This is a genomic window from Thioalkalivibrio sp. ALJ15 (genome assembly GCF_000383695.1).
GTDB lineage: Bacteria > Pseudomonadota > Gammaproteobacteria > Ectothiorhodospirales > Ectothiorhodospiraceae > Thioalkalivibrio.
Map to the genome: position 1 here is coordinate 1 of NZ_KB912057.1, position 55,759 is coordinate 55,759.

Annotated in this window: 57 protein-coding genes (1 of these 57 cut by a window edge); 34 read left to right on the forward strand and 23 right to left on the reverse strand. The window is 66.1% G+C overall.

What is annotated here, in order from left to right:
* Positions 1–696: 696 nt before the first annotated feature.
* Together G015_RS0103610 and G015_RS0103615 are read right to left on the reverse strand one after the other, a co-directional pair.
* Positions 697–1,932, reverse strand: coding sequence for a methyl-accepting chemotaxis protein (locus G015_RS0103610; protein WP_020146167.1), 1,236 nt, complete (start codon positions 1,930–1,932; stop codon positions 697–699).
* Positions 1,933–2,113: 181 nt separating this feature from the next.
* Entirely contained in the window at positions 2,114–3,427 is a 1,314-nt protein-coding gene (locus tag G015_RS0103615; protein ID WP_038049117.1) for a DEAD/DEAH box helicase, read from the reverse strand.
* A 489-nt stretch (positions 3,428–3,916) separates the two neighbouring features.
* Here G015_RS0103615 and G015_RS0103625 point away from each other — a divergent pair, with 489 nt between their 5' ends.
* A complete protein-coding gene (locus tag G015_RS0103625; protein WP_020146168.1) occupies positions 3,917–6,445 on the forward strand; it encodes an EAL domain-containing protein in 2,529 nt (842 codons plus the stop codon).
* A complete protein-coding gene (locus tag G015_RS0103630; protein ID WP_255325701.1) occupies positions 6,376–6,798 on the forward strand; it encodes an EAL domain-containing protein in 423 nt (140 codons plus the stop codon). Before G015_RS0103625 ends, G015_RS0103630 begins: the two co-directional genes overlap by 70 nt.
* Positions 6,799–6,891: 93 nt before the next feature.
* On the opposite strand, the gene G015_RS0103635 is transcribed toward G015_RS0103630, so the two are convergent.
* Positions 6,892–7,263, reverse strand: coding sequence for a hypothetical protein (locus G015_RS0103635; protein WP_018137695.1), 372 nt, complete (start codon positions 7,261–7,263; stop codon positions 6,892–6,894).
* A gap of 185 nt (positions 7,264–7,448) precedes the next feature.
* On the opposite strand from G015_RS0103635, the gene G015_RS0103640 reads away from it, so the two are divergent.
* The 6 genes from G015_RS0103640 to G015_RS0103665 all read left to right on the forward strand — a co-directional run bounded on the left by G015_RS0103640 (position 7,449) and on the right by G015_RS0103665 (position 11,610).
* Positions 7,449–8,096, forward strand: coding sequence for an ERCC4 domain-containing protein (locus tag G015_RS0103640; RefSeq protein ID WP_012982433.1), 648 nt, complete (start codon positions 7,449–7,451; stop codon positions 8,094–8,096).
* Positions 8,097–8,249: 153 nt separating this feature from the next.
* The gene (gene fdxA, locus G015_RS0103645) at positions 8,250–8,573 is read left to right on the forward strand and encodes a ferredoxin FdxA (protein WP_012982432.1); all 324 of its coding nucleotides are present in this window, start codon (positions 8,250–8,252) and stop codon (positions 8,571–8,573) included.
* 440 nt (positions 8,574–9,013) lie between these two features.
* Positions 9,014–9,919: a hypothetical protein gene (locus tag G015_RS0103650; RefSeq protein ID WP_012982431.1), complete on the forward strand. Its 906-nt coding sequence runs from the start codon at positions 9,014–9,016 to the stop codon at positions 9,917–9,919.
* 137 nt (positions 9,920–10,056) lie between these two features.
* The gene (locus G015_RS0103655) at positions 10,057–10,389 is read left to right on the forward strand and encodes a hypothetical protein (RefSeq protein WP_018993558.1); all 333 of its coding nucleotides are present in this window, start codon (positions 10,057–10,059) and stop codon (positions 10,387–10,389) included.
* A 10-nt stretch (positions 10,390–10,399) separates the two neighbouring features.
* Positions 10,400–11,107, forward strand: a complete 708-nt coding sequence (locus tag G015_RS0103660; RefSeq protein WP_012982429.1) for a C39 family peptidase — start codon at positions 10,400–10,402, stop codon at positions 11,105–11,107.
* Positions 11,104–11,610: a hypothetical protein gene (locus tag G015_RS0103665; RefSeq protein WP_020146169.1), complete on the forward strand. Its 507-nt coding sequence runs from the start codon at positions 11,104–11,106 to the stop codon at positions 11,608–11,610. Before G015_RS0103660 ends, G015_RS0103665 begins: the two co-directional genes overlap by 4 nt.
* A gap of 25 nt (positions 11,611–11,635) precedes the next feature.
* On the opposite strand, the gene G015_RS0103670 is transcribed toward G015_RS0103665, so the two are convergent.
* From G015_RS0103670 to G015_RS0103690, 5 genes are all read right to left on the reverse strand, one after another.
* Positions 11,636–12,652 (reverse strand): transporter, encoded by a 1,017-nt coding sequence (locus G015_RS0103670; RefSeq protein ID WP_018174524.1) that lies wholly within the window; start codon positions 12,650–12,652, stop codon positions 11,636–11,638.
* Positions 12,653–12,749: 97 nt separating this feature from the next.
* A complete protein-coding gene (locus G015_RS0103675; RefSeq protein ID WP_020146171.1) occupies positions 12,750–14,180 on the reverse strand; it encodes a sigma-54 dependent transcriptional regulator in 1,431 nt (476 codons plus the stop codon).
* Between the two features lie 341 nt (positions 14,181–14,521).
* Positions 14,522–14,911 carry a DUF4870 domain-containing protein gene (locus tag G015_RS0103680; protein WP_018174522.1) on the reverse strand — a complete coding sequence of 130 codons (390 nt, stop codon included), beginning with the start codon at positions 14,909–14,911 and terminating at the stop codon, positions 14,522–14,524.
* A gap of 94 nt (positions 14,912–15,005) precedes the next feature.
* Positions 15,006–15,896 carry a DMT family transporter gene (locus G015_RS0103685; RefSeq protein ID WP_012982424.1) on the reverse strand — a complete coding sequence of 297 codons (891 nt, stop codon included), beginning with the start codon at positions 15,894–15,896 and terminating at the stop codon, positions 15,006–15,008.
* Between the two features lie 42 nt (positions 15,897–15,938).
* The gene (locus G015_RS0103690; protein ID WP_012982423.1) at positions 15,939–16,454 is read right to left on the reverse strand and encodes a hypothetical protein; all 516 of its coding nucleotides are present in this window, start codon (positions 16,452–16,454) and stop codon (positions 15,939–15,941) included.
* 173 nt (positions 16,455–16,627) lie between these two features.
* Between G015_RS0103690 and G015_RS0103695 the strand changes: the two genes are divergently transcribed.
* From G015_RS0103695 to G015_RS0103765, 15 genes are all read left to right on the forward strand, one after another.
* Positions 16,628–17,503 carry a decaprenyl-phosphate phosphoribosyltransferase gene (locus tag G015_RS0103695; RefSeq protein WP_012982422.1) on the forward strand — a complete coding sequence of 292 codons (876 nt, stop codon included), beginning with the start codon at positions 16,628–16,630 and terminating at the stop codon, positions 17,501–17,503.
* Positions 17,500–18,471: a lysylphosphatidylglycerol synthase transmembrane domain-containing protein gene (locus G015_RS0103700; RefSeq protein ID WP_012982421.1), complete on the forward strand. Its 972-nt coding sequence runs from the start codon at positions 17,500–17,502 to the stop codon at positions 18,469–18,471. The genes G015_RS0103695 and G015_RS0103700 overlap by 4 nt, the downstream gene beginning before the upstream one ends.
* Positions 18,468–19,766: an FAD-binding oxidoreductase gene (locus G015_RS0103705; protein WP_012982420.1), complete on the forward strand. Its 1,299-nt coding sequence runs from the start codon at positions 18,468–18,470 to the stop codon at positions 19,764–19,766. The genes G015_RS0103700 and G015_RS0103705 overlap by 4 nt, the downstream gene beginning before the upstream one ends.
* Positions 19,763–20,527 (forward strand): SDR family oxidoreductase, encoded by a 765-nt coding sequence (locus G015_RS0103710; RefSeq protein WP_012982419.1) that lies wholly within the window; start codon positions 19,763–19,765, stop codon positions 20,525–20,527. The genes G015_RS0103705 and G015_RS0103710 overlap by 4 nt, the downstream gene beginning before the upstream one ends.
* Entirely contained in the window at positions 20,527–21,180 is a 654-nt protein-coding gene (locus tag G015_RS0103715) for an HAD family hydrolase (RefSeq protein ID WP_020146172.1), read from the forward strand. Before G015_RS0103710 ends, G015_RS0103715 begins: the two co-directional genes overlap by 1 nt.
* Positions 21,177–22,688 (forward strand): glycosyltransferase family 39 protein, encoded by a 1,512-nt coding sequence (locus G015_RS0103720; protein WP_020146173.1) that lies wholly within the window; start codon positions 21,177–21,179, stop codon positions 22,686–22,688. The genes G015_RS0103715 and G015_RS0103720 overlap by 4 nt, the downstream gene beginning before the upstream one ends.
* A gap of 114 nt (positions 22,689–22,802) precedes the next feature.
* A complete protein-coding gene (locus G015_RS0103725) occupies positions 22,803–23,333 on the forward strand; it encodes an invasion-associated locus B family protein (RefSeq protein WP_018993565.1) in 531 nt (176 codons plus the stop codon).
* 34 nt (positions 23,334–23,367) lie between these two features.
* A complete protein-coding gene (locus G015_RS0103730) occupies positions 23,368–23,922 on the forward strand; it encodes a Na+/H+ antiporter subunit E (protein WP_028490884.1) in 555 nt (184 codons plus the stop codon).
* The gene (locus G015_RS0103735; RefSeq protein WP_020146175.1) at positions 23,919–24,236 is read left to right on the forward strand and encodes a monovalent cation/H+ antiporter complex subunit F; all 318 of its coding nucleotides are present in this window, start codon (positions 23,919–23,921) and stop codon (positions 24,234–24,236) included. Before G015_RS0103730 ends, G015_RS0103735 begins: the two co-directional genes overlap by 4 nt.
* Positions 24,226–24,522: a monovalent cation/H(+) antiporter subunit G gene (locus G015_RS0103740; protein WP_018139077.1), complete on the forward strand. Its 297-nt coding sequence runs from the start codon at positions 24,226–24,228 to the stop codon at positions 24,520–24,522. Before G015_RS0103735 ends, G015_RS0103740 begins: the two co-directional genes overlap by 11 nt.
* The gene (locus tag G015_RS0103745; protein WP_020146176.1) at positions 24,519–25,514 is read left to right on the forward strand and encodes a hydrogenase subunit MbhD domain-containing protein; all 996 of its coding nucleotides are present in this window, start codon (positions 24,519–24,521) and stop codon (positions 25,512–25,514) included. Before G015_RS0103740 ends, G015_RS0103745 begins: the two co-directional genes overlap by 4 nt.
* A gap of 19 nt (positions 25,515–25,533) precedes the next feature.
* A complete protein-coding gene (locus G015_RS0103750; RefSeq protein WP_020146177.1) occupies positions 25,534–25,935 on the forward strand; it encodes a cation:proton antiporter subunit C in 402 nt (133 codons plus the stop codon).
* A complete protein-coding gene (locus tag G015_RS0103755) occupies positions 25,932–27,416 on the forward strand; it encodes a complex I subunit 5 family protein (protein ID WP_020146178.1) in 1,485 nt (494 codons plus the stop codon). Before G015_RS0103750 ends, G015_RS0103755 begins: the two co-directional genes overlap by 4 nt.
* A complete protein-coding gene (locus G015_RS0103760; RefSeq protein ID WP_018174511.1) occupies positions 27,413–28,936 on the forward strand; it encodes a complex I subunit 5 family protein in 1,524 nt (507 codons plus the stop codon). Before G015_RS0103755 ends, G015_RS0103760 begins: the two co-directional genes overlap by 4 nt.
* A complete protein-coding gene (locus tag G015_RS0103765; RefSeq protein WP_020146179.1) occupies positions 28,933–30,657 on the forward strand; it encodes a complex I subunit 5 family protein in 1,725 nt (574 codons plus the stop codon). Before G015_RS0103760 ends, G015_RS0103765 begins: the two co-directional genes overlap by 4 nt.
* Before the next feature lie 65 nt (positions 30,658–30,722).
* Here the strand turns inward: G015_RS0103765 and G015_RS0103770 are convergent, their stop codons facing one another.
* Positions 30,723–31,616, reverse strand: coding sequence for an alpha/beta hydrolase (locus G015_RS0103770; RefSeq protein WP_020146180.1), 894 nt, complete (start codon positions 31,614–31,616; stop codon positions 30,723–30,725).
* A gap of 234 nt (positions 31,617–31,850) precedes the next feature.
* On the opposite strand from G015_RS0103770, the gene G015_RS0103775 reads away from it, so the two are divergent.
* The 6 genes from G015_RS0103775 (at position 31,851) to G015_RS0103800 (ending at position 37,648) form a co-directional block, all read left to right on the forward strand.
* On the forward strand, positions 31,851–33,347 hold the full coding sequence (locus G015_RS0103775; RefSeq protein ID WP_018995277.1) for an FAD-linked oxidase C-terminal domain-containing protein: 1,497 nt from the start codon (positions 31,851–31,853) through the stop codon (positions 33,345–33,347).
* A 106-nt stretch (positions 33,348–33,453) separates the two neighbouring features.
* On the forward strand, positions 33,454–34,428 hold the full coding sequence (locus G015_RS0103780; protein ID WP_020146181.1) for a sensor domain-containing diguanylate cyclase: 975 nt from the start codon (positions 33,454–33,456) through the stop codon (positions 34,426–34,428).
* A 135-nt stretch (positions 34,429–34,563) separates the two neighbouring features.
* Positions 34,564–35,868: a citrate synthase gene (locus G015_RS0103785; protein WP_018139086.1), complete on the forward strand. Its 1,305-nt coding sequence runs from the start codon at positions 34,564–34,566 to the stop codon at positions 35,866–35,868.
* A gap of 388 nt (positions 35,869–36,256) precedes the next feature.
* On the forward strand, positions 36,257–36,460 hold the full coding sequence (locus G015_RS0103790; protein WP_018139087.1) for a DUF2892 domain-containing protein: 204 nt from the start codon (positions 36,257–36,259) through the stop codon (positions 36,458–36,460).
* Positions 36,461–36,570: 110 nt separating this feature from the next.
* A complete protein-coding gene (locus tag G015_RS0103795) occupies positions 36,571–36,774 on the forward strand; it encodes a DUF2892 domain-containing protein (protein WP_012982402.1) in 204 nt (67 codons plus the stop codon).
* Between the two features lie 139 nt (positions 36,775–36,913).
* Complete coding sequence (locus tag G015_RS0103800; RefSeq protein WP_020146182.1) at positions 36,914–37,648, forward strand: hypothetical protein; 735 nt, start codon at positions 36,914–36,916, stop codon at positions 37,646–37,648.
* On the opposite strand, the gene G015_RS0103805 is transcribed toward G015_RS0103800, so the two are convergent.
* Entirely contained in the window at positions 37,649–38,692 is a 1,044-nt protein-coding gene (locus tag G015_RS0103805; RefSeq protein WP_020146183.1) for an acyltransferase family protein, read from the reverse strand.
* Between the two features lie 212 nt (positions 38,693–38,904).
* Here G015_RS0103805 and G015_RS0103810 point away from each other — a divergent pair, with 212 nt between their 5' ends.
* Positions 38,905–39,408 (forward strand): heme-binding protein, encoded by a 504-nt coding sequence (locus G015_RS0103810; protein WP_018139090.1) that lies wholly within the window; start codon positions 38,905–38,907, stop codon positions 39,406–39,408.
* Between the two features lie 83 nt (positions 39,409–39,491).
* Here G015_RS0103810 and G015_RS0103815 read toward each other — a convergent pair whose 3' ends face one another.
* The 4 genes from G015_RS0103815 to G015_RS0103830 form a co-directional block, all read right to left on the reverse strand.
* On the reverse strand, positions 39,492–40,637 hold the full coding sequence (locus G015_RS0103815; protein WP_018174506.1) for a PQQ-dependent sugar dehydrogenase: 1,146 nt from the start codon (positions 40,635–40,637) through the stop codon (positions 39,492–39,494).
* Positions 40,638–40,748: 111 nt separating this feature from the next.
* A complete protein-coding gene (gene lysS / locus G015_RS0103820) occupies positions 40,749–42,239 on the reverse strand; it encodes a lysine--tRNA ligase (RefSeq protein WP_020146184.1) in 1,491 nt (496 codons plus the stop codon).
* Between the two features lie 24 nt (positions 42,240–42,263).
* A protein-coding gene (gene prfB, locus G015_RS0103825; protein WP_155987368.1) for a peptide chain release factor 2 occupies positions 42,264–43,359 on the reverse strand; the annotation gives its coding sequence in 2 pieces (ribosomal slippage) (positions 42,264–43,286 and positions 43,288–43,359; 1,095 coding nt in all).
* Between the two features lie 100 nt (positions 43,360–43,459).
* Positions 43,460–44,407, reverse strand: coding sequence for a hypothetical protein (locus G015_RS0103830; protein ID WP_018649379.1), 948 nt, complete (start codon positions 44,405–44,407; stop codon positions 43,460–43,462).
* A 167-nt stretch (positions 44,408–44,574) separates the two neighbouring features.
* Here G015_RS0103830 and G015_RS0103835 point away from each other — a divergent pair, with 167 nt between their 5' ends.
* Complete coding sequence (locus G015_RS0103835) at positions 44,575–46,185, forward strand: DUF255 domain-containing protein (RefSeq protein ID WP_018139095.1); 1,611 nt, start codon at positions 44,575–44,577, stop codon at positions 46,183–46,185.
* Between the two features lies 1 nt (position 46,186).
* On the opposite strand, the gene G015_RS14285 is transcribed toward G015_RS0103835, so the two are convergent.
* Genes G015_RS14285 through G015_RS0103850 form a run of 3 tightly spaced genes read right to left on the reverse strand, consistent with a single transcriptional unit; the run spans position 46,187 to position 47,908 of the window.
* Positions 46,187–46,360 carry a hypothetical protein gene (locus G015_RS14285; protein ID WP_018649377.1) on the reverse strand — a complete coding sequence of 58 codons (174 nt, stop codon included), beginning with the start codon at positions 46,358–46,360 and terminating at the stop codon, positions 46,187–46,189.
* Positions 46,360–47,109: a type III pantothenate kinase gene (locus tag G015_RS0103845; protein ID WP_018139097.1), complete on the reverse strand. Its 750-nt coding sequence runs from the start codon at positions 47,107–47,109 to the stop codon at positions 46,360–46,362. The genes G015_RS14285 and G015_RS0103845 overlap by 1 nt, the downstream gene beginning before the upstream one ends.
* Positions 47,102–47,908 carry a biotin--[acetyl-CoA-carboxylase] ligase gene (locus G015_RS0103850; protein WP_018139098.1) on the reverse strand — a complete coding sequence of 269 codons (807 nt, stop codon included), beginning with the start codon at positions 47,906–47,908 and terminating at the stop codon, positions 47,102–47,104. The genes G015_RS0103845 and G015_RS0103850 overlap by 8 nt, the downstream gene beginning before the upstream one ends.
* Before the next feature lie 61 nt (positions 47,909–47,969).
* On the opposite strand from G015_RS0103850, the gene G015_RS0103855 reads away from it, so the two are divergent.
* On the forward strand, positions 47,970–48,755 hold the full coding sequence (locus G015_RS0103855) for a lytic transglycosylase domain-containing protein (RefSeq protein ID WP_018139099.1): 786 nt from the start codon (positions 47,970–47,972) through the stop codon (positions 48,753–48,755).
* A 35-nt stretch (positions 48,756–48,790) separates the two neighbouring features.
* On the opposite strand, the gene G015_RS0103860 is transcribed toward G015_RS0103855, so the two are convergent.
* The 6 genes from G015_RS0103860 to G015_RS0103885 all read right to left on the reverse strand — a co-directional run bounded on the left by G015_RS0103860 (position 48,791) and on the right by G015_RS0103885 (position 53,493).
* Positions 48,791–49,105: a DUF2007 domain-containing protein gene (locus G015_RS0103860; RefSeq protein ID WP_018139100.1), complete on the reverse strand. Its 315-nt coding sequence runs from the start codon at positions 49,103–49,105 to the stop codon at positions 48,791–48,793.
* Between the two features lie 26 nt (positions 49,106–49,131).
* Positions 49,132–49,758 carry a hypothetical protein gene (locus G015_RS0103865; RefSeq protein ID WP_018174501.1) on the reverse strand — a complete coding sequence of 209 codons (627 nt, stop codon included), beginning with the start codon at positions 49,756–49,758 and terminating at the stop codon, positions 49,132–49,134.
* A gap of 132 nt (positions 49,759–49,890) precedes the next feature.
* Positions 49,891–51,324 (reverse strand): FAD-dependent oxidoreductase, encoded by a 1,434-nt coding sequence (locus tag G015_RS0103870; protein WP_020146185.1) that lies wholly within the window; start codon positions 51,322–51,324, stop codon positions 49,891–49,893.
* Positions 51,324–51,704, reverse strand: a complete 381-nt coding sequence (locus tag G015_RS0103875) for a DUF302 domain-containing protein (protein WP_018649374.1) — start codon at positions 51,702–51,704, stop codon at positions 51,324–51,326. Before G015_RS0103875 ends, G015_RS0103870 begins: the two co-directional genes overlap by 1 nt.
* Before the next feature lie 67 nt (positions 51,705–51,771).
* Positions 51,772–52,911, reverse strand: coding sequence for an acyl-CoA dehydrogenase family protein (locus tag G015_RS0103880; RefSeq protein ID WP_018139104.1), 1,140 nt, complete (start codon positions 52,909–52,911; stop codon positions 51,772–51,774).
* Between the two features lie 33 nt (positions 52,912–52,944).
* Positions 52,945–53,493 carry an OsmC family protein gene (locus G015_RS0103885; RefSeq protein WP_012982379.1) on the reverse strand — a complete coding sequence of 183 codons (549 nt, stop codon included), beginning with the start codon at positions 53,491–53,493 and terminating at the stop codon, positions 52,945–52,947.
* Positions 53,494–53,928: 435 nt separating this feature from the next.
* Between G015_RS0103885 and G015_RS0103890 the strand changes: the two genes are divergently transcribed.
* Positions 53,929–54,753, forward strand: a complete 825-nt coding sequence (locus tag G015_RS0103890) for an ABC transporter ATP-binding protein (RefSeq protein WP_018139105.1) — start codon at positions 53,929–53,931, stop codon at positions 54,751–54,753.
* Positions 54,754–54,812: 59 nt separating this feature from the next.
* Positions 54,813–55,759, forward strand: partial view of an ABC transporter substrate-binding protein gene (locus G015_RS0103895; RefSeq protein WP_020146186.1) — the 5' portion only. The gene runs 337 nt beyond the window's last position; the window shows 947 of its 1,284 coding nt (coding positions 1–947); the start codon lies at positions 54,813–54,815; its stop codon lies beyond the right edge, outside the window.

Here is a 55,759-nt window from a genome sequence, read left to right on the forward strand (position 1 = left end):
TTCCCTCGCTCCGAGGGTTTTCGCGGGCGGCGCTGAAACTCGCTGCGCCTTCGGCTTCGCTCAAACAGTCAGCGCCCCCGTTTCTATTTTGAATCGTCCCGCGAAAACCCTCTCCACTCGGCGCGACGACAACGGGGGGAAGGTCAAGACAACAGCTGTCCCGACGATTGTGCTCACGGATGGAGGCTAGGTATTCCGACATCCTGGGCACGCTCGGCCTTCGGCCCTGCGTGCCGCGCCCGCTGGCGGGCGCCAGACCCCATCGTAGGATGTGATGAGCGCAGCGAATCGCATCAGGGTTGCCCCGACGTCGGAACGGTGCGTTTCGCTTCGCTCAACCGCACCCTACGGCGCTGGAGTTGGAAACAGGCGCGGGGATACCTTCTGTTTTGACCTCCATCCCCCCGTATGAAGCCCCTTGCGGAAGGGTTCTCGGGACGGAAGAGAGGCGCTGACTGTCTGAGCGAAGCCAAAGGCGTAGCGAGTTTCAGCGCCGCCGGCCCGAGGGCCCTGGAGCAAGGTCCCCGGGCGGAATCCGGGTGCCCTTCTTTGGGTACTTTCTTGGGCAAGCAAGAAAGTACCTCGCGGCGCGCTCGCGAGTGAGCGCAGGCAGGCGGCCGGCCGAAGCCACCGTAAACACCGGATGCCGAACCAGGGCCAGCCTCAAGGACGCTAGTAGAGGGCAGGCCCCGGGTGTCAGGCGGGTTGCTGGCGGAAGCCGGCTACCTCGGCCTGCAGGCGTTCGGCCAGGCCTTCCAGGGCCTCGACGGCCTCCTGCATCTCGCGGGCGCCGTCGGCGCTGCGTACCGCGATGTCGTTGATGTGGTGTACGTTGCGGTTGATCTCCTCGGCGACCTGGCTCTGCTGCTCCGTCGCCGAGGCGACCTGGCGCGTCATGTCGTCGATGGTGGTCACGGAGTCGTGGATGTACTCCAGCATCTCTTCGGCCTCGCCGGCCTTGCTGACCGAGGACTCGGCCTGCTGCTGACTGACCTCCATTGCCTGCACGGCCTTGCCGGCCGCACCCTGCAGGCGCTGAATGATCTCGCGGATCTCGCCGGTCGAGTCATTGGTACGCTGCGCCAGGTGGCGCACCTCGTCGGCGACCACGGCAAAGCCGCGCCCCGCCTCGCCCGCCCGGGCGGCCTCGATCGCGGCATTAAGCGCCAGCAGGTTGGTCTTCTCGGCGATCTCCTCGATCACCTCGAGGATGGACCCGATATTGTCGGAGTCACCCTTGAGCTCGTCGATCACCGTGCTGGCCTTGCGAATCTCGCTGGCCAGGGCGTTGATCGACCCCTGGGTCGCCTGGACCACATTACGCCCACCCTCGGCCGCGCGGGTGGCCTGCCCGGCGCTCTCCGCCGTGCTCTGGGTGTTGTTGGCGACCTCCTGCACGGTCGCGGACATCTGGTTCATCGCGGTGACCACCTGCTCGACATCCGAGCGCTGGTCATCGGTCTCGCGACTCAACTCGTTGCTGCGGCCCTCCAGCTGGCGCGCCGAAGCGGCGATCCCGTCGGCCGCGTCCGCGACCTGTGCAATCAGGCCCGAGAGACGGTCCATGACCGCGTTGAATGCGTTACTGGTGCGGCCAATCTCATCGTCAGTGGTGACCTCGACCCGATGGCCAAGGTCCGCCTGACCGGAGGCGATCGCTTCCAGCCCCGAGGCCAGCCGCTCCAGCGGGCGCACCAGCATGTTGGCCGCAAACCAGCCGATGGCCAGCGCGACCAGAAAGGCCACCACCCAAAGCCCCCAAAGGAGCCACCACAACTGATCGACCAGCGCCGCGTCGACATTCGCCGCCAGGTCACCCTTCATCGTGTGGAAGGTCACCCCACCCATGATCGAGAGGGGGATGGTACTGACGAGAATCACAAGGATCACAAGCTTGAGGCGCAGTCCGCCGATCTTCAGAAGCCGGTTCATGGGGTCCCTCCTTTCCCCACTATAACGGCCAGGGTGGCCGCTTCTTGATAGCGGGCCCATCTTCGCGCAGGGGTCACCAAGAGCAGGTGATCCGGATCAAGTCGAACGCGGGTTCGCGGACACAAAAAAGCCCGCGTCCCAATGGAGGACGCGGGCGGATGCGGTCAGGACGGCCGGGAATCTAGCGGCTGCGCGCAGCCCGATTGCCCTGGGCCGCACGACCCTGTCCAGCCCCGCGGTTACCGCCAGGCTTGCCGCCACGACCCTGGCGCGGCTTGCCATTACGCGCACCACCGCCCGGCTTGGCGCCACGGCGATGGCCGTTGCCATCGTTCGCCGCCGGCTTCGGCGCGTCGAACCCTTCGGTCTCGATCCGCTCGATCGGGCGCTGGATCAGGCGCTCGATACCCTTCAGGAGCTTCAACTCTTCGCCATCGACCAGCGACAGCGCGGCACCCGCAGCTCCAGCGCGACCGGTACGACCAATGCGGTGCACGTAGTCTTCCGGCACGTTCGGCAGCTCGAAGTTGACGACCTGCGGCAGCTGGTCGATATCCAGGCCTCGAGCCGCAATATCGGTCGCAACGAGCACCGGCACGGACCCGGTCTTGAACTGCTTGAGCGCCTTGGTACGCGCCGCCTGGCTCTTGTTGCCGTGAATCGCCTCGGAGGGCACGCCGTCCTGCGTCAACTTCTGCGCGAGACGGTTGGCGCCGTGCTTGGTGCGGGTAAATACCAGCACCTGCCCCCAGTCGTTGGTACGAATCAGATGACTGAGCAGCTCACGCTTCCGGCTGGTTTCCACCAGGTGTACCGTCTGCTGCACGGTCTCGGCAGCCGTATTGCGCGGGGCCACGTCGACCTCGGCCGGCTTGTTCAGCAGGCTCGACGCCAGCGTGCGGATCTCGCCGGAGAAGGTCGCCGAGAACATCAGGTTCTGGCGCTTTTTCGGCATCAGGCCAATCAGGCGGCGAATATCGCGGATGAAGCCCATGTCCAGCATGCGATCGGCCTCGTCCAGCACCAGGATCTCGATACCGGAGAGGTCAATCGTCTTCTGGTTGGCATGGTCCAGCAGGCGACCCGGCGTAGCCACGACGATATCCATCGGGCCCCGCAGCGCCTTGATCTGTGGGTTCATGTTCACGCCGCCAAAGATGGTCATCGACTTCAGCGACAGGTGGCGGCCGTAGGTACGGACGGAATCATGGACCTGAGCGGCCAGCTCGCGGGTCGGCGTCAGGATCAGCGCCCGCGGACGCCCCGGCTTGCGCTCGGGCGCCGGGCCATCGGTCAGTCGCTGCAGGATCGGCAGGGTAAAACCGGCGGTCTTGCCCGTCCCAGTCTGGGCGGCGGCCAGCAGGTCACCGCCTTTCAGGACTTCGGGGATCGCCTGGGTCTGGATCGGGGTCGGCGTTTTGTAGCCGGCCTGGTCCAGCGCACGCAAAAGGGATTCGGCCAACCCAAGGTCGGCAAAGGAAGAAACAGAAGACATGCAATACTCCAACGGCTACCCGCCGCTCGCAATCGAGGGGCACCCATCGGGGTATGACGAAATCGGGGGGACGGGAACCGAGAAGGTTCCGGATCAGTGAACGGACGCTGACGGGCGGGGCGTTCGGTGAGGCCACTATACCGGGTCGGAAGGTGAAAGCAAGTGATTCTCCGCGGTTTTTTCGCTTAATGCCTGATTCACGCGGTAAAGACTCTGGGCCGATTCCACAAACGCTCGTATAATGCACGGATTATAAGAATAAACGCGCCAGGGATGGCCGGGTGACGCAGGTCCAGCGATGCGGATCCGTGTGGCACCCAGGGTCAGACGCGCGTGCCTCACGGTTACGGCATACATCTGGTAGTTCGATCGTCCGTTGCCGACTGTAGAGGAGCACGATGATGAGTACGTCCGGGGCAGCCGCCCGAGCAATGGGTCGCCATTTCCGATCCCGAGCGTGCACATGACTGATTTCGCTCAGGGGCCCCGATGAACGCCCTTCCCCGCTCCCCGGCTTCACGCTATGTGCCCCTGATGTGGCTGGTACTGCTGGCACTGTTCATGCTGCCTGTACTGCTCTGGATGGTCGGCATCCCGGTCCCGCCGCTGGTGCCGCTGGAGCATATGACCGCATTCCACACCGCGACCGAACTGTTCGCGGTGGTCGTGGCGATCGGGGTGTTCGCAGTCGCCTATCATGTGCGCGACCGCCGTCGGGTAATGGCCACACTGGTCCTCGCCACTGGGTTTCTCGCCGTAGGCCTGCTGGATTTCCTGCACCTGATGACCTATCCGCAGATGCCGGATTTCATCACGCCCAATTCCTCGCAACAGACCATCTTCTTCTGGCTGGCCGCGCGGCTCGTCGCCGCAACGGCGCTCCTCCTGTATGTGGCACTCCCCTTGATGCCAAGAAGCCAGGAACCCGTTCCCAGGGGCATGCTGGTGGGTGCTTTGGCGCTAGTCGCAGTGCTTGCCTGGGTGGGGCTATGGCACGAACAGCGCATTCCGGCACTGTTCGTCCCGGGCGAGGGACTGACGCCGCTCAAGATCGCGCTGGAGGGCGTGGTGGTGGTGCTGCACGCCGCCACCCTCCTGGTCCTGCTGCTGCGCCCTCAGCTCATGCAGCGCCCCGGTATGCCGCTGGTGGCCGCCGCGCTGATGGTCCTGATGGCCAGCGAGGTATTTTTCACCCTTTACGACAACCTGTCCGACGGCTTCTTTGTGCTCGGCCACATCTACAAGGTGGCGGCCTATGCGCTGATTTACTGGGCGGTTTTCATCGAAAGCGTACGCGCGCCCATGGCACAACTCCGGGCCGCCCACCGGGATGTCGAGCTCCGCCAGCAGCGCTACGAGCAACTGATCGACACGGCGCCGGACGGGGTACTGGTGACCGACGGCGACGGCACCATTCTCATGGCCAATCGCAACCTCGAACGCCTGTTTGGTTACACGCGACGGCATCTGATTGGCCAGCCCGTGGAGACCCTGATCCCCGAGCGCCTGCGCGAACACCACCAATCGGTCCGCGAGCAGCAGAGCGACGACATCTCGGAACGGACCATGGGCCAGGCCCCCGACCTGCGGGGACGCCGGCTCGACGGCACCGAGTTTCCGGTCGACATCAGCCTGAATGCCTTCGAGGACCAGGGCGGGCGGCGTATCACCGCCTTCATCCGGGACATTTCCGACCGCCAGCGCCGCGAGGCCCGCATTCAGCACCAGGCGACCCACGACAGCCTGACCGGCCTTCCCAACCGCTGGCTCCTGCACGACCGGCTTGCCCAGAGCATTGCCCACGCCAGCCGTCACGACCATCGCATCGCGGTGATGCTGCTCGATCTCGACCACTTCAAGATGATCAACGACACCTTCGGCCACCACGAGGGTGACGAACTGCTGCGCGAAGTCGCTCAACGCCTGAAGGACGCAGCGGGCAACGACGCCACGATCGGGCGTTTTGGCGGCGACGAGTTCATGATCCTGGTCCCCGAGATTACGGATGAGCTGCAGATCGGGGAGCTGGCCCAGGAGATTCTGGCGCAGTTTGACCGGCCGTTTCAGACCGGCCCCACGCGCCAGTTCAGCTCCAGTGCCAGTCTCGGGATCGCGCTGTTCCCGCAGGATGCGCGGGACGCGAACACGCTGGTGCGCTATGCCGACATGGCGATGTACGAGGCCAAGCGCTCCGGGCGCAATACCTACGCGTTCTATTCCGAACACCTGGATGCCCAGGTACGGGCGGAACAGCAGCTCCAGGAGCGCCTGAAACACGCGCTGGAACATGACCAGCTGGCACTTCATTTCCAGCCGTTGATCGATGCCCGCACCGGGGCCGTGACCGCCGCCGAGGCCCTGCTTCGCTGGAACGATCGGGAACTGGGTGCCGTACCACCATCGCGCTTTATCCCCAGCGCCGAGGCCAACGGGTTGATCCTGCCACTCGGTGACTGGGTGATCCGTCGCGCCTGCCAGCAACTGGCCGACTGGGCACAACAGGGTGTCGACACGTCCATTTGCATCAACGTCTCGGCGCTTCAGTTCCGCCAGCCGGATCTCGTCTCCCGACTCGAAGCGGCACTGAAGGAGGCCGGTGCTTCGCCCGAACGCCTCGAGATCGAGGTGACCGAGACCGTGGCCATGGCCGATGTCGCCCTGACGCGCGAGCACCTCTCCGGGCTCAAGGCGCTCGGTGTGCGCGTATCGCTGGATGATTTCGGTACTGGGTATTCCTCGCTCGCCTATCTGAAGTCGCTGCCGATTGACAAGATCAAGATTGACCGCTCGTTCATCGCGGGGATCGGCCACGACCGCGACGCCGAGATGATCCTGCGCTCGGTGATGGGCCTCGGCCACAGCCTGCACCTGAAGCTGGTGGCCGAAGGCGTGGAGACCGCCGAGCAACTCGCCTTCCTGCGCCGAGAAGGCTGCGACCTGTACCAGGGATGGTTCTACTCGCCCGCGCTGTCGGTGGAAGAATTCCGTGCCACCGTCCACTCTCAACTGGATGCCTGAGGCTCGCCCTGCTGGCTGCGCATGCCATTGGCGATGGCGTGATCACCACGGACCTCGAGGGGCGGCTCAACTACCTCAACCCGGTCGCCGAGCACCTGACGGGATGGAACCAGGCGTCCGCCTACAACCAGCCCCTCGCAAGCGTGTCCCACCGGCTACCTCAAAAGACACTGAAGATCGATGGCAGCTTTGTGCGCGACATGGCGGAGGATCGGGTCAGCCGCGCGATGGTCGAGAGCATCCACCACATTGGCCGCGTGATCGGGGTCAAGACGGTCGCGGAGCGCGTCTCGCACGAGAGCCTGATGGAATCCATGTGCCGAAGCCCCTGGAACCATGCCCTGTTCCGGTAGCGGAAAAGCGACGTTCCGGGTCGGTCGCCGGCTGAATACCGGGAAAGACCGGTGCGGCCGGGAACGAATCCCGACCGCCTGGTTAACCCCCGGTCAGTAGCCCATGTTCGCGTGGACATCCGGCGGGGCCTCGTGCGTTAGCAGCGACCAGGTCAGATGCGCCATGACCTCGGGCGCCACCACGGTGTGGCGATTGCCCCCGTGCTGCATCCCCTCGCGCAGGCGCTGGCGAACCTCGGCCTGCCCCGTGAGGTCGTAGATCACATCCACCTGATCGCCACGGGCCAGGATGTCCTCGACCGATTCCAGCGGAATCCCGCGCGCCTGCGCCAGTTTGCAGCCCTCGGTTTCGCCCTGCTCCGATACCGCGCAAATCTCCATTCCCGGCGTATCGCTGTCCAGCAGCAGTTCCAGAAAACGGCCCCCCACACGGCCCAGCCCAACAATCGCGATCTGAATCGCCATCACTCCCTCCTTGGTTTTCGTTATATCCGGCATGCATCGTTCAGCATGCCCATCCGAGTATAGGGGACATGCTCGCTTTCGCACGCCTGAACGATGTTTGCGGAGACATGGGGAAGATCGGGCCTTTTGGGCGCCGGCCCCGAGCCCCCTACACTCGGCGCATTCACTGCAATGGAGTACACCGCATGAGTCAGTTGCATCTCCCGATCCGCGTGGATCGCCGCGAGCAGGGCAAGATCATCCAGCGCCTCGAGCGCCTGGAGGGCGTGGAATTGGAGTTCGTCGATCTCGATGTCGGCGACTACGAACTCCCCGGTGGGGTCGTCGTGGAGCGCAAGTCCGCCACCGACATGGTGCTGAGCGTCGTGGACCAGACCCTGTGGGAGAACGCCGCCAAGCTTAAGGCGACGCACGACAAGGTGATCTACGTAGTCGAGGGGGACCTCTACGAACCACGCTTCCACCAGCAGGCGCTGGACATCCACCGCGCCCTGACGCATCTGACGATCGCGCTCGGGATCAGTGTGCTGCCCTCCAATGACGAAGACACCAGCGGCATGCTGATCTACCTGCTAGGCATGAACGCCCAGGTGGACCCCGACCCAATCGCACGCCCCGCCAAGCCCGAAAAGCGCCGTGCAGCGGCGGAGTTCATTATCAGCGGCCTGCCCGGTGTGGAACCCGATCTGGCCCGCGACCTGCTGCGCCAGTTCGGCAGCGTGCGCGACGTGCTGAACACGGATGCCGAGCAACTAGCCGAGGTCGATGGCATGGACCTGGAACGCGCCCAGCGCATCGAGTCCGTCGTGACCCATGGCAGCCGCAAAGGGTAATCCCGCAGGGTGCGGGGATTCACGTGTCTCGCCCCTCGCCTGACGTTACAATGCGCGCTGCAGCCCATGCGCAGGCCCCGGGGGCACGCGCGGCGGCGCTCGCCAGACCACCGGAAGGCGGGACCGCAATTAACTGATTTCAGGGAGAAACCAATGGCGTTCATCGTTCTCGAGAACTGCATCAAGTGCAAGTACACCGATTGCGTCGAGGTCTGCCCGGTCGACTGCTTCCACGAAGGCCCCAACTTCCTCGCGATCGACCCTGACGAGTGCATCGACTGCACGCTCTGCGAGCCGGAGTGCCCGGCCGAGGCGATTGTGCCGGAGGATGATGTCCCGGAAGACCAGCTCCAGTTTATCGAGCTGAACGCCGAGCTCTCGCGCACCTGGCCGGTGATCACCGCGCGCAAGGATCCGCCGGAAGACGCCGAGGAGTGGGACGGCGTCGAGGGCAAGCTGAAGCATCTGGAACGCTAAGTCCGCATCAATGGGGCTGCCAGGCAGCCCCACAATCTCGCTGCATCCGCCTGGCCAGGCGCCCCCCTCTGCATCTCCCGATGCGCTGCAACGGCCTTCTTCCCGACCGCCACCCACCCTCCTCGTCCCTGCAAGTCAGCCCGCGGCAACCGTAGCTGGGGTACCCGGTGTCTCCTCGTTGAGTCACTCACGCGAAACCCGATTCCCTCGTGATTTCAATAGGTTCAACCTCGAATGGCCGCGCCCGAGCGCACGCACTGTATCGCGGATGGCACAGATTGGGTCCGATCGCGATACCCCTTGACTCTATAAGTCATTGTTCTCCCGGACAAACCGTCCGCTGGCCCAAGTCCTGCTAGTTGGGTTGTTGCGTAGCACGGGCCACGTGCACCGGGGCTACGACAACCGTCTATTGCTGGCTAGCCAATGGAGACAAAGCCATGAACTTCAAAAAGACCCTGATTGCTTCCGCTATCGCCCTGGCCTTCGGCCTGAGCTCGGGCCTGGCCCTGGCCAACCCGACCAATACCGCCGATGGCGAAGTCGGTGATCAGACCGCCACCGCCACCTCCTCGGCCGATGGCGGCGGCGCCTCGGCGAACGAGTATTCCCAGGCGTTCGCAATCAATGACTCCGACCTGTCGAACAGCTCGGACAACAGCACCGCGATCTCGGACTCGGGCAATGACAGCTCCGACAACAGCACGAGCATTTCGGATTCGGGCAATGACAACTCGGACAACAGCACGAGCATCTCCGACTCGGGCAACGACAGCTCCGACAACAGCACCGCGATCTCCGACTCCGGCAACACCACAGTCTCGGATTCGGGGAACGACAATTCGGACAACAGCCTGAATGTCTCGGATTCGGGCAATGACAGCTCCGATAACAGCACGAATGTCTCCGACTCCGGGAATGACAGCTCCGACAACAGCCTGAACATCTCCGACTCGGGCAACGACAACTCCGACAACAGCATGGCCCACGCGGACGACAACAGTGCAGCCGCCAACAACGGTTCCACTGCCTCGGTGACCCGTGATCAGAGCGACAACTCCGACAACAGCTCGGCCATCATGGATTCCGGCAACTACACCGCAACGGACAGCTTCAACACGTCGCTGCAGGTGAACGCCGTGGTCAGCCAGAACGAACTGTCGGGTACTGTGACCGGGAACTACGTCGACATCGCCGGTCGTGCCAACCAGGAGAGCCACAACTACATCGGCTCGGATTCCTTCGTGGCCCCGGCGGGGATTACCCAGGTGTCGCAGAACAGCGGCGCGAACAGCCTGACCCAGCAACAGGTCTCGGTGCAGGCGCATCTGAACCTGGGCAACTAACCGACACGGCGTGTCGGAACGGCATGCGGCGGGATCATCCCCGCCGCATTCTCCCTGCCATGCAAGAGGGTCCGGTCATGAGTAATCCGTCAGCTCACCGGGGCGGCATCGGTTCTGCTGCCTTTCTGTCCGCCGGCATGCTGCTGGTGACAGCCATCGCCCATGCCGAAGTCCCGCCGGCCGGCGATGAACTGCTGTTCGGCTCGGCTCCCGACGCCTATGAGGTGGTCGATCTGGCCACACTGGACGCGCAACGGGCACGCCAGGGCGTGACCAATATTCAGCTCGGTCAGATCCACTCGCGCATTGACCTCGCGAACAACCACGCCGTGAACTCCACCACCGGCAAGAACTTCGTGGCGGCCGGGGCCTTCGACAATGCCCGCGGGATCTCCACGGTCATTCAGAACAGCGGCAACAACGTCGCCATACAGGAATCGATGATCGTGAACATCACGATCAACCCCTGAGGAATCACCAATGCCCATCCGCCGTTGGTTCCTCTGCGTAGTCATCACCACCGCGCTGATGCTTTCGCCTGCCCTGTCCGCATGGGCCGGCGGGGCCCAGTTCCCCGGCATGATCGGCAGCATGAACGTGCCGGTGGAGAGCCTGAAAGACCTGCGCTTTCGCTCCATCGTCCCGCAGCGATACGACTTCAGCTGCGGCTCCGCCGCCCTGGCTACGCTGCTCACGTACCACTACGACCGCCCCACCACAGAGGTCGAGACCTTCGACAGCATGTTCCGACGCGGCGACCAAGACCTGATCCGCGAACAGGGCTTCTCCATGCTCGACATGAAGCACTACCTGGAGGCCGAACAGGGCATGCCCGCCGACGGCTTTCGCATCGGGCTGGATGACCTCGACAATCTCGGGGTGCCGGCGATCGCGATGATCGAGACTCGGGGCTATCGCCACTTCGTGGTAATCAAGGGGCTCGAAGGCGGACGGGTACTGGTGGGAGATCCGGCTCTCGGGGTCAACAGCTACACCCGTAACGAGTTCCAGCAGATCTGGGTCAACGACATCCTGTTCATCATTCGCGAGGACGTGGACCTCGCCCGGCATCGCTTCAATGCCTCCGAAACCTGGGCCGCCGTGACCCGCGCGCCGATCGAGTCGGGTGTCGTGCGCAGCGACCTGGCGAGCTTCACCCTGCATCTGCCCCGCGCGAGCGACTGGTGAGCGCCATGATGAAACGCCTGCCCTGCTGCATCCTGGGCGTCATCCTGGCCAGCGCGACATGGGCTACAACGGCTCATGCCCTGGATGTCCTGCCCCCCCTCGGCGACGAGCGCGTAGTACCGGATTCGGTACTGGAGGCCCAGCGCGGCGGCTTCTTCGGGCGCGATGGTCTGGAGATCTCGATCGGGCTGGAGCAGATCACGTCACTCAATGGCGAGGTGATCAATCACTCGACACTACGCCCCCTTAGCGATATCGCCAGCGGCTCCCACTGGCCCGGCACCGACCTGCGTTCGGTCGTCATCCAGACCGGGGGCGCGATGCCGGCGGAAAGCTGGACCTCGGGCATGGGCTGGGTCACTGCGATCCAGAACGAGCTCGACGGACAGGACATCCGCCACCAGACCATCCTGCAACTGGAGCTTGGCAATCTGCAGATGCCGCGCGGGGACCTGGGCCGGGCACTGGAACAGCACATGCTCGAGCGTGGCGGAGGCTTCTGAACCCTCCGCCACGGCAACGCGCCCCTCAAAAACGGATCGGCACCCGCAGGGTGGCCTGCACATCCGGTGCGGCCTCGGTCGCCCCGACACCGAGCGAGAAATTCACACTGGTGCGGTCCGTCAGCCGGTGCGAGATACCCCACAGTACGGTCCCCACCTGGCGCCGCCCGAACACGGGCTCCAGCCCGCTTTCGTTCTCCACCCGCGTGCGGAATACCGTGCTGTGGTCGTAGCCAAAGCTCATCGAGGTGCGGTCGTTCAGGCTGATGGCCATCCCCAGGCTCATGCCGACCGCGTCGCCGGGATTGACCTTGCCATAGCCATCGCCCACATCGCGCTCGATGTTCCAGAGATAGCTGACGTTCGCAAAGATCACGGCCGGGTCGGTCGGATAGATCATCGTCACGCTGGGCTGGATACTCCAGAACCCGGAACCGGTGGGCTGCTCGAGGAAGATCTCGCCCAGGCGATTGCCCTCGTCATCCAGGATCTCGCGGCGGGCGACATCGAAGGGCCCCTTACCAGTCGTGCTCTTCGCCTTGAGGTTGCCGATAAAGAACGGCCGACCTCGATCCGCCATGTTGAACTGGTAAGACACGCCGAACTCGATATCGCCCAATCCCTGCCCGGTGGAGCCCGTCACACGCTCCAGCGCGGTCGCCTCGAGGATGTCGCGCCGGCGCACCTGCTGCTCGCGGTAGACATACGGGATCTTCATCCCGACCTCCAGCCGCTCGGTCAGGCCATAGCGAAAGCTCACCGCCGCGGTCAGCGTGTCGCGCTCCGTCTCGCTGACATCAATCAGCCCGATCGCCAGGGCCGGGATGATGGTGAACCCCTCGATCGACACATCCAGCGAACTGCTGTGCACGTACGACAACGACGGCTCCACTACCCACTGCCCCTTCGGTGTGAGCACACCACGTTCCTCGAAGACCGTCACCTCGGGGCCCGAATCCACCGGGGCGTCCCCGACCGCCTCGCGAGCCTCCTGGCCCACGGCCGGCCCGGCCAACCCGATACAAAACGGTACGATCCCCAACCCACTTCTCCTGACCCATCGCTTGTCCACCGTCGTTCTCCATGGCCCCAGGGGCCGAACTGTTACGCAAGGGCCACTCTCTTCCCCGTCACAAGATTCAGGGCGCATTGGAACGCAGCCCGTACTTGTCGAGCAGGCGGTAGAGCGTCATCCGGCCCACCCCCAACTGGCGCGCGGCCCGCGAGACATTGTTGTCGCACTGGCCCAGCACCTTGATCAGCAATTCCCGTTCGGCGGTCGAGCGCGCCTGGGCCAGCGTTTGCGGCTTCTCGGCATTGCCCGAAGCGGCCAGTCCCAGATCCTCCGGCCGAATCAGGCGTCCCTCCGCCATCGTCACCGCCCGCCGCACCCGGTTCACCAGCTCGCGTACGTTTCCGGGCCAGGCATGTGCATACATCGCCTGCCACGCGGCCTGGGTAAAGCCGCGCAGCCGAGGGTTCTGGCTGCGGAACTGTTCGAAATAGAAGCGCGCGAGTTCTTTCAGATCCGTGCCCCGCTCTCGCAACGGGGGCACATCCAGCTGGATGACATTCAGGCGGTAGTAGAGGTCCTCGCGGAAACGACCGCTCTCGACGGCCTCGTCCAGCGCGACATGGGTCGCCGCGAGCACGCGCACATCCACCTTGATAGGCTGCAACCCGCCGACCCGCACCAGCGTTCCCTCTTGCAGGAAACGCAGCAGATTGACCTGTAGCTCCAGGCTGAGATCGCCAATCTCGTCCAGCAGCAGCGTGCCGCCATGCGCCAGCTCGAACTGCCCGATCTTGCGTCGACCCGCCCCGGTAAAGGCGCCTGCCTCGTGGCCAAACAGTTCCGACTGGATCAGCTGCGCCGGCAATGCCCCGCAGTTCACTGCCACAAAAGGCCCGTTCGCCCTTCGTGAATGTCGGTGCACCGCCAGCGCAGCCAGTTCCTTGCCGGTGCCGCTCTCGCCCTGAAAGAGCACCGGTGCCTCGGAGCCCGCGACGCGCTCGATCTGGCGGGCCAGTCCCTGCATCGCCGGGCTATGCCCAACGATGGGAATATGGTCCGACTCGGCATCCTGATTGGGACGAGTGGGCCGCGCTTCCAGCGCCGCCATGCCGCATGCCCGTCCCAGCGTGATTTCAAGGCGCGCCTGGTCGAATGGCAGGGTATGAAAGTCGTAACAGGACTCGCGGATCAGCTCGCGAACGTCGTCGCGCAGTAATAGATCCGGGTGAACGAGCGCGATCCACTTCACATGCTGATGAGTGTGTACAAACTCGGTCACCCAGTTCGGGATGGGGCTGCCCAGGTCGACAAGCCCAACACGCACCTTGCTGAGTGTCCCCTCCGTTACCCCACCCGGCCCCGGGACGCGCCACAGCGTCCAGGCATCGGAGAAGCTCGGCATCGATTCCCCCGCGCCGCCGCCACCGTCTACCCATGCCACCTCGCGCACCATCGCAGTCGCACAGGCGCGCTGCAGTGCATAACGCGATTCGTCGGAATCCCCCCGGGGCAGGAAAGTCCCGCCATCCACCGACCGCAAAAAGGAACCATTCAACCTTCGCGATCCGGCCATGCCCGTCCCTATTGTTCAGATCCAGCTTTACTTGCCGGTTCGACGCAACCGACCCATCGCTGGAAATTCAGCGTTGTCTCTGCCGGAATATAGGGGAAAAGAACGATCGAAACATTAAACAAGGAGCGCGAAATTAACCACCAAAAAGACTTACAATTTATTTTAATGAAGGGCATTAATATTCCCGAAGCCAGATTCGCCCGAAAATAAAAAGGGCCGCTCGAGAGCGGCCCTTTTTGTGATGCATTTAAAATCCCCGACCGTATGATACGGGGACACTACGTCTCAAACACGAGACAATTCCTGAGTATCACTAACCAATGTCACCACAGCCAGGTCTCCGGCTGCTCGATCGACCGGTCTTCGTTATTCGCCAGCAGACCCTTGATGCAACGCACCAAAAGCCAGACGATCATGAACAGCAAGACCAGGAATCCAATACCGATCGGGGTCAAAACAGCCCCTACGATCACGCCGAGCAAGCCAATCCAGAATGTACGAATCTGGTAGGTAAAATGCGTGTCGCTGACCGCGTCCCCATCGTTGCGCTTGATGTAAGCAATAATCAAACCGGCGATCGCGGTGAGCGCGGTCAGAAAGCTGACCAGATACAGTACGTACACCACAGTCACCATCGTGCGCTCCTTGCGCGGACCCGGCACGGGGCGGCTCACATCGCTCGGTTCGACTTCCGGTCGTGTTCCTTCGCTCACCTTGCACCTCCTGTCGGCATGGTCATGCTCATTGCGAGCCTGTTCGCCGAGACTAGCACTTCTGCTACTGACCCAGTGACAGGCGCAAGCCCCCCTACGCTGGACCCGCCCAGACGATCAGCACGATCCCGAGCAGGGCGAACACGAAGCCTGCCAGTTGCACACGCGACATACGCTCGGCCTGAAACAGGCGGGCCATCAGCGCGGTCGGCGCGGGCGACAGCGCCCCGGCCACCGCAATGATCGACAGCAGTCCCATGCGTACGGCCACGACAAAGGCCAGGGTCGCTGCCGCCTGGAACAGCCCCGCCAGCGCCAGCAGCACGAAGGTGGAGCGGCTCATCCCGCGTTCGGGCCGCAAGACCAGCATGACAAGGGCAAGCGTCAGGGCCCCGACCGCCGAGGTGGCCACCACGGGCCACAACGGTGATCCGGCCTGGGCCTGATCGAGAAACACGAAGACCAGGCCGAAGCAGACCCCGGCGATCACGGCGTCCAGCAGCCCCTTGACCGGATGCTCACCCCGCGCCAGCGCAATCAGGCCACGAACGGGTTGATCCAGACGCCGCGGGCTGGCCTTGCGCGCCCCGCCCGAGATCATGCCGATGGCCACCACGATGGCGGCAATGCCGACCAGCGCCAGCACGCCCGGCCGCTCACCGAGGGCCAGGCCCACCCCCAGCGGCACCAGAGCGGAGATCACACCAGTAATCGCCGCCACCAGGCCCATCGAGCCCTCGGCCAGCCCGCGATAATAGGCGAGAAGGCCCAGCGCCAGCGCCAGCCCGGAGGCACCCCCCCAGATCAACGCCTGCGGGCCCGGCAGCCCCGCAAGCGGAACGGCGATCAGCAGCAGCGCGCCGGTGGCCAGGAACTGCGAATAGCAGGCCACCACGAGCGCGGGGATTCGGCGCGAGGCCAGGCCACCAAAGAAATCCCCAGCGCCAAACCCGAGCGCCGTCAGGAGTCCGAGGAAAAAGGCCATCAGCGACGCCGCCGCGAAACCGGCGCTCGCCGCTTCAGGGGCTTATTCACCCGCCTGTTCGAGCAACTCCTTCAGCCGGTTCTCGTTCGCGGCGCTATGAATACCGGTAACGGTGCCGTCACCGTCCAGCAGGATCACGGTGACCTCTTCCGGTGTGTGCGGCATGAAGCCCGCGTCCTGTTCGGACTGGGTCACCACCGTCGGGTATTCACGTGCCTGCATGCGCGGCAGCACGACGTTCTCCATCACGTGCGGCGGCATCTGGTGGATATCCGCGATGTAGATCACACCGATCTCGTTGCGCTCTTCCTCGGTCATCTCGCCGAGCACGGCGTTGGCGATATCGGCCGGGGCCATCTCCACCGTCTTGAGGATCACGCGCGCATCACCCGGTATCTGCAGCGGGTTGCCGTGCTGGTCATTCAGCGTGCGCTCGGGGAAGGCCTCGCCTTCGGCCACTTCGTCGGCCGAGGCGTTGGCACCGCCGTCGCAGGCCGCGAGGAACAGGGTGGAAGTCGCCAATAGCGCGGCGAGCAGGAGTGCGGACAGTCGGTTCATGGGGGTTCCTCCAGGGCTGTGAAACAATGCGCGCCGTGAACGGTCGGTCGTTCGCGGCAAACGCCGCCGATGGTAACGCATCCCTGGCCCCAGTAGACTTCACGGACTCGCCGACCCATGTACCCACTCGCGTTGGTCCGTGTTTCCCAGAGCAAATGCCCCGGAACCCCTCGATGCTTCAGCCACTGATCAAACTGCTGCGGCCGCACCAGTACATCAAGAACGGGTTTGTCCTGCTGGGCGTCGTATTCGCCCACGAGTGGGAACCGGCGATGCTGCTGGCCGCGGGGGTCGCCTTTATCGCCTTCTGTGCGATTGCGAGTGCGGTGTATGTGCTGAACGACATCGTCGATGTCGAGGCCGACCGCCAGCACCCGGTCAAGTGCAACCGGCCCATCGCCAGCGGGGCAATCCCGGTCGGGACGGCCTGGGCGATCTTCGCCACACTGGTGGTGGTCGCCCTCGTACTGGCGGCCATGGTCAGCACCGGCGTGACCGCCCTAGTGCTTGCCTACCTGGTGCTGAACGTCGCCTACTCCTGGTGGTTGAAGCATGTCGTCATCCTGGATGTGTTCAGCATCTCGGCGGGCTTCATGCTGCGCATCCTGGCCGGCACGCTCGGGCTCGGGATCGAGCCCTCGCAGTGGCTGCTGCTGTGCGGCCTGATGCTCACACTGTTTCTCGGCTTCGCCAAGCGCCGCGCGGAACTGGCGGATACCGCAATCGAGCGCTCTCCCGAACGGGAAGGCCCGCGCCGCGTACTCAATGACTACAGCGTGGGCCTGGTGGACCAGTTCATCGCGATCAGCGCGGCCTGCACAGTCCTGTCGTACGGGCTCTACACGGTCAGTGCCCAGACGATCGACCTGCACGGCACGGATGGACTGATCTACACGCTGCCGTTCGTGATCTACGGCATCTTCCGCTACCTGTTCCTGCTGCACGCCCGTGGTGGCGGCAACGACACCTCGCGCGACCTGGTCACCGACCCGCACCTGCTCGCAACGGTTGCCGTCTGGCTGGGCGTCACCATCGCCGTACTCGCATGAGTGCGGTCCTGCTGTCCGGCTGGCGCATGCGGGCCGTGATGCTATCCGTCATCGCGGCCGTTGTGCTGTATCTCGGGGTTGCGCTGTGGGCGGGGGCCGCCGAGGTCTGGCATGCCCTCGCGCTGGTGGGGATCGGGGGCCTGCTGCTGGCCCTGTCGCTCTCATTGGTGAACTACTCGCTGCGTTTCACACGCTGGCAGCTCTATCTGCGCCGGCTGGGTCACCACGTGCCCCTGCGCAGGAGCGCCCACATCTACCTGGCGGGCTTTGCCCTGACCACCACACCCGGAAAGGCCGGCGAGGCCCTGCGCGGCGTATTGCTGAAGCGACGCCATGTTCCCTATCCCGACAGCTTGGCGGCCTTCGTCAGCGAGCGTCTGTCCGATCTGATCGCGGTCGTGCTGCTGTCGATGCTGGGCTTCACCCTGGTGGCCCAGGGTGGCTGGCTGATCCTCGCCGGGGCCAGTGCGGTGGCGCTCGCGCTGGTCATCCTGTCGTGGCGCCGACCACTCGCACGACTGCAGACGTGGACGGACCGGCCCGGCCAGCGCCTGTGGCGGACCGTTCATCACCTGGCGACTATCCTGCTGCAGGCCCGGCGCTGCCACCGCCCCACCCTGCTGGCCGGGGCGACCATTCTGAGTGTGGTCGCCTGGAGCGCGGAGGCGCTCGCCTTCTGGTGGATCCTCAACGCAATGGGCTTCGAGGCCAGCTTTGCCTTCGCCGCATTCGTGTTTGCGCTGGCGATGCTGGCCGGCGCGCTGAGCTTCCTGCCCGGCGGGCTCGGCGGGACCGAGGCCGTGATGGTCGGCCTGTTGCTGCTGCACGACATGCCCGCGGCCGATGCGGTCGCCGCCACCATGCTGATCCGCTTCACCACCCTGTGGTTCGCGGTCATCCTGGGCCTGATGGCCCTGGGCACCAACCCCGAGGCTCGCGGCCGCGAACAACCGGAGGCCACGGCATGACCACGAGCTGGAACCGCATCCCGCGTGTCGCGCACGCCGCCGAGGTCACGCTGAACCGGCGCGGCCAGCCCCTGCCCGGGGCTTCACACCCACTGCTGGCCTACGGCCTCGGCCGCAGCTACGGCGACGTCTGCCTGAATCCCGGCGGGAGCCTGCTGCATACTCGCGACCTTGATCGCTTCATCGCCTTCGATCCCGATACGGGCCGCATCACCGCCGAGGCCGGCCTGACCCTGGACGACTTGCTGCGCTTCGCGGTCCCGCGCGGCTGGTTCGTGCCGGTGGTACCCGGCACGCGCTTTGTCACGCTCGGAGGCGCGGTGGCCAACGACGTGCACGGCAAGAACCACCACCATGCCGGCAGCTTCGGCGAGCACGTCCGCGCCATGACCCTGCGCCGCTCGGCCGGCGAATGCCTCGAGGTGACCCCCGACGACACCCCGGACTGGTTCGCCGCGACCGTCGGCGGGCTCGGGCTGACGGGCCTGATCGAGACGGTCACGCTGCAGCTCGTGCCCGTACGCACGCCCTGGATGCGCGCGTGGTCGCAGCGCTTCGACAGCCTGGACGAGTTCTGGGAGCTGGACGCCCGGGCCGAGCGCGAATGGCCCTACACCGTCGCCTGGATCGACTGCCTGAACCCGGGCCCGCGCGGCGAGGTCGGGCGCGGCATCTACAGCGGGGCGCGCCACGCCACCACCGCACCGGCGCGCAGCCAATACCGGGAGCCCCGCCGTGCCATACCGCTGGACCCGCCGGTTTCACTGGTCAACCGGGTGACCCTGCGGCTGTTCAACCAGCTCTATTACCGCCAATCCGTACACCCGACCGCCCGCGCCGTCCATCACCTGCCCTGGCTTTTTCCGCTGGACGCGATCCGCCACTGGAACCGCATCTACGGGTACAAGGGCTTTTACCAGTACCAGTGCGTGCTGCCCCCGCATGCGCAAAAGGACGGCATGCAGGCGTTGCTCGACGCCGTGGCCGCCAGCGGCCAGGGCTCGTTCCTCGCCGTGCTCAAGCGCTTCGGGGATCGCGCGGGGCCGGGCATGCTGTCATTCCCCCGTCCTGGGGCGACCCTGGCGCTGGACTTCCCCGAACGCGGCAACGAGACCGAGCACCTGTTCCGGCGCCTGGACCACATCGTGCAGGAGGCCGGCGGCGCGCTGTACCCGGCCAAGGATGCGCGCATGTCACCCGACCTGTTCCGCAGCGGCTTTCCCCGCTGGGAGGAGTTCGCTAGCTTTGTCGACCCCGAATTCTCCTCCGGCTTCTGGCGCAGGGTGACCAAATGAACCGTTTGCAGTCTGTCGTGATCCTCGGCGCCACCTCGGCGATCGCCACCGCCGTCGCGCGCGAACTCGCCGAGCACGGGGCCCGACTGTTTCTGGTCGCGCGCGACGGCGAGCGCCTGGAGCCCCTGCTGCAGGATCTGCGCGTACGCGGCGACGATGCCTCCGGCACGCGCATCCTCGGCACGACGGCCGACCTGGCGGACATCGACGCCCACGCGGATGTTTGGGCGCAGGCCCGCGAAGCGCTGAGCGATAACATCGATGCGGTGCTGCTGGCCTGGGGCACGCTGCCGGATCAGGAGGCCTGCAACACGTCGGTCGCGACCACACTGGAGGCGATCCATGTGAACGGCACCAGCGCCATCGCCTTCCTGGCCTGCATCGCACCCGACTTCGAGCAGCGCGGCCGTGGCGTGATCGCCGCCATCGGCTCGGTCGCCGGCGACCGCGGGCGTCAGAGCAACTACGTCTACGGCACCGCCAAGGGCATGCTGGCCACCTATCTCCAGGGGCTGCGCAACCGGCTGTTCTTCAGCGGCGTGGATGTGGTCACGATCAAGCCGGGTTTCGTGCGCACCCCGATGACCGAGGGCTTCAACCGCGCCGGCGCGCTGTGGGCGGAGCCCGATACGGTCGCGCGCGGGATCGTCAAGGCCATGCGCCGCGGCCGCGATGTCGCCTACCTGCCCTGGATCTGGTGGGGCATCATGACCGTGATCCGCCTCATCCCCGAATACCTGTTCAAACGCCTGAAGCTGTAATGACGGCGCCGCAACGCATCGTGCTGTTCGACTTCGACGGGACCCTGACCCGACGCGACAGCCTGTTCCCGTTCCTGCGCTTCGCGCTGGGTACGCCGCGCTTTGTCGCGGCCCTGCCCGGCTGCCTGCCGACCCTGGCGGGCTTCGCGCGCGGCCGCATCGCCAACCAGGTCGCCAAGGAGGCCGTGCTCCAGCGGATGATCGGCGGCGCATCCCTGGACGATCTGCAGGCCCGGGGCCATGCCTTCGCGGATCGCGTGCTGGACCGCCTGCTGCGACCGGCCGGCATGGAACGCCTGCAACACCATCAGGCGGCCGGCGACACCTGCGTGCTGGTCTCGGCCTCGCTGGATCTGTGGCTGCAGCCCTGGGCCGAGCGCCATGGCCTGGCCGACGTGATCTGCTCGCGCCTGGCGGTCGACGAGCACGGCCGCGTCAGCGGGCATCTGGACGGAACCAACTGCCAGGGCGCGGCCAAGCCCGCCGCGATCGCCAGCTGGCTGGGGCGCTTCGATCCGGATACCCCTGTGGATCTCTACGCCGCCTATGGCGACACCGCGGGGGACGAGCCCATGCTGCAGATGGTGACCACGGGTTATCGGCTGCGGGGCGGCCGGTTCGAGCCGGTCCAGACGGGCACGTCGTCGGCATGAGTGCAGATCGGCTGCCTCCCGGCGCGCCCTGGCTCGCGCGCCACTACGGTGCGGCGCTGCTGACCGCCCTGGCCGCCAAGATCCTGATCGCCTGGACCCTGCCGATCACGGGCGACGAGGCGTACTTCCTGATCTGGGGGCAGAATCCCGATCTCGGCTACTACGACCACCCCCCGATGGTCGGCTGGTGGCTGAGCCTGGTGCTCGCGATCTCGGACCACCCGCTCGCGATCCGGTCACTGGGGATCGCCGTATCCATGGCCCCCGCCCTGCTGATCCTTGCACTGTGGCACCGGCAGGACCCGGTCCGGGCGCGTCTGGTCTCGCTGATCGCCCTGTTCATGCCGCTGCTGTTCATCGCGGTGCTGACCGCCACGGACACGCCGCTGCTCCTGTTCGGCCTGCTGGCCACCGGCCTGACCTGGCACGCGCTGCGCACCGGGCGTCCGGGCTGGTTCCTGCTGGCCGGGATCGCGCTGGGGCTGGCCTTCCTGTCGAAGTACTTCGCGGTGCTGCTCGGGATCGCGCTGGGGCTGCACATCCTGCTGTTCGCGCCGCGCCACTGGCGCGGACTGCTGTTGATCATCCTCGGCGTGGTGCCGGCGGTGGCCCTGAACCTGTACTGGAACTGGGACAACTGCTGGTACAACGTGATGTTCAACATCGTGAACCGGCATGGCGGCGACGGGATCGACCTGACCAACCTGCTCGCCTACGCGGCGATGCTGGTCTATGTGTTCACCCCCTGGCTGCTGTGGTTCATCGCCCGCGAGTTCCGCGTACTGGGGCCCGGCATCCGTGAACATCGCTTCGGGGTCTTCCTGAGCGCCGGGCTGATCCCGCTCGCGGTGTTCGCCCTGCTGGCGCCGGTCAAGAGCATCGGCCTGCACTGGCTGGCGGTGTTCGTGCCCTTCCTGCTGCTGCCCGCCCTGTTCCTGAGCACCCGCGCGCTCAACGTCAGCGCCTGGCTCTCGGCCCTCCTGGCCGGCGTACATGCGGTGGTGCTCCTGATGATCGCGCTGATGCCCGTGGAATGGCTCGAGAACCACGACCGTTACGCCGATGCGGTCTACTACCTCGCCCCGGAATCCGTGGCCGCGGCCGTGAACGAATACGAGCCGGACTGGCACGTATTCACGCGCAGCTATTCACGCTCCGCAGTACTCGCCTACTACGCCGGACGCGACGTCGGGGTGTTCGGCTCCGGCTCGCACTACGGCCGCCAGGACGACCTGCTGACCGACTTCCGCGCCCTGGACGGCGCCAACCTGCTCTACGTTGCGACCCGCGGCGAGGTCGACCCCGACGACCTGGAACCCTTCTTCGACGAGGTCGTGGTCCGCCGCCAGGCGATCCGCGGGATCGACTGGGAGATCGCCGAGGGCCGCGGATTTCGCTATGACGCCTACCACGAGCAGGTGCTGAGCGAGGTCCTGGCCGACTACTACGCTATCCCCGCCTGGCTCCCCGAAGGCCGCTGCGACTTCACCGATCGCTACAGCCAGTAACGCCGCGAACATCGGTGCGGTATTACGGTCACACAGGCATGCCGATACGCTTGAACCTGCCGCAACGCGCGTTCAAGCTGACGCGTTTGCCAATGCAATGACGGAGATCCCTACATGAAGCCTTACCTGGCATTCGCTGGTGCGCTGCTGCTGGCCATCCCGGGCCTGACCCTGGCCCAGGCCCAGACCGACCCGCAGATGGAAGAGCAGATGCAGCAGCAGGAGCCGGAGACCACGACCTACCAGGACTGGGAGGTCGCCTGCATCGAGACCCAGGGCGGCGAGCGCTGCCGCATGCAGCAGACGCTGCAGATCCAGGACGAGCAGGCACAGGGCGCCTACCTGCAGGCCTCGCTGTTCCGCGATGGTGACAGCTACATCATCGAGATCCTGCTGCCACTGGGCGTGGACCTGCGCCCCGGCATCCTGATGCAGGTGGATGACGATGGCGAGGAAATCGAGGCCCCCTACATCGCCTGCGTGGAGCAGGGCTGCGTCGCGGGCCATGAGCTCAGCGAGAGCCAGTTCAACGCGATGCGTGGCGGCAGTGCGCTGACGGTCGGCTTCTGGCCGCTGCACGGCGACCAGCCGCTGGCCTTCGACGTCTCGCTGATGGGCTTCACCGACGCCAGCGAGCGGCTCTAGGCCTTCGCTTGGCTGCGCCACACGGGCCGGTACAATGACCCGTGTGGCGAAGCACAGGGACGCAACGAGCCGGGCCGGTCTCAACCGCGCCCGGGCACGCTGGCGGCGGGCAGCCTGGACTGTCCTGGCCGCCGCCGTGCTTTGGTGGATGCTGGCCGGGCTGGATGCCCTGCTGGAACCCCTGGCACTGCTCGCGGTTCTGCTGGCCGGGGCCGCCAGCCTCGTACTGCCCACCGGTCGCCCCCTCGCCGTCCGATTCCGGGCCATACCGGGCCTGATCGGCTATTTCCTGCGAGCCTCCTTCCTCGGCGGTATCGACATCGCCCGACGCGCACTGGACCCCAAGCTGCCCATCGCGCCGGACTTCATCGAGTACCGGGCCGACCTCCCGCATGGACCACCGCTGACCCTGTTCATGGCCGTGCTCAGCCTGCTCCCGGGGACCCTCAGCGTTCGCCTCGAGGGGCGCCTGCTGACCGTGCATGTGCTGGATCGCCACAGCCAACCTGAAATGGCCCTGCGTGAGCTTGAGAAACGCATCCATGCCGCCTTCGAAGACCCCCGCCGGCAATCAGAGGAGTCACAATGACTGTCTTCTATCTGGGTGCCGCACTCTTTCTGCTGGCGACGATCCTGCTCGGCCTGATCCGCGTGTTGCGCGGCCCCGGCTCCGGCGACCGCATGCTGGCCGCCCAGCTGTTCGGCACCACCGGCGTCACCATACTGCTGTTGCTGTCGCTGACACTGGAGACCCCGGCACTGGTCGACGTCGCACTGGTCTTCGCGTTGCTGGCAGTGGTGGCCGCAGTCGCATTCGTCCGCCAGCACGGCCTGCCGGAACCCTCGGGCACCCCCATCCATCGGCGCCACGGCCAGAAAAAGGAGCCGGACGATGATCGCTAACACCCTGACCGTGATCCTGATCCTTTCCGGGCTCGTGTTCTTCGCGGCCGGGACGGCCGGGCTGCTGCGCTTCCCGGATGTGTACTCCCGCCTGCACGCCCTGACCAAGGCGGACAACGTCGGGCTGGGGCTGGTGATCCTCGGCCTGATGCTCCAGGCCGGCGGGCCGGCGGACATCCTCAAGCTGTTCCTGATCTGGGTACTGGTCCTGGCGGCCGGCACCACGGCCGCGCACATGGTGGCGCAACGCACCTGGACCCACGGGGAATTCGAGTCCGACCGATGAGCGGCCTGCTCCTCGTCGTCTTCGACCTGGTCCTGCTGGTCGGACTCCTCGGGGTCGCCTGGCGCTGCCTGGCGAGTACCGACCTGTTCCGGGCGGTGGTGCTCTTCATCACCTTCGGGCTATTGCTGGCGCTGGCCTGGGTGCGTCTGGAGGCCCCCGACATCGCCCTGGCCGAGGCCGCGATTGGCGCCGGGATCACCGGTGCCCTCTTGCTGGTCACGCTGGAGAGGCTGCGCAGCATCGCGGTCGAACGCCGGCGTGGACGCCCTGACGAGCCACCCGACCCGGCCGGCGCCGATGCCCTGCTGCACGCCCTGCATGACCCCCCGCCGCCACGACGGACCTTTCTTCCGGCACTGACCTTCGCCCTGGTGGTTGGCGGGCTCATGGTCACCGCCCTGTGGCATCAGCCGGAGGCCGTGGGCCTGGAGCCCGTGGTCGACGAACACATGGGCGTCTCGGGCGTGGATCACCCGATCACCGCCGTACTGCTGAACTTTCGCGCCTATGACACCTTCCTGGAGCTGGCGATCGTCCTGATCGCACTGCTCGGGGCCTGGTCGCTGGGCCGCTACGACCGCCTGCCGGCACGCCCGGCACCGGGCCCGATCCTGCCCGGCACCCTCCGGCTCCTGGTGCCGGTCGCGATCGTTACGGGCGTGTATATCCTCTGGGCGGGCAGCCATGCCCCGGGCGGGGCGTTTCAGGCGGGGGCCATCCTGGGTGCCGCGGGCATCCTGCTTGTACTGGCGCGGCCGCGCGACCTGCCGATGGCGCCGAGTACGCCGCTGCGGCTCGGACTGGCCGCGGGGGTGGGCCTGTTCCTGGCGATCGGCATCATCGGCCTGTTCATCGGCCCGGGCCTGCTCGGCTATCCGCCCGAATGGGCCTATCCGCTGATCATCGTGATCGAGGTCGCGGCCACGCTGTCGATCGCGCTCACCCTGGTGGCGCTGTTCATTGCCGGGCGGCCTGCCGGAGACGATCACTGATGGCCGGAGACGCTTGCTGATGGAATGGCTCGCCCAGCAACTGGCCCCGGGCCTGATCTACCCGACGGCCGGCGCGATCCTGTTCGCGCTCGGCCTGTACGGGCTGATCCGCCGCCATCACCTTGTGCTGCGGGTTCTCGCGTTGAACATCATGGGTTCCGGCGTCTTCATGGTGCTGCTGGGCATTGCGGCCCGCGGCGAGGGTCCACCAGACCCAGTTGCGCAGGCGCTGACGCTGACCGGCATCGTGGTCGCGGTCAGTGCGACGGCATTTGCCCTGGCATTGGTCGTGCGCCTGGCACGGATCACGGGCCAGGCGATGATGCTGCCGGGCCCGCCGGACGATGACGCGCCGGTGGATGACATCTCGCGCGAGGAACATGCCCCCTCCGCGGAGTACGAGCGGGAGCGTCGCGAATGAGCGAGACACCCGCCGCAATGCTCCCGCTGGCGATCAGCGGCCTGGTGGCCCTGTCACTGGCGCTGGCCATCCTCGCCACGATCTGGCCGCGCCAGGCGCACCGGATCGGGGGTTATGGCGCGGTTCTAATGGCCGCAGCCGTGGTGGCGCTGAGCGCCCTGTTCCTGGCTGCAGGACCCGAGCCGGAGAACGCGGCCACACGCGTGGCGCTGGGCGGCTGGGAGGCGCCGCTGGGCGTGATGCTGCACCTGGACGGGCTGTCGATGACGCTGCTGGTCCTTACCAGCGTGGTGGGGCTGGCGACCAGCCTGTACAGCCTCGGGTACGTGCACGACCCGATCGAGCGCCGCCAGTTCTGGCCCCTGTGGCTGTGGCTGTGGGCCGGGTTGAACATGCTGTTGCTGTCCGGCGATGCCTTCAACCTGTACATCTCGCTGGAGGTGGTGTCGCTGTCGGCGGTGGCGCTGGTGGCGTTCACCGGCACCGCCGCTGCGGTCTCCGGGGCAATGCGCTATCTGCTGATCAACATCCTCGGCTCGCTCAGTTTCCTGATGGGGGTTGTACTCCTGTTCGGGGAGCACGGAGTACTGGACCTGGTGCTGCTGGAGGCGCGCACCGAGATCGGCCCCACCGAGCGCATGGCCGCGGTACTGATGACCGCCGGGCTGATGCTGAAGGCGGCGCTGTTCCCACTGCATGTCTGGCTCGCCCCGGCACACGGCTCCGCCCCGGCCCCGGTCAGTGCCGTACTCTCGGGCCTGGTAGTCACCGGCTCGTTCTACCTGATCCTGCGCCTGTGGATGGGGCCCTTTGCCCCGCTGGCCACACCGGCGTTCGGCATCCTGGTGGGGCTGCTCGGCGTGGCCGCGCTGGTCTGGGGCTCGGCCCAGGCCCTGCGGTCCGGGCGTCTGAAATCCATCGTTGCCTATTCCACGGTGGCCCAGTTCGGCTATCTGCTGATCGCCTTCCCGCTGATGCTGGTGGACTCCGGGGCATGGAGGGTCGTGGTGTTCTTTGCCGTCGTCCACGCGCTGGCCAAGGCCTCCGTCTTTCTCGCCGCCGGTACGCTGCAACACGCGGCCGGACATGACCGTCTGGCCGACATGGGCGCGATCCTGCGCGCCCGTGGACGCACCGTGTTTGCGCTCGGGCTGGCCGGGGTCAGCCTCATGGGCCTGCCCTTCACCGGCGGCTTCATCGCCAAATACCTGCTGCTGGAGGCAGGGCTGTCCACGATCCTGGCGGGCAGCCTGATCGGCGTGCTGTGGGTAATCGCGATTGCCGGTGGCGGGCTGCTCGCCGCCGGCTACGTACTGCGCATGGTGGCCCCGGCCTTTCACCGCGGGCCCCGGGACGCCGGTGAGGCCGTCTCGCCGTGGATGGACTGGGTGCCGCTGGGGCTGGCCGTGGTTGCGGCCGCCGCCGGATTCGCCGGCACCCTGACGCTGCACACCCTGACACTGACCCCGGGGGCGCCATGACCGACGGCGGCTGGCTGCTCCTCGCCATCCTGATGAGTTCGCTGGGCCCGGGCCTGGCGATCTTCTTCCTGCCCGAACGGCGCTATGGCCTGCGGACCCTGCTGAATCTCGGCGGGGCCGGGACCAAGCTGGTACTGGTCGGCTGGCTGCTGCTGGGCGTCCTGCGCGGCGATGAATATCAGCTCAGCATCCCGCTGCTGCCGGGGATCGACTTCGTACTCGCGGCGGACGCCCTGTCCCTGCTGTTCGCCACCCTCTCAGCAGTGCTGTGGTTCGTCACCACCGTGTACGCCATCGGCTATCTGGAAGGTTCGCCACGTCGGAGCCGTTTTTTTGGCTTCTTTTCCCTTTGTGTCAGCGCCACGGTCGGGATCGCGCTGTCGGGCAACCTGATCACGCTGCTGATCTTCTACGAGCTGCTGACGCTGGCCACCTGGCCGCTGGTGGTGCACCGCGGCACACCCGCCGCCCTGCGCGCCGGACGCCTGTATCTGGCCTACACCCTGACCAGCGGGCTGGTGCTGTTCACCGCGATCGTCTGGCTGACGCTTCTGGCCGGTGCCGAATCCTTCGTGCCGGGCGGCTACCTCGGCGAACTCGCGACCACGCACGAGACCACGCTCAAGGTCCTGTTCGTGATGTTGATGATCGGGTTCGGGGTCAAGGCGGCTTTGGTGCCGCTGCACTCCTGGCTGCCGATCGCGATGGTCGCGCCCGCCCCTGTTAGTGCCCTGCTGCACGCGGTCGCGGTGGTCAAGGCCGGGGCCTTCGGGATTGTGCGGGTGGTGAACGACGTCTATGGCGCCGAGGTCACGATGGAACTCGGGCTCGCCGCAGGGCTGGTAGTGGTCGCCGCGATCACCATCCTGTACGGCTCGATCCAGGCCCTGCGCACGGACGACCTGAAGCAGCGGCTGGCCTTTTCTACCGTCAGCCAGGTCTCGTACATCGTGCTGGGTGTCGCGCTGGCCGGGCCGCTGGGGGTCATCGGCGGGCTTGTGCATCTGGTGCATCAGGGGATCACCAAGATCACGCTGTTCTTTTGTGCCGGCAACTTTGCCGAGACACTCGGCATCCACAAGATCAGCGAGCTGGACGGCGTGGGCCGCCGCATGCCGTTGACCATGCTGGCCTTTACCCTGGGCGCCCTGGGCATGATCGGGCTGCCGCCGCTCGCGGGCTTCGTCACCAAGTGGCATCTGGGCCTGGGGGCGCTGGAGGCCCAGTTCCACTGGGTACTGGCCGTGCTGATCGTCAGCAGCCTGCTCAATGCCGCGTATTTCCTGCCGCCGGTGATCCGCGGCTGGCTGGGCGAGCGACGCTCGTCCTGGCACGAGCGCATGGTCGAACATAGCGGCCCCACACGCTTCGAGACCCACTGGATGCTGCTCGTCCCCACGATGTTCGTCGCGGCCCTGAGCCTGCTCGGCGGGCTGCTGGCGGGAATGAGCCTGAGCCCGCTCGACTGGGTGACCCTGATCGTGGAACGCGACTATTCGATCCCGGGGTTCGCGCCATGAACGCCCTGATCTGGCTCGCGATCCCCCTGGTCCCGCTGCTGCTCGCGGTACTGATCGGCCTGCGGCCGCACAGGACCCGCTTCAACCGTTGGGTCCCGTGGGCGGCATTGCCGGGCCTTGGAGGTGCGGCCTTCGGGGGCGATATCGAGCCCGCCGCCCTGGACTGGCTGATGCTCAACACACTGCTGGGGCTCGACCCTCTGGGACAGGCCTTTCTGGCGTTGACCTCTGGGCTGTGGCTGGCGGCCGGCCTGTTTGCGCTGAGCGATCGCCAGGATGACCCGCTGCGTCACCGCTTCTACGCGTTCTGGCTGCTGGCGCTCTCCGGGAACCTGGGCCTGATCCTCGCCCAGGACGCCCTGAGCTTTTATCTGTTCTTCTCCCTGATGAGCCTGGCGGCCTATGGCCTGGTGGTGCACTCCAATACAGCGGAGGCCTGGCGCGCCGGACGCATCTATCTGATCCTGGCGGTCGTCGGCGAAATCCTGCTGTTTTCCGGCTTCGTCATGGCGATTCACCAGGCGGGTGGCGATACGCGGCTGACCGCGATCGCCGAGGCGCGCCCCGAAGGCTGGGGCCTTGCGTTGCTGGTGCTCGGGTTTGGCATCAAGGCCGGGATGCTTCCACTGCATTTCTGGCTGCCGCTGGCCCACCCGGCCGCACCAGTCGCGGCCAGCGCCGTGCTGTCGGGGGCGATGATCAAGGCCGGCCTGCTGGGCTGGCTGCGGGTATTGCCACTGGATGAGACCGGCCATGTGCTGCTCGGCGAGACCCTCGTGCTCCTGGGTCTGTCGGCAGCCTTCCTCGCCGCACTCGCCGGGGTTCTGCAGTCGCGTCCCAAGACCATCCTCGCGTACTCCAGCATCAGCCAGATGGGGCTGATGACGGCCGGGGTCGGGCTGGCACTCGCCCTGCCTGACCTGCGGGCCTGGCTGCTGATGGCCGTTACGCTCTACGCCGTGCACCACGGCTTTGCCAAGGGTGCGCTGTTCCTGGCCGCCGGGATGACCGCGCAGCGCCCCGCGGGTGGCACAGGCCGCCTGGCCTTTTTCCTGTTCGCGGTGCTGCCAGCACTCGCCCTGGCCGGGATGCCGATGACCAGCGGCGCGCTGGCCAAGAACACCCTGAAGGAACCGCTGTACGACGCCGATCTGGCCGGCTGGATGGCTCATACGGAGTTCGCCCTGACCCTGGCGGCCGCCGGCACAACGCTCCTGATGCTGCGCTTTCTCTGGCGCTGGTATCAGACACAGCAAGACACCCAGACGCCCCCGCGCGCGGACTCGCGCCGCTGGTGGGCCTGGGGTGGCCTGGCGGCGATGTCGCTGGTCTTCCCCCTGCTGGGGGTGGCAGTCGCCCCACCGGAGCAGGTTTCCGCCTGGGTCGTCCTGACGAGTCTGAGCCTTGTCTGGCCAATTGGTGTCGGCCTGGTCCTGGGGCTGCTGGCCTGGCGATGGGCCCGGGATCGCGATCGGCCGTGGCTGCAGGAAGGCGATCTCGTCGTGCCCCTGGAGTGGCTCGCCCACACCAGCCAGCGCCTGTGGCACCGCCGCCCTGCATTGATCGGCGTCGGGCGCCACCCGGCGCGCCTGCGCTGGGTACGCTACCGGCTTCGTGAACGGCTGGAACTGGCCGAGCGTGTACTCACCCGCTGGGAGACCATCGGCCTGCTGTTCGCCGCCGCGATGCTGGGTCTGTACCTGACCCTCTGGGCCGGTTGAGACACACACAAAAAAGGCCGACCCGAAAGGGCCGGCCTGATGGGCTCAGATCAGCCGATCAGTGCTCATCTGAGAAAGTCGACGGTGAAGTCCACCACGTCGTCGGCGAAGAAGTCGCGGAAGAAATGATCCGCACCATCGACGGTGTTCACCGTGATGTGCTCCTTGTCCTCGACCGCATCCATCCGCTCCGGCAGATCCGCCACCACGTCATCCTCGGACCCGATCACCACCAGCGTCGGGGTCTGGATGCCGTCGATCACGCTTGGCGTGTTGTGGACCGGGGCCGGATCGTAGTAGCTCAGGAACGCATGGGGTGCGACATCCAGTTCGCCACATTGCAGAAAACGCACGCCTTCCAGCATGGAGCCGTCGCCACGGTCGTGTTTCTCCTGGGCGCGGGCCAGTACTTCACCCAGTGGTTCCCCGGCCTGATCTTCGTAATCCGCCGCGACCTTGTCCGCATCAAAGGTGGACGGAGCGACCAGAACCATCGCGCGGATGTCGTCCGGATCGTGCTCGGTCAGATAGCGGGCCACCTGGTTGCCTCCACGCGAATGCCCGAACAGCGTGACCGGGCCATAGCCTTCGCCCTGCAGCCACTCCTGCCAGAGCGCGACCTCTTTCATGTGCTCGTCCACGCCATGATGAATCGGCGCGTCGCACTCGAACATCCCCTCACGTTCGTCGATCCCGTAGCTCAGGTTGATCGACAGCGTATTGTGGCCTCGGTCGGCCAGCTGATCCTGGACCGCCTGCATGACCTCCATGCGGCCGTGGGCGAGCGTGCCATGCAGCATCAGCACCACACCGTCTTCAGGCGAGGCACCGGCCCCTTCCTGGAAATGACCGATCAGGGTCAGGTCGTCATGCTCCAGCGTGACCTTGTCGGCCGCAAACGCCGGGGCTGAAGCCAGGCAAGCGGCCGCACAGGCCGTCGTGATCCATGAATGCCGCATCTCAATCTCCTTGGGTCGGGGTTGGAATCATTCTAGTAATCCCGCGAATGACTAGACTGTCACGAAACAATAAAAATTCCCGACCCTTACTCTGTTTATTGCATCCGCCGTTGCTGCGTCTTGCCAAATCAGCGTTTCCTAGAGACACCACGAAGTGACACGGACATTTCCTGCGCCGCCCACGGCCTGTAACCTGAGGGGCCTTTCGCCCTCCTGGACGCCCCTGACCACACCATGACTGCCGCACAGCCCCTGCCCCCGGATTCCACTGCGCTGGATGCGCTGGCGGCTGCGATCATGGTCCTGCAGCAAGAGCTGCCCGCGGATCGGCTGATCCTGGAGGCCCACGAGCGCCGCACCTACGAATGTGACGGGCTGTCCGCCTATCGCCAGACCCCCGGCGCCGTCGCGCTGCCCCACACGCGGGAGGAACTGCTCACCTGCCTGCGGGTATGCCGCGAGCACCAGGTCCCGATCGTACCCCGCGGGGCGGGCACCGGACTCTCGGGCGGGGCCCTGCCCAGTGCCACCGGGTTGCTGCTGTCCCTCGCCCGCTTCAATCGCATACTGGAGATCGACGCCGACAATCGCTGTGCGGTCGTGCAGCCCGGCGTACGCAACCTCGCCATCTCCGAGGCCGCCGCCCCGCAGGGCCTCTACTATGCCCCGGACCCGTCCTCCCAGATCGCCTGCTCCATTGGCGGCAATGTCGCCGAAAACGCCGGCGGCGTGCACTGCCTGAAATACGGCCTCACCGTCCACAACGTGCTGGGGCTGGAGATGGTCACGCTGGATGGCGAGATCATCCGCCTGGGCGGCAAGACCCTGGACACCGCGGGCCCCGACCTGCTGGCGCTGATGATCGGCTCCGAGGGGATGCTCGGCATCGTCACCGAGGTCACGGTGCGCCTGCTGCCCCGAGCGGAACGCACCCAGGTCCTGCTGGCGAGCTTCGACGAGGTAGAGGCGGCCGGGCGCGCGGTGGCCGGGATTATCGCGGCCGGGTTGATCCCGGCCGGCCTGGAGATGATGGACAACGCCGCGATCCGCGCGGCCGAGGACTTCGTGCACGCAGGCTATCCGGTGGACGCCGCCGCGATCCTGCTGTGCGAGCTCGACGGCACCAACGCCGAGGTCTCCGAGGACATCATGGTGGTGCGCCGCAAGCTGCTCGAGCTTGGCGCCACCGAGGTTCGCACCGCACGCGACGCCCAGGAGCAGGCCCTGTTCTGGGCCGGGCGCAAGGCCGCCTTTCCGGCCGCGGGCCGAATCTCGCCGGACTACTACTGCATGGACGGAACTATCCCCCGTCACCAGCTCGGTACCGTGCTCGAGCGCATCAATGCACTGTCGCGCGAACATGGCCTGGGCGTGTGCAACGTCTTCCATGCCGGCGACGGCAACCTGCACCCCCTGATCCTCTACGACGCCAACCAGCCCGGCCAGCTGGAAACGGCCGAGGCCTTCGGGCAGCAGATCCTGGAGCTATGCGTGGAAGTTGGCGGGACCGTGACCGGCGAACACGGCGTGGGCGTCGAGAAGCTCGACGGCATGTGCGTGCAGTTCGCGCCCCTCGAGCTCGAGCAGTTCCACCGGCTGCGGCAGGCCTTCGATCCGCTCGGCCTGCTGAATCCCGGCAAGGCGGTGCCCACACTGGCACGCTGCGCCGAGTTCGGTCGCCAGCACGTGCATGGCGGCCAACTCCCGCACCCCGACCTGCCGCGCCTTTAGCGTTGGCGAATGCGGCCCGGGACTATTTAGTCTTGGAGACATATCCTCTAAGATGCAGCGAGAATCCAAGATCACGGGCCCTTGACGAGGTGCCCGACCCAATCGAATGAAGCGTTCCCGGGACCGGTGCGACAGCACCTACGACTCGTTCAACCAGGGCGTCGACAGCACGCTGCGGCTACTCCATTTGCTGGCCCCGCTCGACACCTGGATGCTGACACGGGTGGAGGGCAACGAGCAGATCGTAGTGCGCGCGGATGACCACGGCTACGGCATCGAGGCCGGCTCGGTCTTCGACTGGAGCAATTCCTTCTGCATCCGCATGCTCGAGGGCCGCGCCCCGCGCATTGCGGCGGACGCCGCGCGCGAACCCTCGTATGCCGAGGCCCTGGAAGCGCTCGCCGCCGCCGGTAGCGAGACGCCAATCAGAAGTTATATCGGCTACCCCATCCGCGACGTTGACCACCAGCTGTATGGCGTCCTCTGCGCCATCCATCCGGAAACCATCGCCATCTCGTCGGAGGAACACAACGCGCCGATACAAGCCGCGGTGGGTACGCTGGAGGCCCTGATTCACATGCGTCACCAGGTCGACAGCCTGGAGCGGGAGCAGGAGGCGCTCAGACTGGAGGCCCACACCGACACCCTGACCGGCGTGTACAACCGCCGTGGCTGGTCGCTTGCCCTTGCCTCCGAGGAGGAACGTTGCGCGCGGCACGGGCTACCGGCCGGCGTCGTCATGGTCGACCTGAATGGACTGAAGCGGCTCAACGACAGCGAGGGGCACGAGGCCGGCGACCGACTGATCGCAACCGCCGGCCGTGTATTGCGCGAGACCGTACGCGACATCGACACTGTCGCCCGCATCGGTGGCGACGAGTTCGCGGTCCTGTTCCCCGAGACCCCCATCGACTACATCCCGGATCTCGCCCGGCGCCTGCGTGACGCACTCGACCAAGCCGGCGTCTCCGCCGCACTTGGCGCTTGCTCGCGCGATATGCGTGGCGACCTGCAAACAACCCAGGCCTATGCCGACAAGGCCATGTACGACGACAAGCGCAGCCAGCGCAACGACCACTGACAGCCCGGGGTGGACCCTGTCCAGAATTCGGAAAAACGGGCCCGAACAACGCTGCCCACCGGGTGTCGATGGTTTACCATGCCCCTTTTCGACCCCGCGCGTTCGGGCGCCCCAGCGAATCTTCGAGGCCGTTTCATGAGCAAGACCGTCACGCTGACCGACAACACTACCGGCAAGAGCATCGAGCTGCCGATCCAGGAGGGTGCCCACGGCCCCAATTGCATCGACATCCGTGCGCTGTACAAGGAACTCGGTTACTTCACCTACGACCCGGGGTTCATGTCCACGGCCAGTTGCCGCTCGGATGTGACCTTCATCGACGGGGACGAAGGCACCCTGCTCTACCGTGGTTATCCGATCGAACAGCTGGCGGAAGGGAGCACCTATCTCGAGGTCTGCTACCTGCTGCTGAACGGCGAGCTGCCCTCCTCCGACGACCTGCACGACTTCTCGCGCATCATCAAGGACCACTCGATGCTGCACGAGGCGGTCCGCCGCTTCTTCGACGGCTTCCGTCACGATGCGCATCCGATGGCGATTATGGTCGGCGTGGTGGGGGCCTTGTCGGCCTTCTATCACGACAACGTCGACGTGCATAACCCGGAACACCGCCGCATCGCCGCGCACCGGCTGATCTCCAAGATGCCAACGATCGCCGCCTGGTCGTACAAGTACGCCCACGGCCAGCCGTTCATGTATCCGGACAACAACCTGTCCTACACGGCCAACTTCCTGTCGATGATGTTCGGGGTGCCCAGCGAGCCCTACCAGCCGAACCCGGTCTTCGTACGCGCACTGGACCTGATCCTCATCCTGCATGCGGATCACGAACAAAACGCCTCAACCTCCACCGTGCGCCTGTCCGGCTCTTCCGAGGCGAACCCGTTTGCCGCGATCTCGGCCGGCATCGCCTCGCTGTGGGGTCCGCTGCACGGGGGCGCGAATGAAAAGGTCGTGCGCATGCTCGAGGAGATCGTGAACTCCGACAAGAGCGTGCAGGACTTCGTCGCCCGCGCGAAGGACAAGAACGACCCGTTCCGCCTGATGGGATTCGGCCACCGCGTGTACAAGAACTACGATCCGCGGGCGAAGATCATCCGCAAGATGTGCCACGAACTGCTGGCCGAGATGGGCGACATGGGCGCCGAGAATCAACCGCTGTTCGACGTCGCCATGGAGCTCGAGCGCATCGCGATGGAGGACGACTACTTCATCGAGCGCAAGCTCTATCCGAACGTGGACTTCTACTCCGGCATCATCCTGCGCGCGATGGGCATCCCGCTGAACATGTTCACCGTGATCTTTGCGCTGGCCCGCACGGTGGGCTGGATCTCGCACTGGAACGAGATGATGCAGGATCCGGAATCACGCATTGGCCGTCCGCGCCAGCTCTACACCGGGCACCCCTCACGCGAGTACATCGCGATCGAGGAACGCTAGGAACGTTCTAGGGAAACACTGATCAATGTACACGCTCGCGCTCGAGTCGCTTTTACGTGTGAACAAGGCGCGGTGACTGCCGTGCAGTCATTCTGCACAAGGGAGCCGCAACGCCGTGCGCACGCCCGTTTTTGATCAACAACGGGCGGCCGAGCCCCTGCTTTAAATGGATTGTGGGGTTGGTACCCCAGGTTCCCCGATCCCGCGTTGCGCCGCTTGCGGGTAGAACCACTACCCGTTGCACGACGCGCCTTGTCTCGGAAAACCTGGGGTACCAACGCGAGCGTGTACATTGATCAGTGTTTCCCTTGGCGCTCCCCCTCCCTTGCCGTGCGACTGCGCCAGTGCTATCACTGGGTAAACAACGGACGCAAGGGAGGGACCGTCCATGACGCTTGATCGCTTTTTCCTGGTGTTTGCCGGGATCGTTGTACTGATCAGTGCCCTGCTGACCTGGGCCGCCAGTGGATGGTGGCTGCTGCTGACGATCTTTATCGGCGTCCACCTGATCCAGTCCGCCTTTACCGGATTCTGCCCGCTGGCCATGGTGCTGAAGAGCCTGGGCATGAAGCCCGGCGAGATCTTCCACTGAACCGACCTGTTCCGGCACGTGTGCGGACCCACCGACCAGTGGGCCCTTGTATTTCTGTGTCTGCGGGCACATATTAGAGTTGTCTAATAGATAACCCGGGAGAATCCCCCATGAGCATCGATCGCATTGTCCTCGCCTTTGCCGGCACCGTCGTCATCATCAGTGCCATCCTGGCCTGGGTGTTCAGCCCCTGGTGGCTGCTGCTGACCCTGTTCGTCGGCTTCAACCTGCTGCAGTCGGCATTCACCGGCTTCTGCCCGCTGGCCATGATCCTGAAGGCCATGGGCGTCAAGCCCGGCGAGGCCTTCAACTAGGTCCGCAATATGGCAAGGCCCGGGCCGCTCGGTCCGGGCCTTTTTGCTTTAAGGGAACACTGAACAGTGTTTCCTTAAGGGCCTGCAAAACGCCCCGCCCTGGCGCACAATGGAGGGGCACCCAAACCAGCCTCCCACGATGCTCTCGCTGATCCCGCGTCTGTTCCAGCGCGCCCCCGAACCCGACACCGAGGCCCGCCAGTGGGTCCGCGCCGTTACGCTCTGGGCACGGCGCCAGGCCGTCTGGGCGCAGCCGCTCGGTCAGGCCCACCTCGTTCTGCCGATTCGCGAGCATTTCCCCGGGCAGGCCGATACCCGCCACGGGATGGCGCAGATCGTGTTCGACGCCGTATGCAGCCATGCCGGCTTTGCCGACGGCCCGTTTCGGCTCGCGCAACCGGATGACCTCCTGGATAACCCGGTGCCGATGGGCTCCTGGGGCCATGCGCCCCGCCCCGAATCCATACCGATTCCCTACGATCCCCGGCTGGTCGGCGAGAACGAGGCCCTGATCGGGCACTTTGCCCGCGAGCTCGCGCTGAGGCTCCTCCCCACCTCGGAAGAACCTGCCCCCTCGCAGGAGGGCAACGAGGGGCATGTAGCCGAACTGCTGGCCACACAGATGGGATTCGGTGTGATGCTCGCCAATACGGCCTTTCACGTGCGGGTCGGTGGTTGTGGCTCCTGCAGTGCCCCGAGTGCGGAACGCCAGGCATCGCTCGGGCGCGACGATCTCGTCTACGCGCTGGCCCTGTTCTGTCACCATCAGGGCATTGCCCCGAGCCGGGCGCGAACCTTCCTCAACAAGCCGTTGCGCCCGGTGTTCCGCCAGGCCACACGCAGCTTCGCGCAGCAAGCTCGCCAATCGGCCTGATCAGCTCTTCGTCGGGCGCCTCCATGCCCACGGCACGACCAGCAGGCTTTCCAGGGGCCCCTTGCGGAACAGTCGGCGCCAGCCCACCGCAAACAGCATGAACAGCCCGGTGAATACCGCGACCACCACCAATGCGGGGCCAGCGTCCTGCTTGAAGACCACGTCGTCGCGCCACAGGGCGATCACAACCAGGTGCAGCACGTAGAAGGTCAACGCCAACTGGCCGGTCGCGACCAGCGGCCACAGCGCACGCCCGAGGCGATCCGCCGCCACCAGGCACACGGCAAGCACGGCTACCGCCACCCCGGTCGCATTCAACAGCCATAGCGGACGTTGGCTGTGGGCCTTCATGTCGGCGAGATCGGCCCAGCGCAGACCTCCGCCTGGCTCGCCCAACCACGCAAAGAGGGCGACATGCAGCGCCCAGGCCACCCCTGCAACGGCGGCACCCACCAGCAGCATCCGCAAACGCAGCGCATCGCTGCGCAGATCGCAGCGGCCCAGCCACAGCCCCACCACAAACGGCACGATCCAGGTGATCAGCGGGTACGGGCCCGAGAACAGGAGGGCGTGCAGCATTACACCGGGCGGGTTGTCCGGCCCGATACCGACCCGCTGGAAGGTATCGGGGTCCAGCATCTGGCCAGATAGGTACAGCGGTGGCCCCAGCACCAGGGCGAACAGGCCCACCAGGAAGAGCACCGTGGTGCGTAACCGCACCAGCCCGATGGAGAGTACGAAAAACAGGGCATAGGTCTGCAGGATCACGTTCAATTCGCTCTGCATCGCCTGCAGGGCCAGACCCAATGGAAACAGCAGCAAGGCACGCCAGAGGAGTTGCCCGGCCAGGCCCTCGGCCGCGACACGCCGCGAGGCCGCCAGGAACGAGATTCCGACCCCGGCCACCAGCATGAACAACACCGAGGCCCGCCCATGCGGTAGCGCGTACCACTGGCCTGCAACCGAATCGAGACGAGTGGGCCCCACATGCACCATCAGCATGCCGATCATGGCCAGCGCACGGGCCGCATCGACCCCTTCCATCCGTCGCCGGGCTTCCGTGGCGTTACTCAAGCCCACCCAATCTCCCAAACACTTGTGGCTCCTCGTTCTCACCACCCGACCGTGCCCGACACGCGCCGAGAGGTCACCCGTCAGACGAGCGTTTCGCCGATCACGTTCGTATTCCACCGGATTGCGAAACGCCCGAGCAATGACTAGATAACAGATGGGATCCAAACAAAGGAGTCGCTCCCATGCGCATGACCAAGCTCACCCCCCTGTTCCTCGCCGGCGCCCTCGTATTCGCCGCAAGCCCGGCGCAAAGCAGCGAGGGCACCTTTAACACTCCGACGCTCCTCCCCGAACTCGCCGTCAAGGCGGTCGAGGCGGCCATGGAGGCCTGTCGTGATCGCGATACCCAGGTCGCGGTGGCCGTCGTGGATCGTCACGGCGTAACCCAGGCCGTCAAACGCGACCGCTTCGCCGGGGCTCATACCGTCGATACCGCCGTATCCAAGGCCTGGACGGCGGTCAGCTTCCGTACCGATACCCTGGAACTGCGCGAAATGACGATGCCGGGCGAAGCCGGTTACGGCATTCAGCACCTCCCCAATGTCACCATCCTGGGCGGCGGTGTGCAGATCACCGATAACGGGAGCATCATCGGCGGCATCGGCGTCTCCGGCGCCCCCAGTGGTGAAGTCGACCACGAGTGTGCCGAGGCGGGCATAGAGGCCATTGCCGACGACCTGTTCTAACCCTGCAACGAACAAGGCCCTTCCCGCTCGGGAAGGGCCTTCTACCGTCCGGACCTTCGTATCCGCCAGCAGGCCCGGTGACGCTAGCGGGCCTCCATCCGGTACAGCCCGCCGTCGGACTCGTCTGTCAGCACGTAGATATGCCCGTTCGGGCCCTCGCGCACATCACGGATGCGCCCGATCTTGCCATGCAGCAGCTCCTCCATGTGCACAACTTCGTCGTCCTCGATCACGATGCGCAGGATACGCTCGGCGCGCAGGCCGCCGGCCAGCAGATTACCCTCCCAGGCCTCGAAGCGATCCGAGGTGATCAGCGCCAGCCCGGAGGGCGCCAGCGTAGGCAGGAACTCGTAGATCGGGGGAATCACATCGTCCGATTCACGGGCATCTCCAAACGGGCGCTCCGTCGGATATTCACGTCCACGTGTGACACCCGGCCAGCCGTAGTTACCGCCAGCCTCCATCCGATTGAGCTCGTCCCCGCCGCGTGGACCATGATCGGTCAGCCAGATCGTGTCATCGGCGGGATCGACCACCAGCCCCTGCGAGTTGCGCAGGCCGTAAGAATAGATGTGCGGCTGGGCGTCGTCACGGTCGGCAAACGGGTTGTCGGCCGGGGCCTCGCCATCCTCGGTCAGGCGCAGCAGCTTGCCGGTGTGGCTGGACAGGTCCTGGGCCGGCTCCTCCTGGCGGCGGTCGCCGATGGTCATCAGCAGGGTGCCGTCGGCGAGCCAGGCAAGGCGAGAACCGAAGTGGCCATGATTGCTGCCCCCGCGATCCTGCTCGAAGAGCTTCTCGAAGTCGTGCAGCTCGCCATCCTCCAACAGGCCACGGCCCATCGCAGTGTAGGACTGATCTTCGTCACCAGAGGAATAGGTCAGGTATACCCAGCCGTTGTCACGGAAGTCCGGGTGAAGGGACACATCCAGCAGCCCGCCCTGGTCGCGGGCCACCACATCCGGCACACCCGCCACCTCGCGGACTTCGCCGTTCCTGCGGATGTGCTTCAGCGCGCCGGTACGCTCGGTGACCAGATAGCCTCCACCGGGCAGGAATGCCACCGACCACGGGTGTTCCAGATCGCCCGCAACCCGCACCAGATCGAACTGCTCGTATTCGGTGCTGATGCCGGACTCGACCGTCTCGCCGGCCTGGGCACCACCGGCCAGCAGCGCCGTGGCGGCCGCAGTACCAACCAGACTGCGCCAGACAGGGCCGTAATTCGCCATGACAACCTCCCGTTCTTTCCGTGAAACCACAACCATGCGACCGACAGGGTTTCCCGGTGTTCCCGCAATCGGCTTGCCCGTCGGCACGGTCTCGGCGGAGAAAGGGCGGCTTCAGGCCTCCGGGCGCAGGTGCGGGAACAGCAGCACATCGCGGATGGAGGCGCTGTTGGTCAGCAGCATCACCAGGCGGTCGATGCCGATGCCCTCGCCGGCCGTGGGTGGCAGGCCGTATTCCAGGGCGCGGATGTAGTCGGCGTCATAGTGCATCGCCTCGTCGTCGCCGGCGTCCTTCTCCGCGACCTGGGCCTGGAAGCGCTCGGCCTGGTCCTCGGGGTCGTTGAGCTCGGAGAAGCCGTTGGCGATCTCGCGCCCGCCGACAAACAGCTCGAAGCGGTCGGTCACGAACGGGTCTTCGTCGTTGCGCCGCGCCAGCGGCGAGACCTCGGTCGGATAGGCGGTGATGAAGGTCGGGTGACGCAGTTTGTTCTCGGCGGTGTACTCGAAGATTTCGGTCCACAGCTTGCCGAGGCCGAAGCTCGCCTTGATCGGGATCTCCAGGCGCTCGCAGTGGGCGCGTACCTTGTCGATATCGGCCAGGTCCTCGCTGGTGATCTCCGGGTTGTGCTCGAGGATCGCCTCGCGCACCGTCATGCGCGTGAACGGCTGACCGAAATCGTAGGCCTCGCCCTGGTACTCGATGGTGGTCGTGCCCAGCACGTTCTCGCACAGCCCGCGCAGCAGCGTCTCGGTGCGGTCCATCAGCGCGTGGTAGTCGACGAAGGCCTCGTAGAACTCGAGCATGGTGAACTCGGGGTTGTGCCGGGTGGACAGCCCCTCGTTGCGGAAATTGCGGTTGATCTCGAAGACCTTCTCGAAGCCGCCGACGACCAGGCGCTTCAGATACAGCTCCGGCGCGATACGCAGATACAGCGGCATGTCCAGCGCATTGTGGTGCGTGGCGAACGGCCGCGCGGTCGCGCCGCCCGGGATCACCTGCATCATCGGGGTCTCCACCTCGATGAAGTCCTCGCGTTCGAAGTACTCGCGGATGTAGCGCACGATCCGGGTGCGGGTGCGGAACAGCTCGCGGCTGTCCGGGCTGGTGATCAGGTCCACGTAGCGCTGGCGGTAGCGCTGTTCCTGGTCGGTCAGGCCGTGGAACTTCTCCGGTAGCGGGCGCAGGCTCTTGGTCAGCAGGCGCAGCTCGTCCAACTGGACCGTCAGCTCGCCGGTCTTGGTCTTGAACAGCGTGCCCTGCCCGCCGACGATATCGCCCAGGTCCCAGTGCTTGAAGGCCGCGTAGGCACCCTCCGGCAGGCTGTCACGCTGGGCGAACAGCTGGATATCCCCGGACTGGTCGCGCAGGCGGACAAAACTCGCCTTGCCCATCACGCGCTTGCCGATCATGCGCCCGGCCACGGTCACGCGGATCCCCTGCCCCTCCAGCGCCTCGCCTTCGGTGTCGTCATGCGCGGCGTGCAGATCGGCCGCCAGGGCATCGCGGCGGAAGTCGTTGGGGAAGGCCGGGCCGGCCTCGCGCAGCTCGTTCAGCTTGGCGCGACGCTGGGCGATCAGCTTGTTCTCGTCGGTAATCTCGGTCATCGGGAATCCCGGTAAAAGAAAGCGTTACAGCCCACTCTTAAGGCTGGCTTCGATGAACTGGTCCAGGTCGCCGTCGAGCACGGCCTGGGTGTTGCCGACCTCCACGCTGGTGCGCAGGTCCTTGATCCGCGACTGGTCGAGCACATACGAACGGATCTGGCTGCCCCAGCCGATATCGGACTTGGCGTCCTCGGCCGCCTGCTTCTCGGCGTTGCGCTTCTGGATCTCCATCTCGTAGAGCTTGGCCTTCAACTGCTTCATCGCCGTGTCGCGGTTCTTGTGCTGCGAGCGGTCGTTCTGGCAGGCCACCACGATGCCGGAGGGCTCGTGGGTAATGCGGATGGCCGACTCAGTCCGGTTGACGTGCTGCCCACCGGCCCCGGAGGCGCGGTAGGTATCCACGCGCAGATCGGCCGGGTTGATCTCGATCTCGAAGCTGTCGTCCACCTCCGGCGAGGCGAACACCGACGCGAACGAGGTGTGCCGGCGATTGCCCGAGTCGAACGGCGACTTGCGCACCAGGCGGTGCACGCCGGTCTCGGTGCGCAGCCAGCCAAAGGCGTATTCGCCCTCGATACGCACAGTCGCACTCTTGATACCGGCGACATCGCCCTCGGAGAGCTCGATGATCTCGGTCTTGAAGCCGTGGTTCTCGGCCCAGCGCAGGTACATGCGCAACAGGATGTTGGCCCAGTCCTGGGCCTCGGTGCCGCCGGAGCCGGCCTGGATGTCGAGATAGGCGTTGGCCTCGTCCATCTCGCCGGAGAACATGCGCCGGAACTCCAGTGCCTCGACCCGCGCGGTCAGGGCCGCGACGTCGGCCTCCACCGCCGCTGCCGTCTCGGCATCGTCATCGGCCTCGGCCATCTCCAGCAAGTCGCGGCTGTCGGCCAGCTGCGTGCCGATCTCGCGGATGTTGACGACGATGTTCTCGAGCTGGGCGCGTTCCTTGCCCAGCGCCTGCGCACGATCCGGGTCGTTCCAGATGTCCGGGTTTTCCAGTTCGCGCTGGACCTCTTCTAGGCGTTCTTCCTTGACCGGGTAGTCAAAGATACCCCCTAAGGCCTTCCAGGCGGCCTTTCAGGTCATCAATCTGGGTATACAGCGGATTCAGTTCCATGATGCGTCGATTTCCGGTGTGCGGGTGGGCAGAAAAGCCGCGCAGTATAACACCCCTGACCCGGCGTCTGGCGCACTCGGGTCCAACCGGACGGGGTGCGTCAGAGGACTCGCGCGCGCCGCCAGAAGGCCAGGCTGTCCCGGCGTTCCAGCACCCTGGGCGGCTCCGAGCGCGCAAGCGGATCGTGAAACTCCAGCGCCTCCAGGTGTCCCTTCCGAAGCAGAGGCAGCAGAGGCCGTACGACGTCATCGGCCAGGGACTGCATCACCTCCGCATGGCGTTCGAGATCGCGCGCGCCTGCCAGGGCATCCAGTACCACGACGGTATCGCGCACCGCCTCCGCCGCGGCGGCCGGATCCGGATTCCAGTCAAGCGCCGTCCAGTCCGCCAGAAAGTGCGCGACAGGCCCACCGCCACAGACCGCGCGCACGGCCGTGGCGCCCTCTGGACGCCCCGGTGACCAGAACCACAGCCCGTGAACGGGCTCGCGCCCGGATTGCTCGCGCGCCTGGTTCACCGGATGCTGGAACCAGGTCATCTGCAGGGCGTTGTTTAGGACCTGCAGACGGCGCGCGACGTCACTGTCCATCGCACCCCGGCTCATCGAGCGACCCCAGCCCGCTGAGGGCGGCTCGCCCGCTCCATCCCCCTCGCCCTCCATTTCCAGGAGCCACAGCCCAGCCGACGACAGCCGCAGCGTGGCCCCCGCCGCTTCCAGATCCGGACGCGCGGCCTCCCACAGCGCCTCGCGCTCTTCCCGGTGGACCTCGAAGACCGGATCCGCGACCAGGTCCTTCATCCCGGGCGTCAGCCGCACGGGCCAGGCCAGCCACAGGCGCGATCCCGAGACCGGCTGCTCGAAGCCCAGCCGCCGCGCGAGCTGGACCTCCCAGCCCTCCCGGGCATCCGCCGGCGCAGCTACCAGCGGGCGTGCTCGGCCCAGCCAGCGCGCCAGATGCCGGATTCCCGGGGGATCCTCGCCGTCCTTCGGCAAGGCCGCCTCGGCACGCCGAAACAATCCGGGCAGCAGAAGCGTCACCCTCGCCATCTCGGGTCTCCCCTCGTCGCGGCCGTCCCTCCCCTGCAAAGGCGCATCTCGATCCCCCCGTGGCTTGATCCACGGCCATGCTACCACCGAGGCGGATGTCTCCCGAGGAACGGCAACCCCTTGATTGTGGTCTACCGTAGTAAGCAGCCCAAATCTCCAGGTGCGCCATGGACGAGCACAAATTTTTTGCAGTCGCCACCATCGGCGGGTGGACCAGTCCCGTCCTGGGCCTTGTTCTGCTGGGCCTTGCGGGCATTGTTGGTGCTCAAGGCGCGGCCGGACCCGCCGAGGCCCCGGATAACGGGCCCGACAACGGTTTCGAGGTGGATGACTACCCGGAAGGCTCCCAGATCGACTGGCAGTCCTGGGACAGCGAACTGTTCGAGGAGTCGAAGGAGCTCGAACGGCCGATCTTCTTCTACTTTCACGGGCAGTGGTGCACCTGGTGCCGCGACTTCCAGGACGAGTCGCTGGAGAACCCCGACGTCGTCGACACCATCGATCAGCACTACATCCCGGTCCTGGTCGACCTCGACGAGCGCGCCGACCTGTTCCGCCGCTACGGTGGTCGGGGTCTGCCGTTTGTGGTGATCGTGAACCACGAGGACGAGATGCTCACCCGCTTTACCGGGCATGTTAATCCACGCGACCTGCAGGGCATCCTGGAGGCCCAGCGGGACATGTTCTCGGTCACCGGCCGCGAGATCACGCCGGACGACGCCGCGATCAATGACCTCGACCGCTTCCGCGAGATGCTCGACGAGGTCTACGACCGCTCCGGCCACCGCCTGAGCGGCAGCGCGGCCTTCGGCACGCTGAGCAAACGCCCGCAGCCCTGGACCTATCGCTTCCTGCTCGACGAGGCGGACTGGGAAGACCGCATGCCCGCCATGCTCGACCAGATCGCCGCCGACCTGTACGACGGAGTGGAGGGAGGATTCTTCTTTTTCCACGACTGGGATCAACGCGATCCGGTCCTGGCCCTCGAAACCTCCAAACGACTGGACCAGAACGCCGCGTTCCTCTGGCTGTATGCCGAGGCCTACGAGCGCTTCGGCAAGGAACATCACGCCGAATTCGCCCGCGGTATTCGCGACTATCTGCGCGACCAGCTCTGGGACGAGGCTCAGTCGCGCTTCGGCAATAGCCAGTATGCGGATCGCGACTACTACCAGCTCGACCCGGAAGAACGGCTGGAGACCGATCCCCCGCGGGTGGACCGCAACACCTATGCGGACAGCTCCGGCCAGGCGATTGCCGCCCTGGCCAACATGGCCCGGGTCATGGAGGACGAGGACACCCTCGACTGGGCGCGCGAGGCCATGCAGGCCCTGGACCGGTACCTGGGCACAGAGGCCGGCTTCCTGCACGGCATCACCGCCGACGGGCGCCCGGCGATGGAGGGATACCTGCCCGCACAGATCTGGCCGGAGATCGCCCGCCTCGAATTGGCCCGCGCGATCGAGGCGCTGGAGGGCGAGAAGCCCGATCTGCCCGATCCGGTCGCCGCGCTGGACCGCCTGAAGCCGTTCTTTGACGAGGAGCTGGAGGCGCACGCCGAGCGTGTCGGATCGGACCTTGAACCGTGGTCAGAGACGCGCAGTCAGGCTGCACTGGCCTGGTGGCTGCACCGTCTGCCGGAAGAGATCGTAGAAGAATCCCACATCGATCCGGAGAAGGTTCGCGCGCGGCTGCACATCGAACCCGGCGCCGATCCCGACGACGTGGCCATCGGCTTCCAGGCCCTGCGCGCCGGCATCCCGGGACTGGACGACTGACCTAGTCGCCCCCGTCGAGCGGGTGAATCCGCACATCGCCCTCGTCGAGCATCTGCGTACCCCGCTCCGGTGGGGGCACGTCGGCGTAAGGGTCGCCGTTCCAGTGCCCCTGCTGCCAGCTCCAGCCAAACAGGGCAAGATTCGCCAGCAGCAACAGCACGACGAACCAGCGCATCACGAGCCCCCCTCCGCGCGTGCAATCTGCCACAGGCCTTCCAGCACGAGGTTCTCGCGCAGAGTGACGAATTCGGTGAGCTGCCCGGCAAGCCAGGATGCATCCCCACCGTGTAGCCAGCAGACGGTGTCATTGCCCAGGTGGGTGCGGGCCTCGACGATCAGGCGATCGACCGCGCCGGAGAGACCCAGCGTCAGTCCGCGCTCCAGGCCCTGTTCGCTACCAAGCCCCGGTGTCGAGTCGAGGGTCGCGGGCCAGCCACCCGGATCGCGCGGAGCGACGCGGTCGGCCAGCCGGGCCTGCAGCGAATCCCAGCCCAGCTGTCGCCCCGGCAGCAAGTACCCGCCCCGATGCCGACCCTCGGCATCCAGCAGGTCGACCGTAATCGCGGTTCCCGCATCCACCAGCACGCAGGGCCCCGGCCCTTCCGCCCGGGCCGCCACCAGTGCACAGAAGCGATCCACACCCAGCTGGCCTTCGGCATAATCACTGCGCACGCCATAGCGCCCGCCCCCGTGCGTTCCCACCCAGTGGATGGGTACCGCCGCCCCCACCGCGTCTTCCAGCGCCGCCTGGCGCTCCGGGCTGCCGACACGGGCGGCCCAGATCGCCAGACCAGCGTCTTTCAGCGCCTGAGCACAATCATCAATCGCGAGGCTTGTGCCCTCGTCCAGCACATGACCGGCCGCGTCGCGGCGCTGCCACTTGATTCGGGTACTGCCGATGTCGATCAGCGCGCAGTCAGGCATGCCCAGCCCTCCGGATGGATACTTCTCCTGCGTCGAGATGATGCAGGACGCCCGCCTCATCCTCGACGCGCAGACGCCCCGAATCCAGGCAAATGCCCCGGGCAATGCCCGACAGGCCCGTATCCGGTACCTGGATGGGGCGTCCGGCCAGCACATCGAGGCGGTCGAGATCGTCCGCCAGCGCCGCCAGCCCCTGTGCCATCAGCAGCGAATGCAGGCGCATCTGCCAGCCTGTCACCTCGGCCGCCAGCGCCAGCCAGTCGGGCCCCTGCCCGTCTGACAGGGCTTCCAGGTCGGTCACCTCGCGATCCAGGCCGAGCGCTCCGGAACCCCGGCGATTGAGCCCGACCCCCACCACCAGGCGCCCGGGCCGATCCGGCCGGGGAAGCCGCTGCTCGACCAGGATACCGCCCAGCTTCGCAGCGCCTACCACCAGGTCGTTCGGCCACTTGAGACCCGGGCCTTCCACACCGAGCGCCTCCAGCGCGCGGATGACCCCGATCCCCACGCCGACCGGATAGGCCGCAGGCACCGGCTGGTTGGCGGCAATCGGCCAGGAGAGCGAGAGGGCCAGGCCGGCATCCGGGGGCGCCACCCAGGCCCGGCCTCGTCGCCCCCGCCCAGCCAGCTGCTCGCGCGCCAGACACACCCTGGGGCCGGCATGCATCTGCGCGGGGTCGAGCAGTCGTGCATTGGTGGAGTCCACCCGTTCCAGCACCTCCACCAGCGGCGGTTCCAGCGCGGTTCCCGCCAGGGCCTCGCGCAGCAGCCCTTCCAGTTGCGCAGTTTCCGGCGCCATAATGGGATCGGTCGTCTGGGGAGCGTTCATTCGGACGTGGGCGACAAGGGGGGGGATTCGGTTGCGCAATCGTGCATATGGTAAGCGTTTCGCGGGCGGACTGCCGGCGTTGCTGCTGGCCGCCGGCGTCCTCGCCTTGCCCGCCCAGGCCGACCTTTACACCTACTACGACGCCACGGGTGCCCGCGTGATTACGGACCAGCGCCCCGAGGGCATCGAGTACGAGACCGTGCCTTCGCCCCAGCGTCCCGGCACCTCTGCCAGCCAGAGCGGAACGGCTTCAGGGGGTAGCTGGTCGCCCAGCGAGATCTTCGTGTTCGAGGGCCCGGACGGCCAGCGTCTGGTCACCAACCAGCGGAGCCAAAACGCCAACATGAACCTGATCGCCACCTACGGCCGCCCGACAGCCCGGGCGCGCTGCGGCGAAAGGGCCCGCCAGGCCCTGGCCAGCGGCGGTGGCGAGTTCGCCGAGCTGATCCGCGCCGCCGCGGGTCACAACGGTGTCGACCCGGCCCTGGTACAGTCCGTGATTCACGTCGAGTCCTGCTTCGACCCCGAGGCCGTCTCGCGGGTGGGTGCGCACGGCCTGATGCAGCTGATGCCGGCCACCGCCGCCGACCTGGGCGTGACCGACCGCTTCGACCCAGCCCAGAACATCCATGGCGGCACGCGCTACCTGGCCGAGATGCTGCAGCGTTTCGACGGGGATCTGGACCTGGCCCTGGCCGCTTACAACGCGGGCCCCGGGGCGGTGGAGCGTCATGGCGGCGTACCGCCCTTCCCCGAAACCCAGACCTACATCCAGCGGGTACGGGCCCAGTACGGCTCGGGTAACGGGATTCGCTAGAAAGACGCCCTGCGTAGCGGACTAGTGGTGGAGAATCAGCGCCGCTCGCGCCCGCAGTTCCAGCACTGGGTGAACTGCGGCTCGATCCGCTCGCCGCAACGCGAGCACTTCCATTCCTTCCCGTCGTGCTCCGGCTCGCCTTCCAGGTACTCCACGATCAGCTCGCGGGCCTGCTCGGCCTGGGCCTCGTGCACCACCATCACCCGCCCCCAGCACTCGGTCGGCGGGATCTCGCCGGCGGCGCCATAAAGCCCGGCCTGGGCGACATAAGCGGGGATGCCGGCCTCCTTCAGGAGATTCTCGATGAACCCGGCCATCACCGGGTCGGCAGCGGTGTAAACGGTACGCATGACCCGACCCTAGCAGTCAGTACGTCCTATTGCACCGTGCCCTGGTTGGCTGCCTGGAAGTATTCCATCGCCTTCTGGATGGCATAGAACGGGGCCTCGTCGAGGGCCTCGCGGGTGTGCGGCTCATGGACGTCGGCGTGATACTTGCGCATCGCGAGCACATGGATCGGCAGCTCGCGCGCAAACATCGGGTTGTCGAAATTGAAAAACTGCCCCAGGCCCAGCACGAGGTTCTTGCGCTCCTCGGCCTCGAGCGCCTCCGGGCTGACCGCGACATCCGGCAGCTGGCCGGCCTGACCGGTCACGGTCACGACGATCTCGCGATCACCGTCAGCCGCGACCGGGCGTTCCTCGTCACCGCTGATCAGCTTCAGGTCTTCCGACAGGTCCAGGTAGCCCTTCGCCAGGATGTGGCCATGCGGCTGGAATACCTTGCTGGACATATTCACGGCCCACAGCTCCAGGGCCTCCTTCAGCTGCTGAGCCGTCTGCGTCTCGCCTAGGGCAAACAGCTGCTGGGCGTAGAGGATGTCCCATACCCAGACCTGGCCGTACTCCGGCAGCTCTTCGTCCTCGCCCGCAGTCACGGACACGCGCTGAATTTCGGGCTCGTCCGCCGCACGGGCATGCAAGGTGATCGTAAAACTGGCCAAGGCGTTCTCTCCTGCCGACGATGGAACGGCCATCGCGTAAATGCATCAGCGCCCCAGTATAACGAACACCCCGTACAGCACTCGGTTCTTCCACGCCGGCCGGGGCCTTGCCGCCAACGGCCATCTCACCTGTTAGCTGGCCATGCGCGGCCGCTCGGCACCCACGGGTTGTCCCAGCCGGGCCTCCAGGTCGGCCGCGCGCCGCGCCAGGGACCCTGACACCGCGAACCCGGCCAGCACACCGTCGGCATGGAACTCCAGCTGGCGACCGGAGGGAGTGGATTCAGTCTCGACCCAAGCGCCTCGAGCGACGTCGCGCGGCGGACAGACATTCAGGGGCAGGCTTGTGGTCTTCACCTGGACCGTACCGGGTCCGGGCACATACTCCGTCACGTCGCCACCGAGGGTTCGAGCCAGCACCGCCGCCTGGTCGCGCAGCGTCTCCACGTACGGGCGCAACCGGCCGGCAAACTCGCAGCCGTCGCCGAGGGCAAAGATCGCCGCATCGGAGGTCGCCAGTTGTGCATTCACGCGGACCCCGAGGCCGCAGTCCAGACCAGCCGCCCGGGCGATGTCGTTCTGACCCTCAAGCCCCAGTGCGGACAGCACCACCGCCGCCTGGACCGGTTCGCCGTCCTGCAGCTCGATGGTCGTCCCCGGCCCTCCCTTGTTCAGGCCAACGATATTGGCATCCAGCCGCAAATCGACACCACTCTTCTCCAGGGCTGCGGCGAGGTCCCGGCTCATGGGCAACGGCAACAGCCCCGCGAGTGGTTGTGTGGCGCATTCGATCAGCGTGACCGGGAAACCTCCCCTGGCCAGGTCATCGGCCAGCTCGCAGCCCACCAGACCCGCCCCAATGATGGCCACCGGCGTCTCGGCCGGGCTCTTTCCCGGCGCTTCCAGTGCCTCGCGCAGCAGACAGTAGTCATCCAGGGTGTTCACGGCCAGCGGGGCCGGCGCGTCCCCCGGAAACTCGATGCGGCGCGGGCGGGCACCGGTGGCCAGCACCAGCTGGCCATAGGGGATACCCCCCCGGGCCGTGATCACACGCTGGCGGTCGCGATCGATGCCCAGCACGCGCAGAAACGGCATCAGCTCCACACCCAGACGCCCCGCGCGCTGCTGCCCGCCCTCCTCGACCAGTTCGTCGAGCGCGGTCTCGCGGCCAAACGCGTTCGACAGCCGCGGCTTGGTGTAATAGTCGCCACTGTCCGCGGTAATCATGCGGATGGTGCGGCGCGGGTCCTGCTCCCGCAGGCGCTCGGCCAGGGCCCAGCCGGCCATGCCGGCACCCACGATCACGACCGCGTCGGGATCGTCGCCGCGCGGGCCACTACTCCAGGCGCTTGCGGCGGAGACCGCGTCGGTGGACTCGGCCCGCGGCTCGAAGGGACTGAAGTCCGCCTTGGTCACGTTGCAGTCCGGGCAGTACCAGTCCTCGGGGATGTCCTCGAAGCGGGTGCCCGGCGCGAGGCCGGAGTCGGGATCACCCTTCGCCTCGTCGTAGATATAGCCGCAGACCTTGCAGATATAGCGCTTGTAGTCGTCGGTTTCGGTAGTCATCACGCGGCCTCCAGAGTGTCCAGAATCGCCTGCAGCTTCGGATCCAGCTCCGCGCCAATGGTGTCGAGCTCGGGACTCGCCCAGGGCGCAAACACATCGCGCGCCGAACGCGTGCTAACACGCAGGACATCGCCGTGACCCGACACATGGATGCGCAGCGGGATATCGATGCCGGCCGGCTTGCAGGCCTGCCACACGCGCACCGCGTAGCTCGGGTGAAAGACCTCGAGGATCTGGTCGGTAGGGACCTCGACCCCGATCTTTGCCGCATTGGCCTGGCCGTTGATGTGCGAGACCAGCTTCAGTCCCTGGGCTTCGATCGCCTGCTTCAGCCGTTCCACGGCGGTCTCGGGGTCCAGTCGGGTGGTGATTTCCAACATGGGGATTCCTTGCATTCGGGGCGCGGTCCCGGCTTCACCGGGGCCACGCGGGTTCGAGGGCACCGGTTCAGTGCGCGTGGATCCGCGCAAGCTCCTTGCGCAGGTGCTTGATCGCGGGCGTCACAATCGCGACGAAGTACGACTCGCGCAGCTTGCGCTGGGCCGCCGCGTCCGCCTTGTAGCCCCGCGCGCCGCAGTGCAGCAGGGCCGACTGCGAGGCGCGCAGCGACAGCTCGGAGCCCGTCAGTCGCATCTGCAGCACATCGGCAAAGAAGCGCTCGGAGTCATCGAACGGTGTCTCCGACAGCGCGTAACAGGCACTGCGGGCATCCGCCAGGGCCTCCTCCAGCTCGCCGACCTGGTCATCCAGATAGCCATTCACGTGCGCGAGGGTCTCGTTGGACTCGCGCATGGTCTCGATGCAGCCATCGATCAGGCCCAGCCCCATGCCCATCTGCAGCAGCACAAAACCGGGGCGAATGCGGCGGATGTACTCCGGCAGAGGGTCCGCAAGGATATGGGCATCCGGCACGAACACCCGGTCGAAGTGGCAACCGAAGGTGCGCGAGCCCTCCAGCGCGGTGAACTCGGGGCAGGCCGTCAGGCTGAAACCGGGATCGGCACAGTTGATCAGCGCCATCAACGGACGCGGGTTGGCATCAGTGGTACGGAAGATCGCGCCGAAATAATGGTCCTCGCCCAGGTTGGACACCCAGGGCAGCGCGCCGGAGACGATATAGCCGCCATCGACGCGCTCGGCATTCAGCTTCAACTCCTCGATGTTGGCGAACCACTTCATCGGATTGGACAGAGCGGTCGCGCCCAGCGCCTCGGCATTGGCGAGCTTCGGCAGGGCCTCGCGCTTGAGCACGTCGGAGTCACTGTTCTCCGCGTACCAGGCGCAGGCGTTCTGGCACCAGGCCACAAAGCCTGTGGTCATACACTCGGCCGAAATCACCTCGGTCGCGCGGATCGCGCCGGCAATGTCCGTCGTACCGGTCGCGTTCTGGCTGGCCAGGTGTCGATTGAATGCGCCGAGGCGACCCGCCTCGCGCAGGAAATTCTCGGGGTAGACGCCCTCGCGATCGATGCGGGCGGTTAGCGGCGCGAGTTCGCGTTCCACCAGCGCCTTCAGCGGGGCATCGGCGTCCGCCGGCCCTGCGGCCGGCGACACCCCCGTCTGTTCGTCAGTACGGGTCTGCAACATGGGTTCTCTCTCCCGTTCGGGATGGCAGGTGGTTCAGGCCAGCTCGACGCTGACACCAACCGGGTTGCGCATGGTGTTGGCCACGGGCGACCAGAAGTCGGCATGGGCCACCAACTCTTTCAGTTGCTCCTCGCTGGCATCGCCCTCCAGGTGCGCCTTCACGCGGATATCGGTGAAGCCGAGGCGCTTGTTGACGTCGGTATCGCCCACACCCCACACGGCGGTCACGTTGATGTCGCCCTCCAGCGTCAGTTCCAGCTTGGTCAGCGTGATGCCGCGGTCGATGGCGTTGGCGTGCATGCCGACCGAAAGACAGGCGCCCAGGCTGGCCAGTACCGCCTCGGAGGGGTTGGGGGCGGTGTCGTCACCCAGCAGGTGCGGCGGCTCGTCGATCACATGCGCATCCAGATCGCGCACGTAGGTCAGGTTGCGGAACTTGCCCTCGCAGACCGTGGTGGCCTTCAGAGTGACGATGCTTTCCGGATTGGCCTTGCCCTTGGCAGCCAGATCGTTGAGACCGTTCTGGTCGATCGGCTCCAGCGCGTTCATGGACAGGGTGGTGGTGGCTTCGGCAGTGGACATGGTGTAGCTCCTCTCGATGGTTGGCGGTCAGGGCCACCGGCTGTGGTGACCATCCCGGATCGCGCCGGGTCGACCATCGCAGTGCAGAAGCTGTGCCAACCACCGAAGAACGGCTTCATGAAGCGATTTCCACCTGAACACGACAAATTGACCAACCATCCGGGCCGGACGATTTGTCCGCTTTGTCGCCCAAGCCGGACACTTTGTCGTCTTTGTCCGCGACACGCCGGACGGCCCGGCCCGTTCGACACCCACAGATGCCCCACCCCCGCCGTGATTCAAGACCTGCGGAACGGCTCCACGTCGCCGTTTATCGGAGGGCCCGGGAATCCTCGGGCGATCTCACCGCGAGGTTTGGCACGCCCCTTGTAAGGACACCTGTGAACGCGCCGTCCACCGGGCGGCACATGTACGCAGGCTTACGAGGGAAATGCCATGGGCGCCGCCATCTCCATCGACTACATCACCCACCACTATCCGGGTCAGGAAGATCCGACCCTGAAGGACATCGAGGTCACCGTCGCGCCGGGCGAGACCGTCGCCCTGATCGGCCAGAGTGGCTGTGGCAAATCCACCCTGCTGCATATGCTCGCCGGGCTGCTGCTGCCCAGCGACGGCTGCGTGCGCATCAACGGCCAGCAGGTCATCAAGCCCAGCCCGCGCTGGAACATGATGTTTCAGAAGCCTTCGCTGTACCCCTGGATGACCGTGCGCAAGAACGCCTCTCTGGGGCTGATTTTCCAGGGTCGCCGGAAAGGTCTGAAGGAGCGCATCGATCAGCTCCTGGACACGGTGGGCCTGGCGGACAAGGCCGAGGTCAACGTGCAGTCGCTCTCGGGGGGGCAGCAACAGCGCGTCGCGCTGGCCCGCAGCCTGGCGACGGACCCGGAACTGCTGCTGCTGGACGAGCCGTTCTCCGCACTGGACGCCTTCACCCGTGTCGCCCTGCAGGACGAGGTCACGCGCCTGGCACGTGAACGCGGCATCTCGGTGGTGTTTGTCACCCACGACATCGACGAGGCCGTCGCAATGGCCGACCGCGTGCTGGTCATGGGCTCCAACCCCGGCACGATCACCGCCGAGCTGAAGGTGGAACTCCCCTACCCCCGTGATCGCGCCAGCCATCAGTTCGTGGATCTCAAGAGCGAGCTCATGGAGTTCTTCGGCGCCACTCGCCACCCGGGCGGCTCCGGGGTGCAACCCCGCGCTGAATCCGAAAGCGAATCCAGCCGTCGTCAGGCGCGGATCCGCGCGGCCTGAATACCCGCAACCAACCGATACCCGTCGTCCCCGTCATCGCCAAAAAAGGAACCACCGTCATGTGCAACTGCGACCACCACCACGATATCGACCGCGAGCTCGACCAACTGCTGTCGACCAATTTCTCGCGGCGCAACTTCCTGCGCACCGCCGCCGTCGGCGGCCTGGCCGGCACCGGTCTCGCCCTGCCGGGGTCGCTGTTCGGCGCCGAGCCGGATGGCCTGGAAGAGCCCGAAGGGATCACCCGTGACTTCGACGGCGTGGTGCGGATCGGCTACATCCCGATCACCGATGCCGCCGCGCTGCTGGTGGCCCACTCCGAGGGCTATTTCGAGGACGAGGGCCTGGAGGTCGCCGATCCGACGCTGATCCGGGGCTGGTCGCCGCTGATCGAGTCCTTCGCCGCCAACCGCTTCAATCTCGTGCATCTGTTGAAGCCCATCCCCCTGTGGATGCGCTATCAGAACGATTTCCCGGTCAAGATCATGTCCTGGGCCCATATCAACGGATCGGCCGTGGTCACCGGGCGCCACGTAGAGGTCAAGGACTTCTCGGACCTCGGCGGCAAGAGCGTTGCCGTGCCCTACTGGTACTCGATGCACAACGTGGTGATGCAGATGGCCCTGCGCGACGCCGGTCTGACCCCGGTGATCCGCGACCAGGGGGCGGCGCTGGAGTCGCACGAGGTCAACCTGATGCTGATGCCGCCGCCGGATATGCCGCCGGCCCTGGCCGCGCGCTCTATCGATGCCTTTATCGTGGCCGAGCCCTTCAACGCGGCAGGCGAGATGCTGGCCCACGGCAACCTGCTGCGCTTTACCGGCGACATCTGGAAGAATCACCCCTGTTGCGTGATCTGCATGAACGAACGCCTGACCAACCGCGAGCCGGAATGGACGCAGAAGGTCATGAACGCCGTGGTCCGCGCCCAGGGCACCATCCAGGAGGACAAGAAGGCGGTCGCCACCCTGCTCTCGCGTGACGGCAAGGGCTACCTGCCAATGCC

Bases quoted from the DNA above. Each gene is read 5' to 3' on its own strand.
- G015_RS0103845 (WP_018139097.1), bottom strand. From the start codon at position 47,109: ATGCCTGACTGCGCGCTGATCGACATCGGCAGTACCCGAATCAAGTGG.
- G015_RS0103685 (WP_012982424.1), bottom strand. From the start codon at position 15,896: ATGGCCTTTTTCCTCGGACTCCTGACGGCGCTCGGGTTTGGCGCTGGG.
- G015_RS0103805 (WP_020146183.1), bottom strand. From the start codon at position 38,692: ATGGAAGGGGTCGATGCGGCCCGTGCGCTGGCCATGATCGGCATGCTG.
- G015_RS0103785 (WP_018139086.1), top strand. From the start codon at position 34,564: ATGAGCAAGACCGTCACGCTGACCGACAACACTACCGGCAAGAGCATC.
- G015_RS0103660 (WP_012982429.1), top strand. From the start codon at position 10,400: ATGCCCATCCGCCGTTGGTTCCTCTGCGTAGTCATCACCACCGCGCTG.
- G015_RS0103765 (WP_020146179.1), top strand. From the start codon at position 28,933: ATGAACGCCCTGATCTGGCTCGCGATCCCCCTGGTCCCGCTGCTGCTC.
- G015_RS0103795 (WP_012982402.1), top strand. From the start codon at position 36,571: ATGAGCATCGATCGCATTGTCCTCGCCTTTGCCGGCACCGTCGTCATC.
- G015_RS0103640 (WP_012982433.1), top strand. From the start codon at position 7,449: ATGAGTCAGTTGCATCTCCCGATCCGCGTGGATCGCCGCGAGCAGGGC.
- G015_RS0103610 (WP_020146167.1), bottom strand. From the start codon at position 1,932: ATGAACCGGCTTCTGAAGATCGGCGGACTGCGCCTCAAGCTTGTGATC.
- G015_RS0103885 (WP_012982379.1), bottom strand. From the start codon at position 53,493: ATGTCCACTGCCGAAGCCACCACCACCCTGTCCATGAACGCGCTGGAG.
- G015_RS0103830 (WP_018649379.1), bottom strand. From the start codon at position 44,407: ATGGCGAGGGTGACGCTTCTGCTGCCCGGATTGTTTCGGCGTGCCGAG.
- G015_RS0103890 (WP_018139105.1), top strand. From the start codon at position 53,929: ATGGGCGCCGCCATCTCCATCGACTACATCACCCACCACTATCCGGGT.
- fdxA (WP_012982432.1), top strand. From the start codon at position 8,250: ATGGCGTTCATCGTTCTCGAGAACTGCATCAAGTGCAAGTACACCGAT.
- G015_RS0103850 (WP_018139098.1), bottom strand. From the start codon at position 47,908: ATGGCGCCGGAAACTGCGCAACTGGAAGGGCTGCTGCGCGAGGCCCTG.
- G015_RS0103810 (WP_018139090.1), top strand. From the start codon at position 38,905: ATGCGCATGACCAAGCTCACCCCCCTGTTCCTCGCCGGCGCCCTCGTA.
- G015_RS0103650 (WP_012982431.1), top strand. From the start codon at position 9,014: ATGAACTTCAAAAAGACCCTGATTGCTTCCGCTATCGCCCTGGCCTTC.
- G015_RS0103860 (WP_018139100.1), bottom strand. From the start codon at position 49,105: ATGCGTACCGTTTACACCGCTGCCGACCCGGTGATGGCCGGGTTCATC.
- G015_RS0103880 (WP_018139104.1), bottom strand. From the start codon at position 52,911: ATGTTGCAGACCCGTACTGACGAACAGACGGGGGTGTCGCCGGCCGCA.
- G015_RS0103790 (WP_018139087.1), top strand. From the start codon at position 36,257: ATGACGCTTGATCGCTTTTTCCTGGTGTTTGCCGGGATCGTTGTACTG.
- G015_RS0103740 (WP_018139077.1), top strand. From the start codon at position 24,226: ATGATCGCTAACACCCTGACCGTGATCCTGATCCTTTCCGGGCTCGTG.
- G015_RS0103745 (WP_020146176.1), top strand. From the start codon at position 24,519: ATGAGCGGCCTGCTCCTCGTCGTCTTCGACCTGGTCCTGCTGGTCGGA.
- G015_RS0103730 (WP_028490884.1), top strand. From the start codon at position 23,368: ATGACCCGTGTGGCGAAGCACAGGGACGCAACGAGCCGGGCCGGTCTC.
- G015_RS0103695 (WP_012982422.1), top strand. From the start codon at position 16,628: ATGCTTCAGCCACTGATCAAACTGCTGCGGCCGCACCAGTACATCAAG.
- G015_RS0103700 (WP_012982421.1), top strand. From the start codon at position 17,500: ATGAGTGCGGTCCTGCTGTCCGGCTGGCGCATGCGGGCCGTGATGCTA.
- G015_RS0103630 (WP_255325701.1), top strand. From the start codon at position 6,376: ATGGTTCTACTCGCCCGCGCTGTCGGTGGAAGAATTCCGTGCCACCGT.
- G015_RS0103870 (WP_020146185.1), bottom strand. From the start codon at position 51,324: ATGACTACCGAAACCGACGACTACAAGCGCTATATCTGCAAGGTCTGC.
- G015_RS0103615 (WP_038049117.1), bottom strand. From the start codon at position 3,427: ATGTCTTCTGTTTCTTCCTTTGCCGACCTTGGGTTGGCCGAATCCCTT.
- G015_RS0103775 (WP_018995277.1), top strand. From the start codon at position 31,851: ATGACTGCCGCACAGCCCCTGCCCCCGGATTCCACTGCGCTGGATGCG.
- G015_RS14285 (WP_018649377.1), bottom strand. From the start codon at position 46,360: ATGCGCTGGTTCGTCGTGCTGTTGCTGCTGGCGAATCTTGCCCTGTTT.
- G015_RS0103875 (WP_018649374.1), bottom strand. From the start codon at position 51,704: ATGTTGGAAATCACCACCCGACTGGACCCCGAGACCGCCGTGGAACGG.
- G015_RS0103755 (WP_020146178.1), top strand. From the start codon at position 25,932: ATGAGCGAGACACCCGCCGCAATGCTCCCGCTGGCGATCAGCGGCCTG.
- G015_RS0103780 (WP_020146181.1), top strand. From the start codon at position 33,454: ATGAAGCGTTCCCGGGACCGGTGCGACAGCACCTACGACTCGTTCAAC.
- G015_RS0103655 (WP_018993558.1), top strand. From the start codon at position 10,057: ATGCTGCTGGTGACAGCCATCGCCCATGCCGAAGTCCCGCCGGCCGGC.
- G015_RS0103710 (WP_012982419.1), top strand. From the start codon at position 19,763: ATGAACCGTTTGCAGTCTGTCGTGATCCTCGGCGCCACCTCGGCGATC.
- G015_RS0103815 (WP_018174506.1), bottom strand. From the start codon at position 40,637: ATGGCGAATTACGGCCCTGTCTGGCGCAGTCTGGTTGGTACTGCGGCC.
- G015_RS0103625 (WP_020146168.1), top strand. From the start codon at position 3,917: ATGAACGCCCTTCCCCGCTCCCCGGCTTCACGCTATGTGCCCCTGATG.
- G015_RS0103760 (WP_018174511.1), top strand. From the start codon at position 27,413: ATGACCGACGGCGGCTGGCTGCTCCTCGCCATCCTGATGAGTTCGCTG.
- G015_RS0103635 (WP_018137695.1), bottom strand. From the start codon at position 7,263: ATGGCGATTCAGATCGCGATTGTTGGGCTGGGCCGTGTGGGGGGCCGT.
- G015_RS0103770 (WP_020146180.1), bottom strand. From the start codon at position 31,616: ATGCGGCATTCATGGATCACGACGGCCTGTGCGGCCGCTTGCCTGGCT.
- lysS (WP_020146184.1), bottom strand. From the start codon at position 42,239: ATGACCGAGATTACCGACGAGAACAAGCTGATCGCCCAGCGTCGCGCC.
- G015_RS0103735 (WP_020146175.1), top strand. From the start codon at position 23,919: ATGACTGTCTTCTATCTGGGTGCCGCACTCTTTCTGCTGGCGACGATC.
- G015_RS0103690 (WP_012982423.1), bottom strand. From the start codon at position 16,454: ATGAACCGACTGTCCGCACTCCTGCTCGCCGCGCTATTGGCGACTTCC.
- G015_RS0103800 (WP_020146182.1), top strand. From the start codon at position 36,914: ATGCTCTCGCTGATCCCGCGTCTGTTCCAGCGCGCCCCCGAACCCGAC.
- G015_RS0103715 (WP_020146172.1), top strand. From the start codon at position 20,527: ATGACGGCGCCGCAACGCATCGTGCTGTTCGACTTCGACGGGACCCTG.
- G015_RS0103720 (WP_020146173.1), top strand. From the start codon at position 21,177: ATGAGTGCAGATCGGCTGCCTCCCGGCGCGCCCTGGCTCGCGCGCCAC.
- G015_RS0103705 (WP_012982420.1), top strand. From the start codon at position 18,468: ATGACCACGAGCTGGAACCGCATCCCGCGTGTCGCGCACGCCGCCGAG.
- G015_RS0103725 (WP_018993565.1), top strand. From the start codon at position 22,803: ATGAAGCCTTACCTGGCATTCGCTGGTGCGCTGCTGCTGGCCATCCCG.
- G015_RS0103750 (WP_020146177.1), top strand. From the start codon at position 25,534: ATGGAATGGCTCGCCCAGCAACTGGCCCCGGGCCTGATCTACCCGACG.
- G015_RS0103835 (WP_018139095.1), top strand. From the start codon at position 44,575: ATGGACGAGCACAAATTTTTTGCAGTCGCCACCATCGGCGGGTGGACC.